General features: G+C 49.4%; 50 protein-coding genes and 1 tRNA gene (1 of these 51 running past the window's edge). 38 read left to right on the top strand and 13 right to left on the bottom strand.

The features are described from left to right. Window positions 1-156 precede the first annotated feature (156 nt). The 7 genes from WG68_RS09125 to WG68_RS09155 all read left to right on the top strand — a co-directional run bounded on the left by WG68_RS09125 (window position 157) and on the right by WG68_RS09155 (window position 5,908). Window positions 157-233, top strand: a tRNA-Trp gene (locus WG68_RS09125). 12 nt (window positions 234-245) lie between these two features. Continuing rightward, a complete protein-coding gene (locus tag WG68_RS09130; RefSeq protein WP_046557387.1) occupies window positions 246-593 on the top strand; it encodes a hypothetical protein in 348 nt (115 codons plus the stop codon). Beyond that, window positions 583-1,032, top strand: coding sequence for a ribosomal protein S18-alanine N-acetyltransferase (rimI, locus tag WG68_RS09135; protein WP_046557388.1), 450 nt, complete (start codon window positions 583-585; stop codon window positions 1,030-1,032). Before WG68_RS09130 ends, rimI begins: the two co-directional genes overlap by 11 nt. Before the next feature lie 102 nt (window positions 1,033-1,134). Then, the gene (prfC, locus tag WG68_RS09140) at window positions 1,135-2,721 is read left to right on the top strand and encodes a peptide chain release factor 3 (protein WP_046557389.1); all 1,587 of its coding nucleotides are present in this window, start codon (window positions 1,135-1,137) and stop codon (window positions 2,719-2,721) included. Between the two features lie 12 nt (window positions 2,722-2,733). Further along, window positions 2,734-4,473 (top strand): arginine--tRNA ligase, encoded by a 1,740-nt coding sequence (gene argS, locus WG68_RS09145; protein ID WP_046557390.1) that lies wholly within the window; start codon window positions 2,734-2,736, stop codon window positions 4,471-4,473. Then, window positions 4,473-5,111, top strand: a complete 639-nt coding sequence (pdxH, locus tag WG68_RS09150; RefSeq protein ID WP_046557391.1) for a pyridoxamine 5'-phosphate oxidase — start codon at window positions 4,473-4,475, stop codon at window positions 5,109-5,111. The genes argS and pdxH overlap by 1 nt, the downstream gene beginning before the upstream one ends. Further along, window positions 5,102-5,908, top strand: a complete 807-nt coding sequence (locus WG68_RS09155; RefSeq protein ID WP_046557392.1) for a TatD family hydrolase — start codon at window positions 5,102-5,104, stop codon at window positions 5,906-5,908. The genes pdxH and WG68_RS09155 overlap by 10 nt, the downstream gene beginning before the upstream one ends. Here the strand turns inward: WG68_RS09155 and WG68_RS09160 are convergent. Continuing rightward, window positions 5,891-6,481 (bottom strand): AhpA/YtjB family protein, encoded by a 591-nt coding sequence (locus tag WG68_RS09160; protein WP_046557393.1) that lies wholly within the window; start codon window positions 6,479-6,481, stop codon window positions 5,891-5,893. The two genes, WG68_RS09155 and WG68_RS09160, sit on opposite strands and share 18 nt — an antisense overlap. 50 nt (window positions 6,482-6,531) lie before the next feature. Here WG68_RS09160 and serB point away from each other — a divergent pair, with 50 nt between their 5' ends. Further along, window positions 6,532-7,620, top strand: coding sequence for a phosphoserine phosphatase SerB (gene serB, locus WG68_RS09165; protein ID WP_052749034.1), 1,089 nt, complete (start codon window positions 6,532-6,534; stop codon window positions 7,618-7,620). Continuing rightward, complete coding sequence (locus WG68_RS09170; protein ID WP_046557394.1) at window positions 7,617-8,516, top strand: alpha/beta fold hydrolase; 900 nt, start codon at window positions 7,617-7,619, stop codon at window positions 8,514-8,516. The genes serB and WG68_RS09170 overlap by 4 nt, the downstream gene beginning before the upstream one ends. Window positions 8,517-8,544: 28 nt before the next feature. Here the strand turns inward: WG68_RS09170 and WG68_RS09175 are convergent, their stop codons facing one another. Next, window positions 8,545-11,040, bottom strand: a complete 2,496-nt coding sequence (locus tag WG68_RS09175) for a PilZ domain-containing protein (protein WP_046557395.1) — start codon at window positions 11,038-11,040, stop codon at window positions 8,545-8,547. Between the two features lie 118 nt (window positions 11,041-11,158). On the opposite strand from WG68_RS09175, the gene radA reads away from it, so the two are divergent. Further along, complete coding sequence (gene radA, locus WG68_RS09180; protein WP_046557396.1) at window positions 11,159-12,517, top strand: DNA repair protein RadA; 1,359 nt, start codon at window positions 11,159-11,161, stop codon at window positions 12,515-12,517. 58 nt (window positions 12,518-12,575) lie between these two features. Here radA and WG68_RS09185 read toward each other — a convergent pair whose 3' ends face one another. After that, window positions 12,576-13,322 (bottom strand): outer membrane protein assembly factor BamD, encoded by a 747-nt coding sequence (locus tag WG68_RS09185; protein WP_046557397.1) that lies wholly within the window; start codon window positions 13,320-13,322, stop codon window positions 12,576-12,578. 122 nt (window positions 13,323-13,444) lie between these two features. On the opposite strand from WG68_RS09185, the gene rluD reads away from it, so the two are divergent. The 4 genes from rluD (at window position 13,445) to pssA (ending at window position 18,880) form a co-directional block, all read left to right on the top strand. Beyond that, on the top strand, window positions 13,445-14,419 hold the full coding sequence (rluD, locus tag WG68_RS09190) for a 23S rRNA pseudouridine(1911/1915/1917) synthase RluD (protein ID WP_046557398.1): 975 nt from the start codon (window positions 13,445-13,447) through the stop codon (window positions 14,417-14,419). Then, on the top strand, window positions 14,409-15,152 hold the full coding sequence (pgeF, locus tag WG68_RS09195; RefSeq protein WP_046557399.1) for a peptidoglycan editing factor PgeF: 744 nt from the start codon (window positions 14,409-14,411) through the stop codon (window positions 15,150-15,152). Before rluD ends, pgeF begins: the two co-directional genes overlap by 11 nt. 118 nt (window positions 15,153-15,270) lie before the next feature. Continuing rightward, window positions 15,271-17,844 carry an ATP-dependent chaperone ClpB gene (clpB, locus tag WG68_RS09200; protein WP_046557400.1) on the top strand — a complete coding sequence of 858 codons (2,574 nt, stop codon included), beginning with the start codon at window positions 15,271-15,273 and terminating at the stop codon, window positions 17,842-17,844. Window positions 17,845-18,043: 199 nt separating this feature from the next. Continuing rightward, window positions 18,044-18,880: a CDP-diacylglycerol--serine O-phosphatidyltransferase gene (gene pssA, locus WG68_RS09205; RefSeq protein ID WP_046557401.1), complete on the top strand. Its 837-nt coding sequence runs from the start codon at window positions 18,044-18,046 to the stop codon at window positions 18,878-18,880. A gap of 63 nt (window positions 18,881-18,943) precedes the next feature. Here pssA and WG68_RS09210 read toward each other — a convergent pair whose 3' ends face one another. Further along, the gene (locus WG68_RS09210) at window positions 18,944-20,488 is read right to left on the bottom strand and encodes a methyl-accepting chemotaxis protein (protein WP_046557402.1); all 1,545 of its coding nucleotides are present in this window, start codon (window positions 20,486-20,488) and stop codon (window positions 18,944-18,946) included. 215 nt (window positions 20,489-20,703) lie between these two features. Here WG68_RS09210 and gshA point away from each other — a divergent pair, with 215 nt between their 5' ends. Both gshA and WG68_RS09220 read left to right on the top strand, forming a co-directional pair. Continuing rightward, window positions 20,704-22,290, top strand: coding sequence for a glutamate--cysteine ligase (gshA, locus tag WG68_RS09215; protein ID WP_046557403.1), 1,587 nt, complete (start codon window positions 20,704-20,706; stop codon window positions 22,288-22,290). Window positions 22,291-22,398: 108 nt separating this feature from the next. Then, entirely contained in the window at window positions 22,399-23,037 is a 639-nt protein-coding gene (locus WG68_RS09220; RefSeq protein ID WP_046557404.1) for a transglycosylase SLT domain-containing protein, read from the top strand. A 32-nt stretch (window positions 23,038-23,069) separates the two neighbouring features. On the opposite strand, the gene WG68_RS09225 is transcribed toward WG68_RS09220, so the two are convergent. Beyond that, on the bottom strand, window positions 23,070-24,359 hold the full coding sequence (locus WG68_RS09225; RefSeq protein ID WP_046557405.1) for an HlyC/CorC family transporter: 1,290 nt from the start codon (window positions 24,357-24,359) through the stop codon (window positions 23,070-23,072). 81 nt (window positions 24,360-24,440) lie between these two features. After that, window positions 24,441-25,247, bottom strand: a complete 807-nt coding sequence (locus WG68_RS09230; protein WP_052749035.1) for a cytochrome C assembly family protein — start codon at window positions 25,245-25,247, stop codon at window positions 24,441-24,443. Window positions 25,248-25,415: 168 nt separating this feature from the next. Between WG68_RS09230 and ffh the strand changes: the two genes are divergently transcribed. From ffh to tyrA, 8 genes are all read left to right on the top strand, one after another. Continuing rightward, window positions 25,416-26,783 (top strand): signal recognition particle protein, encoded by a 1,368-nt coding sequence (gene ffh, locus WG68_RS09235; protein ID WP_046557407.1) that lies wholly within the window; start codon window positions 25,416-25,418, stop codon window positions 26,781-26,783. Between the two features lie 136 nt (window positions 26,784-26,919). Beyond that, entirely contained in the window at window positions 26,920-27,171 is a 252-nt protein-coding gene (gene rpsP / locus WG68_RS09240; RefSeq protein ID WP_046554096.1) for a 30S ribosomal protein S16, read from the top strand. A 27-nt stretch (window positions 27,172-27,198) separates the two neighbouring features. After that, on the top strand, window positions 27,199-27,726 hold the full coding sequence (gene rimM, locus WG68_RS09245) for a ribosome maturation factor RimM (protein ID WP_046557408.1): 528 nt from the start codon (window positions 27,199-27,201) through the stop codon (window positions 27,724-27,726). Then, a complete protein-coding gene (gene trmD / locus WG68_RS09250; RefSeq protein ID WP_046557409.1) occupies window positions 27,726-28,502 on the top strand; it encodes a tRNA (guanosine(37)-N1)-methyltransferase TrmD in 777 nt (258 codons plus the stop codon). The genes rimM and trmD overlap by 1 nt, the downstream gene beginning before the upstream one ends. Window positions 28,503-28,524: 22 nt before the next feature. Beyond that, on the top strand, window positions 28,525-28,884 hold the full coding sequence (rplS, locus tag WG68_RS09255) for a 50S ribosomal protein L19 (RefSeq protein ID WP_046557410.1): 360 nt from the start codon (window positions 28,525-28,527) through the stop codon (window positions 28,882-28,884). A 38-nt stretch (window positions 28,885-28,922) separates the two neighbouring features. After that, a complete protein-coding gene (locus WG68_RS09260) occupies window positions 28,923-29,564 on the top strand; it encodes a DNA-J related domain-containing protein (protein ID WP_083981849.1) in 642 nt (213 codons plus the stop codon). A 238-nt stretch (window positions 29,565-29,802) separates the two neighbouring features. Further along, window positions 29,803-30,861, top strand: a complete 1,059-nt coding sequence (locus tag WG68_RS09265) for a 3-deoxy-7-phosphoheptulonate synthase (RefSeq protein ID WP_046557411.1) — start codon at window positions 29,803-29,805, stop codon at window positions 30,859-30,861. Between the two features lies 1 nt (window position 30,862). Further along, window positions 30,863-31,999 (top strand): bifunctional chorismate mutase/prephenate dehydrogenase, encoded by a 1,137-nt coding sequence (gene tyrA / locus WG68_RS09270; protein WP_046557412.1) that lies wholly within the window; start codon window positions 30,863-30,865, stop codon window positions 31,997-31,999. A gap of 32 nt (window positions 32,000-32,031) precedes the next feature. Here the strand turns inward: tyrA and WG68_RS09275 are convergent, their stop codons facing one another. Next, window positions 32,032-32,925: an LOG family protein gene (locus tag WG68_RS09275; RefSeq protein ID WP_046557413.1), complete on the bottom strand. Its 894-nt coding sequence runs from the start codon at window positions 32,923-32,925 to the stop codon at window positions 32,032-32,034. Between the two features lie 112 nt (window positions 32,926-33,037). On the opposite strand from WG68_RS09275, the gene WG68_RS09280 reads away from it, so the two are divergent. The 5 genes from WG68_RS09280 (at window position 33,038) to WG68_RS09300 (ending at window position 37,938) form a co-directional block, all read left to right on the top strand. Then, entirely contained in the window at window positions 33,038-34,678 is a 1,641-nt protein-coding gene (locus WG68_RS09280) for a Na/Pi cotransporter family protein (RefSeq protein WP_046557414.1), read from the top strand. Then, the gene (locus WG68_RS09285; RefSeq protein WP_046557415.1) at window positions 34,668-36,068 is read left to right on the top strand and encodes an MBL fold metallo-hydrolase RNA specificity domain-containing protein; all 1,401 of its coding nucleotides are present in this window, start codon (window positions 34,668-34,670) and stop codon (window positions 36,066-36,068) included. Before WG68_RS09280 ends, WG68_RS09285 begins: the two co-directional genes overlap by 11 nt. Window positions 36,069-36,141: 73 nt before the next feature. After that, a complete protein-coding gene (locus WG68_RS09290; protein WP_046557416.1) occupies window positions 36,142-37,122 on the top strand; it encodes a tetratricopeptide repeat protein in 981 nt (326 codons plus the stop codon). A gap of 60 nt (window positions 37,123-37,182) precedes the next feature. Then, window positions 37,183-37,575 carry an SMU1112c/YaeR family gloxylase I-like metalloprotein gene (gene gloA2 / locus WG68_RS09295; RefSeq protein ID WP_046557417.1) on the top strand — a complete coding sequence of 131 codons (393 nt, stop codon included), beginning with the start codon at window positions 37,183-37,185 and terminating at the stop codon, window positions 37,573-37,575. Window positions 37,576-37,608: 33 nt separating this feature from the next. Continuing rightward, window positions 37,609-37,938: a hypothetical protein gene (locus WG68_RS09300; protein WP_046557418.1), complete on the top strand. Its 330-nt coding sequence runs from the start codon at window positions 37,609-37,611 to the stop codon at window positions 37,936-37,938. 68 nt (window positions 37,939-38,006) lie between these two features. Here WG68_RS09300 and WG68_RS09305 read toward each other — a convergent pair whose 3' ends face one another. Both WG68_RS09305 and WG68_RS09310 read right to left on the bottom strand, forming a co-directional pair. Next, a complete protein-coding gene (locus WG68_RS09305; RefSeq protein WP_046557419.1) occupies window positions 38,007-39,161 on the bottom strand; it encodes a chorismate mutase in 1,155 nt (384 codons plus the stop codon). A 205-nt stretch (window positions 39,162-39,366) separates the two neighbouring features. Next, window positions 39,367-41,712 (bottom strand): penicillin acylase family protein, encoded by a 2,346-nt coding sequence (locus WG68_RS09310; protein WP_046557420.1) that lies wholly within the window; start codon window positions 41,710-41,712, stop codon window positions 39,367-39,369. A gap of 54 nt (window positions 41,713-41,766) precedes the next feature. Between WG68_RS09310 and WG68_RS09315 the strand changes: the two genes are divergently transcribed. Continuing rightward, window positions 41,767-42,417 (top strand): cytochrome b/b6 domain-containing protein, encoded by a 651-nt coding sequence (locus WG68_RS09315; RefSeq protein WP_046557421.1) that lies wholly within the window; start codon window positions 41,767-41,769, stop codon window positions 42,415-42,417. Between the two features lie 18 nt (window positions 42,418-42,435). On the opposite strand, the gene WG68_RS09320 is transcribed toward WG68_RS09315, so the two are convergent. Then, on the bottom strand, window positions 42,436-42,888 hold the full coding sequence (locus WG68_RS09320) for a c-type cytochrome (RefSeq protein ID WP_046557422.1): 453 nt from the start codon (window positions 42,886-42,888) through the stop codon (window positions 42,436-42,438). A gap of 117 nt (window positions 42,889-43,005) precedes the next feature. On the opposite strand from WG68_RS09320, the gene WG68_RS09325 reads away from it, so the two are divergent. From WG68_RS09325 to WG68_RS09340, 4 genes are read left to right on the top strand one after another with little or no spacing between them, the layout of a single operon-like run. Next, window positions 43,006-45,960, top strand: a complete 2,955-nt coding sequence (locus tag WG68_RS09325) for a bifunctional diguanylate cyclase/phosphodiesterase (protein WP_052749036.1) — start codon at window positions 43,006-43,008, stop codon at window positions 45,958-45,960. Window positions 45,961-46,001: 41 nt separating this feature from the next. Beyond that, window positions 46,002-49,124, top strand: a complete 3,123-nt coding sequence (locus WG68_RS09330) for an amidohydrolase family protein (RefSeq protein WP_046557424.1) — start codon at window positions 46,002-46,004, stop codon at window positions 49,122-49,124. 15 nt (window positions 49,125-49,139) lie between these two features. Then, window positions 49,140-50,438, top strand: a complete 1,299-nt coding sequence (locus WG68_RS09335) for an amidohydrolase family protein (protein WP_046557425.1) — start codon at window positions 49,140-49,142, stop codon at window positions 50,436-50,438. 59 nt (window positions 50,439-50,497) lie between these two features. After that, window positions 50,498-52,159 (top strand): M28 family metallopeptidase, encoded by a 1,662-nt coding sequence (locus WG68_RS09340; RefSeq protein WP_046557426.1) that lies wholly within the window; start codon window positions 50,498-50,500, stop codon window positions 52,157-52,159. A gap of 45 nt (window positions 52,160-52,204) precedes the next feature. Here the strand turns inward: WG68_RS09340 and WG68_RS09345 are convergent, their stop codons facing one another. Both WG68_RS09345 and WG68_RS09350 read right to left on the bottom strand, forming a co-directional pair. Next, window positions 52,205-53,002, bottom strand: a complete 798-nt coding sequence (locus WG68_RS09345; protein WP_046557427.1) for a response regulator — start codon at window positions 53,000-53,002, stop codon at window positions 52,205-52,207. 41 nt (window positions 53,003-53,043) lie between these two features. Continuing rightward, entirely contained in the window at window positions 53,044-53,565 is a 522-nt protein-coding gene (locus WG68_RS09350) for a translation initiation factor (RefSeq protein ID WP_456059089.1), read from the bottom strand. A 33-nt stretch (window positions 53,566-53,598) separates the two neighbouring features. On the opposite strand from WG68_RS09350, the gene WG68_RS09355 reads away from it, so the two are divergent. Together WG68_RS09355 and WG68_RS09360 are read left to right on the top strand one after the other, a co-directional pair. Continuing rightward, the gene (locus tag WG68_RS09355) at window positions 53,599-54,276 is read left to right on the top strand and encodes a GAF domain-containing protein (RefSeq protein ID WP_046557428.1); all 678 of its coding nucleotides are present in this window, start codon (window positions 53,599-53,601) and stop codon (window positions 54,274-54,276) included. A 62-nt stretch (window positions 54,277-54,338) separates the two neighbouring features. Further along, the gene (locus tag WG68_RS09360) at window positions 54,339-55,535 is read left to right on the top strand and encodes an amino acid aminotransferase (RefSeq protein WP_046557429.1); all 1,197 of its coding nucleotides are present in this window, start codon (window positions 54,339-54,341) and stop codon (window positions 55,533-55,535) included. 163 nt (window positions 55,536-55,698) lie between these two features. Here the strand turns inward: WG68_RS09360 and msrA are convergent, their stop codons facing one another. Then, on the bottom strand, window positions 55,699-56,232 hold the full coding sequence (gene msrA, locus WG68_RS09365) for a peptide-methionine (S)-S-oxide reductase MsrA (protein ID WP_046557430.1): 534 nt from the start codon (window positions 56,230-56,232) through the stop codon (window positions 55,699-55,701). 96 nt (window positions 56,233-56,328) lie between these two features. On the opposite strand from msrA, the gene WG68_RS09370 reads away from it, so the two are divergent. Together WG68_RS09370 and WG68_RS09375 are read left to right on the top strand one after the other, a co-directional pair. Then, on the top strand, window positions 56,329-57,360 hold the full coding sequence (locus WG68_RS09370) for an NAD(P)/FAD-dependent oxidoreductase (RefSeq protein ID WP_046557431.1): 1,032 nt from the start codon (window positions 56,329-56,331) through the stop codon (window positions 57,358-57,360). Then, window positions 57,353-57,671, top strand: partial view of an SDR family NAD(P)-dependent oxidoreductase gene (locus WG68_RS09375; RefSeq protein ID WP_046557432.1) — the 5' portion only. The gene runs 419 nt beyond the window's last position; the window shows 319 of its 738 coding nt (coding positions 1-319); the start codon lies at window positions 57,353-57,355; its stop codon lies beyond the right edge, outside the window. The genes WG68_RS09370 and WG68_RS09375 overlap by 8 nt, the downstream gene beginning before the upstream one ends.

Consider the following 57,671-nt stretch of genomic DNA (forward strand, 5'->3'; position numbering starts at 1 on the left):
CTCAGTCGAGTGGGCTTTTTGCATTGTCAGATTTAGTTTTGTGCTAAGGTAGCTAATATTACTCTTGTATGTACGTTTTATATGCACTTGAACCACCTGAAGCGTTTTTTAGCTTTACCTTTAAACAGGCTTTTGTATAATGACGCCTTCAACGCTAGGGGCATAGTTCCAATTGGTAGAACAGCGGTCTCCAAAACCGATGGTTGGGGGTTCGAATCCCTCTGCCCCTGCCACTTCTCTTTATTATGAAGATATCAGCAAGCCAAACCCAGTTACTTCGTCAGCTTAATATTAAGCCTTTGCAGGCTCGTGCTGCGTTTTTTCCTGAATTAGTTGTCCAGCCAGAACACTTACCTACAGCAACAGCACAGTTGCTACAGCCGGACGATTGTTTGCTGTGCAACGATATCAAACTCATGTTAGGCCAAACTGCTATCAGCAACTGGCTGCTCGACCCTGCTGCCAACCAATGTGTGCTTACTGACAACGAGAGTGTACTGATAACCCCTGACCTAACAGCCCTGCAACAAGCTGAACTAAAGCGACAGCTTTGGACGCTGCTGCAACAGCAACTTTCTGACCATGTTGATTAAGCCTTTATCTTTTACCGATATTCCTGCTTTGCTGGCCATTGAGACAGTTGCCAATCGCTATCCATGGACAGAAGGTGTGTTTAAAACCTGCTTCGGTAGCCAGTATTTTAACTTTGGCATATTCGAAAATAACAAACTGTTGGGTTTCTATTTTGGCCAGTTTATTGCGATTGAAAGCCAGCTATTTAATATCTGTGTCAGTACCAGTCAACAAGGTAAAGGGCTTGGGGGTAAGTTGCTTAGCCATTTTATTGCAGAGTCTGAGCAGCGTAACGCAGTAGAGGCCTGGCTGGAAGTCAGGGCCTCAAATCAGTCGGCGATTCATTTATATCAAAAGCACGGTTTCATCGAGGCGGGCCGCCGGCCAAACTACTACAGTAGTGCTACCGGTAAAGAAGATGCGCTAATGATGTGTTTACCTCTGCGTTTTACAAACTAATCCTACGCTGTGCCAGCGGCAGTGATGCTGCTATAATCCCCGACAATTATTTTTCATTGCTTTGTCAGCCACGCAGCTGGTTGTTAACTGATATTGGATACCATGACTAAAGATAAATTTCTGCATGAAATAGACAGCAGACGCACTTTCGCTATTATTAGCCACCCTGACGCCGGTAAAACTACCATCACTGAAAAGGTATTACTGTTTGGACACCTGATCCAGAAAGCCGGTACGGTGAAAGGTAAAAAGTCTGGCCAGTTTGCGACGTCTGACTGGATGGAAATGGAAAAAGAGCGGGGTATCTCTGTTACCACATCGGTTATGCAGTTTCCCTACAACAATTGTCTGGTAAATCTGTTAGATACACCGGGCCACGAAGATTTCTCAGAAGATACCTATCGCACCTTAACCGCAGTAGACTCTTGTTTAATGGTGATTGACGGCGCTAAGGGTGTTGAAGAGCGGACCATTAAACTGATGGAGGTCACCCGGCTGCGTGATACTCCAATTATTACCTTTATGAACAAGATGGATCGCGATATTCGTGATCCTGTTGATTTACTTGATGAAGTTGAAAGCGTACTGAATATTGCCTGTGCACCTATCACCTGGCCTATAGCGTCAGGCAAAGAATTTAAAGGCGTGTACCATATTCTGCGTGATGAGGTCGTTCTGTATAAATCCGGTATGGGCCACACCATACAAGAGGTCGATATTATTAAAGGTCTGCATAACCCGGAACTGGATAAACGTATTGGCTACTATGCCGCACAGCTGCGTGAGGAAATGGAGTTAGTGCAGGGCGCCAGTAATGACTTTGATCAGGAATTGTTTTTAAAAGGCGAACTTACACCGGTGTTTTTTGGTACTGCTTTGGGTAACTTTGGTGTTGACCATATGCTCGACGGCCTGACTGAGTGGGCACCCAAGCCACAATCCAGGCTGACTAACACTCGTAAAGTCGAGCCTACGGAGGCTGGCTTTAGCGGTTTTGTATTTAAAATTCAGGCTAATATGGACCCTAAGCATCGCGACCGGGTCGCTTTTTTACGGATAGTCTCCGGTAAGTATGAAAAGGGCATGAAAGTAAGGCATGTGCGGATTGGTAAAGATGTGTTGATACCGCAAGCATTAACCTTCCTGGCCGGTGATCGGGAGCATCTGGATGAAGCTTACCCGGGCGATATCATCGGTTTGCATAACCATGGCACTATTAAAATTGGTGATACTTTCACTACTGGTGAAGACATGCAGTTTAGTGGTATTCCTAACTTTGCCCCAGAGTTATTCCGCCGTATTCGCTTGCGCGACCCATTAAAGCAAAAGCAGTTATTAAAAGGCCTGGTGCAATTATCTGAAGAAGGTGCAGTACAGGTATTCCGGCCATTGGATACTAACGATTTGATCGTGGGTGCTGTCGGTATACTGCAGTTCGATGTGGTCGTTAGCCGCTTAAAGTCTGAGTACAATGTTGACGCTATCTATGAAAGCGTTAACGTCGCAACAGCGCGTTGGGTGTACTGTGATGATGCTAAAGCCTTGCAGGAGTTTCAGAATAAGGCCAGTTCCAACCTGGCACTGGATGGCGGTGACAACCTGACCTATATCGCGCCGACTATGGTTAACCTGAACCTGGCGACTGAACGCTATCCAAAAATTTCTTTCCAGAAGACCCGCGAACACTAACAGGCTGATGATATGAATATTAAGCAACTTCTTACTGACAGAACTTTAGCCGCCTTTACTGCGTTAGGTTTACCGCAAGGTACTAACCCTGCCGTTACTCAAAGTACCCGGCCGGAGTTTGGTGAGTATCAGATTAACGGCGCTATGGGGGCGGCTAAGTTATTAAAAACCAACCCCAGAGAACTGGCCAGTAAACTGCTGGCCTTGCTGGATCTGAGTGACATAGCTGAAAAAACGGAGATTGCCGGCCCGGGCTTTATCAACGTGTCGTTAAAAGCTGACTGGCTGGCACAACAGTTAACTCTGGCGGCAACCGATAAGCGCCTAGGTGTGAGTGTGAACGCACAGCCGCAAACGGTAGTAGTAGATTACTCGGCGCCTAACTTGGCCAAAGAAATGCACGTTGGCCATTTACGCTCAACCATTATTGGCGATGCGGTGGTTCGCACGCTGGAATTCTGGGGCGATAAAGTGATTCGGCAGAATCACATGGGTGACTGGGGTACTCAGTTCGGTATGCTGATTGCGCATCTGGAAGATAAACTGGCTGCCGGTATCGACTTAGAGCAGGTTGCACTGGCTGATCTGGAGGACTTTTATCGCGAAGCCAAAAAGCGCTTTGATGATGAGGCCGGCTTTGCCGATAAATCCCGCCAGTACGTTGTTCAGTTGCAAAGCGGTGATGAACATTGCCAGAAGCTGTGGCAGCTGTTTATTGATACCTCAATTAAACACAGCGATGAAGTGTATCAAAAGCTGAATGTCACGCTGAAGCATGCCGATATCAAGCCAGAAAGTGCTTACAACAATATGTTGCATGGCATAGTAGATGACTTAAAGCAGCAAAAGCTGGCCGTGGAAAGTATGGGCGCGCTGGTGGTGTTCTTAACAGAGCTGGCCGATAAGGAAGGTAATCCGTCGCCTTTTATTGTACAGAAAACCGGTGGTGGCTTTTTGTATGCAACTACGGATTTAGCTGCATGCCAGTATCGCAGCCATGATTTAGCGGCTGATCGGATTATTATTTTTACCGATGCCCGTCAGGCGTTGCATTTTAAACAGGTAGAGTTGGTTTCGCGTAAAGCCGGTTACCTGCGTGACAGCACCGCTTATGATCATTGCCCCTTTGGTACCATGATGGGTGAAGATGGTAAGCCATTTAAAACCCGCACCGGCGGCACCGTAAAGCTGGTCGATTTACTGGATGAGGCGGTAGTACGCGCCAATACGGTATTACAGGATAAAGCGACCGATCTTACGGCAGACGAAATTGCTGATATCGCCAATAAAGTTGGTATTGGCGCAGTTAAGTTTGCCGACTTATCGAAAAACCGCACCAGCGACTATATCTTCAGCTGGGATGCCATGCTCAGTTTTGAAGGCGCAACCGCGCCATATTTGCAGTATGCCTACACCCGGGTGCGCAGTATTTTGCGCAAGGCCGAGGTAACTGATGATTTCAAGGCTGACATCCTGCTGGCGTCTGCTCAGGAAAAACAGCTGGCAGTTAAATTATTGCGCCTGGAAGAAACGCTGCAGATGGTGATCAAAGATGCACAACCTAATTTGCTGTGCAACTATCTGTATGAGCTGGCCAGTTTGTATATGAGCTTTTATGAGGCTTGCCCAATCTTAAAAGAAGGGGTTGAACCAGAGCTGCGAAACAGCCGTTTAATGCTCAGTATTTTAGCTTCCAAGGTACTGCAGCAAGGCTTGAATTTGCTCGGTATTGAGGTGATGGAGCGTATGTGATGAAAATCGACGATATTCGCCGCAGCTACAGTAAAGACAAGCTGGATTTTGACAAGCTGCTTCCGGACCCGATTGCACAGTTTGAGCTGTGGCTAAAAGATGCCATAGCAGCAGAATTGCCAGATCCGACTGCAATGTGCGTGGCGAGTGTTGATAGCGAAGGCCAGCCGTCACAGCGGCTGGTGTTGTTAAAAGATGTCAACCAGCAAGGCTTTACCTTTTACACTAATCTGGGTAGCCGCAAGGCCACTGAGCTTAGTGCTAACCCAAAAGTGTGCTTACACTTTCCCTGGCACCCGTTAGAGCGTCAGGTCATTGTCTACGGCACAGCAGAGCGCGTTGCCAATGCACAGGTAATGAAGTACTTTTTATCACGGCCCAAAGAAAGCCAGTTAGCTGCCTGGGCCTCAGAGCAAAGCCGGCCGGTATCGACCCGCCAGGCATTGCTGCAGAAGTTTGCTGAGATCAAACATAAGTTTGCCCAGGGTGAAGTGCCGCTGCCTTCTTTTTGGGGCGGTTTTTTAGTGCGGCCACACAAAATAGAATTCTGGCAAGGGGGGGAGCACCGGCTGCATGATCGTTTTATGTATTCAAAACAGGGCGATACGCGCTGGCAAATTGAACGGCTATGTCCCTGAGTTGCAGCGTAACTGGTGCATTCCGGCTGTTTGACAGCCACTGTCATCTCGATTTACCCGAGCTTGCCAGTCAGCAAGCTCAGCACTGGCAACAGGCGCAAAATGCCGGCGTGGCGGCTTTAGTTATCCCGGCGGTGCAACACGCCGCCTGGCATAATCTGCTGAACTTACACCGAGACCAATCAAGTTGGCATATCGCCCTGGGTATTCACCCCTGGTGGGCAGCAAAACATAGCCTGGCGGATGTCGAGTGGCTAAATCAACTACTGCAGCAGCATCCAGACGACGTTTGCGCTATTGGTGAAATAGGTCTGGACTTTGCGTTGGCAGAAGATACTTTTGCCAGACAACAACAGTTGTTTGCAGCACAAATAGCCTTAGCGAAACAGTACGACAAGCCGGTCATTTTGCATCACCGCAAAAGCCAGCCACAGCTGCTGGCCGAGCTGAAACGACAGCAGTTTTCCGGGGGCGGCATTTTGCATGCATTTTCAGGCAGTCAGCAGCAAGCCCGTGCTTTTCTGGAGCTGGGTTTTAAGCTGGGTATTGGCGGCACTATTAGCTATGAACGAGCGCAGAAAACCCGTAACACGGTACAAAAACTGCCACTAAGCAGCTTTGTGCTGGAAACAGATGCCCCTGCCATGCCTTTAGCTGGCGCTCAAGGAGAAATAAATACGCCAGCACAACTGGCCAGAGTGTTTGAGCTGCTCTGCCAACTCCGTAGTGAGAGTCGTCAACAGGTTGCGGCAGCGCTTTGGCAGAATACAGTGTCGGTATTACGGCTTAGTGTTTAAGCGAAAACTCTGCCGTGAAAAACGTGAAAAGCTTCTGCGTAGTAAATAACCTATCAGTCCGGTAATCAGCAATAACAGTAACAAATGGTGCATTAGCTGCCGCCAGCTGGCAAAACTGGGGTTGAGTTTAGTATCAGGCTGCAGGCTTATTTTAATATAACCAAGTAACTGCTGTTTATTACGGATCTCCTGCACCAGCGGCACGAGTGGTTCGCTGGCAAACTTACCGTACATTAACCGGGCGGCTGCACTGGCTTCAGACCAGCTAATTCTGACACCATTACTGTCGTAGAAAACGACATCATATAAAAAGGGACTGGCTGCGATACTTTGGGTAAGTTGCTCCAGCCCATCCAGCTGATCGTTTTCAATCAGATAAGCCGCGGCCTGGGCTAAGGTAAGCAGATTTTCCCGCATCAGTTGCTCAGCCTGAGTTTGCAAAATTTGCAGGCCCTGATTACTGGTTTTTACCCAGCTGTGCAGCACAAACCAAATACCCACTACCGCGATAGCCAGTTGAATCAGCTTAATATAACTTGAAGTAGTGCTTGGTATTGCGATATTGTTCTGCATATTTGGCTACTAAAACAAACTGCTGCTGGCTCGGATGCTTTCAGCATGCCATGGTATTAACTTCAAGTATAGGTTACCCATTGTCGTTTTCTATTTCTGTTACGCCATCACAGCTGAGCAGTGCCGATATTACAGCACTATTAACTGAGCAATCTGCAGTCTGGCTTCATGCGGATGATACGCAGTTGACCTTGCAGTTTAGCCAGCCAACAGCCCTGTTAGCTCAGGCAGTGCCGATTGCCCCTATTAAATTCAAGCCTGGCGCGAGTTCTATCCGCTTGTTTGGTAGGGCGATAGATAGCGCACTGTTATATCAACTTTGCCAACTGTTGCCAGGCGATATTGCCTTGCAGGCTACTTTGTTTAAGCCTCATCCTGCATTGGCCGCAGCAGTAATCATTAAGCTGAGCAGTGCCTTGACGGCAGCGCAGCAGCAACATTTACTCAGCTTTGCCAGCTTGCAGCAGCTTGAATTGGTTTATCTTGATAAGCCAGTGTTGTTATCGCAGCCGGGATTGCTGGTAATGGATATGGATTCTACTGCCATTAGTATCGAATGCATTGATGAAATAGCTGCCCTGGCTGGGGTTGGTCCACAAGTTGCCGCCGTTACTGCCCGGGCGATGAACGGCGAGCTGGATTTTGCTGCCAGCCTTACCGAACGGGTCGCTGCATTAAAAAACGCGCCGCAATCAATATTACAACAGGTCGTGACGGATTTACCTTTGATGCCAGGTTTAACTGAGCTGGTCAGTTACTTGCACCAGATGCAATGGCAGGTGGCCATTGCATCTGGTGGATTTACCTATTTTACTGACGTGTTAAAGCAGCAACTGGGGCTTAGCGCCACTGTTGCTAACGTGCTGGAAATAGACAATGGCTTATTAACCGGCCGGGTAGTGGGCGATATTGTCGATGCAAATACTAAGGCCCGGGTGGTTACCGAGTTGGCTGCGCGTTATAACATAGCCGCTGGCCAAACTGTTGCTATTGGTGATGGTGCCAACGATTTACCAATGTTGAAAACCGCTGCCCTTGGCGTGGCCTTTCATGCCAAGCCCAAAGTACAGGCTGCAGCCTCTGCCAGAATTAACCAGGGTTCATTGTTGCAATTATTGTATTTGCTGGACCCGGCATGAAACATCAGCAAAGTTCGATGTATGTCGATTTACAGCAGTATCAGCTGCATTTGCGCCGATTAATGCCATTGCAAAATGCACTTAGTCCGGTGTTGTTTTTACATGGTGCTATTGAAAATGGCCGTATATTTTACAGCCACTCCGGCAAGGGCTTAGCTTGCTATCTGGCTGATCAGGGGTTTATGGGGTATTGTGCCGATTTTGCCGGCCGTGGTTTATCGCAACCGAGCCTAAGCAAGGGTTTTGCGCAGAACCAGCATCAGGTTATCACCCGTGATATTCCGGCATTAATTGAATTTGTATATCAGCAGCATCAGCAACCACTTACTGTAGTGGCGCACTCCTGGGGTGGCGTTTTACTGGCTGCGTCATTGGCGCGTTATCCTGAATTAATCAGTAAAGTTCGGGCTAAAGTGTACTTTGGTAGCAAAAGAGTGATCAGTGTGCAAAGCCTGGAGCGGAAAATAAAAATAGACTGGCTCTGGAACCGGCTGGCGCCGTGGCTTGGTGCTAAATATGGTTATGTACCAGCAAAGAAATGGGGCTTCGGTGCAGATAACGAACCTACAGCCTTTTTGCTTGATACGATTAGCTGGATTAACGGTGCTCCCTTTGCCGATTTAACTGACGGCTTTGACTACGCTGCTGCCAGCCAACAAACTAACTGGCCTCCGAGCTGGCATTTTGCAGCAGTAAATGACAAGGTATTGGGCCATCCGGCAGATGTGCAGCAATTTATTAAGGAAACCTGCCAACATCAGGCCAACTATACGTTGCTCGGCCGTCAATACGGCCATCTGCAGGATTATGACCATATCTCCATGCTGACGCACCCCGCAGCGGGCGATGATCATTTTGCCAAGCTAGGCCATTGGCTGGCCACAGTCACTAGCTAGGTAAAACAGGCTTAACAATGTAACAGGCTCAATCGGCCAGAAGTATTTGCTGGTGCGGGGAATCTGCTAGCTGCTCCAGACACTGATAACGCCAGGCTAACTCCCTACTAATATCGACAGCGTCACCAACGCCGGCCACGCTCCATAATTCCTCTTCCAGGCTTTTAGCCCGATGAATGGCATAAACGCTGATATAGCTGATTTCTTTAGCAATATAGTCGGTATCTGGCCGTCCGGTTCGGGATAAAAACAGCCGAAAGGCAAATAAGCTGCCCTGATGTATGGCGCTTTTGATAAAAGCTTTTTTTTGCTGTTCATCACTAAACTCATAGTCATAAAAGCTTTGCAGGCTAATGCCGCCATTGTCAGCAGAGCGAGTGGCCTTGATATATAACTCATAGCTTTGCGGTGAATCGAACCTTTTCATCGCCTTTAATTGCTGAGCAAACTGCAGGTTTGCGGTACTGTTCTTCAATAGGGGTTCTAAATCCAGCGGGCCATTATTGCTGTGTTTTAACAGTAACGAATGCAACGCATTCGGGCTGGCTCCTTGAGCGATAACATTCAACTCATAGCGAATGCCTTTGCGATGCAGGTAAAACGCAAAGTTGTTCAGGGCTTTTAAGTACATATTGCGTAATGCTTCAGATAACCCCGGATATTTAGGGGTTTCCTCCGCCAGGGTCAGTTTGGCCCGGTTATTCTGAATCAGTTGCTGAAAAAACTGTTTACCGGTGTGGCCATCATCAGTAGGAACAACCCGCAGGTTCATAATAGTTTGGCTTTTACTGACCGCCATAACTTCATAAGGCAATTGGCTGAGTTGGTGTTTATTGGTGATCTTCTGTAAATCAATCAGATCCAGCAGGACAACATCGCCTTTCTGGTACTTGACGGGCTGCACAGTTTCTATTTGTAAGCCGCCGGTAGAGAAATCACGGCTGAAGCCTGCAACCAAATTATCATTTTGCTGCAACTGCACCGTGGTTTTGTACAAATAGCGCGATTCTGCCCGCAGATTAATATACTGTACTGGCACCGGTTCACACGGTGGGACTTGCGGCAATTTACGATGGCCAAATTGATTTAACTGGCTTAGCTGGGCTGGATCATAGCGGTATTGTTGATAGTATCCGCTGTTATTTCCGGTTATATCGGTCAGGCTTACAATATAACGCAGATTTTTGATTACCCCTTGCACCAGCGGAGTCATAGCTATTTTTTCCGCCGGGACCGCTTTTTCAGCTGTTTCAGGCAATGAAAAAAGTTCGGTTGCATGCTGGGCTGTGGTTTTCACCAAATTTAAATGAAATACCCGCCAGCTGGGCTTGGCAGCGCCAAAGCCAAAGAAGGTATCGCGCAGCTCAGGTGCGGCCAACAGATCTTCTGCTGTGGCAGAGTAAAAATACAGTTTGCCTTTGGCTGCATGCGTAAAGCAATACAAAATGGTCGAGCGTTCCGGGCCGCTCTGGGCTAATAATTGTTTTAAGCGCTTTACAGCCAGCAACGTGATCAGTACCGAACGCTGTTGCTCATCTAAAAAATAATGCCATATTGCTTTGTTGTAGTCGGTTGTCAGGCCAAAACGAGGGCTGACAATGCCTTCATTTACCGTCAGATATACTGGCAGGCTATTTAACCTCGGCAAATAAAATTGTTCATAACCCTTAGTGATGACCGCATCGGTAGTATTGTCTAAATTAATTTTATAGCGGCGTTTGTTACCATGAATAAATTTTTGCAAAAAGCTGCTAAAACCGTTGTCGTGCGCTGAGGGCAGCTTTTTCAAACGCCAGTAATTCACTTTATTGAGTTGTTCTATGTCAAGCAATTGATATTGGATGCCATTAGGAAGGTCGAGCGTATACTCTTGCTCTAAACCGGTGAAATGAATAGTGATGGTATCACCGGGTGTGGCAGTGCGGCCTTTGGGGATCTTCAGTTTGCAGCCAGAAATGGATAAGTCGCTGGTGGTGGCAATAAAGCGGCTGTCGGCAAGTTTAACGTCAACATCAATGCCATAATTCATGCGCTCTTCATTACGGTTAACGTAATGCCCAAAAGTGATAAGTTTGGCACTGGATTGTTGCTCCGGGGAGCGCGCAGCGCTTTCTTCATGTAACTCGCCCCCCTGTAAAGCGGACTTTACCCGTTCGGCGGTTTCTTTTTTATGGATCACCCGAAAATTATTATCAGCGTTCATGACTTCTTCGTAAACGCCCAGCGTATAGCCACCATATTGTTTAATGCCACTCTCAAATAACTGAGTGGCTTTGTCATCCATATAGTGAGTTTTTTCCCGGTAGACGTAAGGGCGCACTTCACCATCGACATGGCCGCGCAAATCAATAAAATAATCACATGGCTGGGCCATGCGCTTTAATTCCATTTTTAGCAGGAATTGTTTTGATTTCGGTAAGTCAGATGTCAGTAAACTAAAAACCTGATCGAACTCGGCCGAGTTCATCAGGCTTTTCATCCTCTCAATAACACCAACATACTCTTTTAAATCTTCTGCGGTCATAGTTTCGTTTTTCAGATGCCAAAATTCAGGCGTCTTTTGGTTATAATCGTAGTACGCTACGTGGTTATAAATTGAAAAGCAATATCTGTGCCTTTCTTTCAAATTAGGATTTTTGGCAATGGCAAAAGTGAAAACGGCTTACGTCTGCAATGAATGTGGTGCCGACTTTATGCGCTGGCAGGGACAGTGTAATGAATGTGGTGCATGGAACAGTATTACCGAGGTGCGCTTAGGTGCAGTAAAAACCGCCGGTACCCGTCAGGGCTATGCCGGAGCTGCACAGGCCAGGGTTATGCGGCTGGACGAAGTGGATTTACAGGAGGTACCACGCTTTAGTTCGGGCTTTGCTGAGTTTGACCGGGTGCTGGGCGGCGGTATAGTGCCGGGCTCGGCTATTTTGATCGGTGGGGCGCCAGGAGCTGGTAAAAGTACCTTGTTACTGCAGTTAATGTGCGGCTTAGCTGAACAGGGCAGTGCGCTGTACGTCACTGGTGAGGAGTCATTGCAGCAGGTGGCGATGCGGGCGCAGCGTTTAGGCTTGCCCAGTACTAAACTGAATATGCTGGCAGAAACCAACGTTGAAACGGTGTGCTTGCTGGCACAACAGGAAAAGCCGCGTATTATGGTTATTGACTCTATCCAGGTGATGCATCTGGCCGATATTCAGTCGGCTCCAGGCAGTGTGTCGCAGGTAAGAGAAAGTGCCGCCTTTTTAACCCGCTTTGCCAAGCAATACAATATTGCCATTATTATGGTGGGCCATGTGACCAAAGACGGCTCACTGGCAGGGCCAAAGGTACTGGAACATTGTATTGATTGCTCGGTGATGCTGGAAGGTGATACCGATAGTCGTTATCGCACCTTACGTGGCAATAAAAACCGTTTTGGCCCGGTGAACGAGCTGGGGGTGTTTGCGATGACGGGGCAGGGCATGAAAGAAGTGAAGAACCCGTCAGCGATTTTTTTAACCCGAGGTAAGGAAGATCAGTCCGGCAGCATCGTGATGGTGCTATGGGAAGGCACCCGCCCTTTATTGGTTGAAATTCAGGGGCTGGTAGATCATTCACCATTAAATAATCCGCGACGGGTGACGCTGGGGATGGAACAAAACCGCATCTCGATGTTACTGGCGGTGATGCATCGTCATGCTGGTATCCAAATGGCCGATCAGGATGTTTTTGTTAACGTGGTGGGCGGGGTTAAGGTTAACGAAACCAGCGCCGATTTAGCGACATTACTGGCGCTGGTATCAAGCTTTCGTGACAAACCCTTGCCTAACGATTTGGTGGTCTTTGGTGAGGTGGGGCTGGCAGGCGAGATCAGGCCGGTACCCAGCGGGATTGAACGATTAAAAGAAGCCGCGAAACATGGTTTTAAACGGGCCATAGTGCCGTTGGCTAACAAGCCTAAAGAGCAGATTGCGGGTATGGATGTGATAGCGGTATCGAAACTGGCTGAAGCATTGGAAGCGATTTAACGGCTGTTGAGCCGGTGTGTATCAAAGCCTGCCCCGGTATTTACCAGGGCGGGTATGCTCAGAAGCGGTTATTTGCCGGGAAGTTATGTTTCAATACTTGATAGGTATCCGTTTTCAGTTTTTCCAGGCCCAATTTGTCATAACTTTCTACCATGACTTCCAGTGCTTGTTCAACATAAGGGGAATCCCGGTAGTATTCCAGCACATATTTACCACGGTTGGCGGCAGCCAGGAAAGCGCCACGGCGCATGTAATAGTCGGCTACTAATAATTCATGACGGGCCAGGGTATCTTTAATTTGTACCATCCGTTTTTTGGCTTCTTCACTATATTTACTGGCTGGATAGTTGCTCACCAGAATTTTGAAGTCATCAAATGCCTGGCGGGTGCTGCTTAAATCACGATCGGCCCGGTCAATGCCGAAGAAATCCTGAAAGCCATTTTCATCGGCTTTTAAATTTGCTAAGCCGCGCATGTAATATACATAATCTAAATCCGGCTGATTCGGGTTTAACCGAATAAAGCGGTCGATGCTGGCTAACGCTTGCGGCAAATTGTTCGCTTTATAATAAGCGTAGATTAAATCGAGCTGAACCTGACGCGCCAAAGGGCCAAAGGGATAACGCGACTCTACCGCTTGCAGTAATTCAACTGCGCGGTTGTACAAGCCGTTATCTAACACATCTTTTGCTTGCTGATACATTGCCTGAGCAGTTTGGCTGCTCGGATCAGGTTGAGAAGGCTTTCCGGCACAGGCGCTAAGGGCCAAAGTAACAATTGCAATCAGTAAAAATTTCGCTTTCATGTAAAAATCCGTAACTACTTGGCTAAATGGCTGTCTAGTCGTGAGTAAAATCGCTAAAATAACCGCTATTGCGATTCTACCCCAGATAAGTTGGGGTTGCACACAGGATAACTGCTTCCGTCATGACAAAACAGATAAAACTTTCACAAATCGTCCCCGACAACTTTTATGGTATGCGCTTAGATCAGGCTTTAGCCGAAATGTTCCCGGATTATTCGCGTTCCCGGATAAAAGAGTGGATCCTGGCCGATGCGGTGCAGCTGGATAAGAGCGTTCAGAACCTGCCGAAGTTCAAGGTTGTTGGTGGCGAGCAGGTTGATATTGTTGCAGATATTGCTGAGGATCAACGTTTTAGCGCCGAACCAATAGCGCTGGATATTCTGCATGAAGATGAACATATTCTGGTGATAAATAAACCTGCCGGACTAGTGGTACACCCTGGTGCCGGCAATGCAGATGGCACTTTGCTTAATGCTCTGTTGCACCATTGTCCGTCTATTGCTGAAGTGCCACGGGCCGGTATTATTCATCGGCTGGATAAAGATACCACTGGTTTAATGGTGGTGGCGAAAACCATACCCGCCCAAACCCATTTGGTTGAAGCAATGCAGGCACGCGAAATTACCCGTGAGTATGAAGCAATTTGCTATGGCAAAATGACCGGTGGTGGTTTTGTTAATCAACCGATAGGTCGCCATCAGACCAGACGAACGCAAATGGCGGTAATTGACGGTGGTAAGCCTGCGGTAACGCATTACCGGGTAATGGAGAAGTACCGCGGTCACACCCGGCTGCGCTTGCGCTTAGAAACAGGCCGTACTCATCAGATCCGTGTGCATATGGCGTTTATTAACCACTCGCTGGTGGGCGACCCGGTATATGGCGGGCGGCCAAGACCACCGCGTAAAGCTGCAGAAAGCTTACTGGTTATGATCCGTAATTTTAAACGTCAGGCTTTACATGCGGCGATGCTGCGTTTAGCTCATCCTATTACCAGTGAAATTCTGGAATGGCATGCACCCTTGCCAGAGGATTTGGTCGAGTTAAATGCTGCGTTACGCGCCGATACCTTATTGCATGGTATGGATGAGGCCTGAGTTGATTGCCCCTACCTGGCCCGCACCCGCTAATGTGAAAGCCGTCTGCTCAACCCGGGCAGGGGGGGGCTCAACGGGGCCCTACCTAAGTTTAAATTTAGGGGGGCATGTTGGCGATGCAGCAGAGGCTGTAAGCCACAACCGTCAGCTATTTCAAACTATGGCAGCCATGCCTGGCCAGCCTGCATGGCTGAATCAAACGCATAGTACCCGCTGTATTAATCTGAGCTCGGTAGTAACTGATGACCTTAACGCTGATGCCAGTTTTAGCCGTCAGCCTGGTCGGGTTTGTGCGGTGATGACCGCCGACTGTTTGCCAGTATTGCTGTGTAATAGGGCCGGTACCGAAGTGGCTGCTGTGCATGCTGGTTGGCGCGGTTTATGTGATGGCGTGCTGGAGAATACGCTGCAGTTGTTCAGCCAACCTAGCGATTGTCTGGCTTGGTTGGGGCCCGCTATCAGCCAGGCCGCTTTTGAAGTGGGCAGCGAGGTGCGTGCCGCTTTCATTAAGCAAGATCCGGCCGCGGCCAGCGCTTTTATTGCTGGTAAGCAGGGTAAATGGCAGGCTGATTTATACCGCCTGGCACGTCAGCGCCTGGCACGCTGTGGCGTTAGCGCTGTGTATGGCGGTGACTATTGCACTTACCAGCAACCCAATGATTTTTTTTCCTATCGACGCGATGGTCAAACCGGCCGTATGGCGTCTGCTATCTGGCTTGAACCCGCCCGTTAGCAGGTCAGTTACCGCTGTTTCCCTGATCCAAGTCAATTTTTTGACGTTCACTGCTTGATATTTGCTCAGCTTCGCCCAATCTTACTACACATCTAGGTTACATGATGCGGAGCTAAACATGCGGTTAGACAAATTTACCAGTAAATTCCAGGAAGCTATTGCCGATGCACAGTCGTTGGCGCTGGGCCGCGATCAGCAATTTATCGAGCCGGTTCACCTGATGTTCGCCCTGTTAAATCAGGAAGGCGGTACGGTACGCGATCTGCTGAACAAAATCGCCATTAACTTTAATGAACTGCGGGCCAAAGTCAGTAAAGCTATTGAGCGCCTGCCAAGGGTTGAGGGCGAGGGCACCAACCTGCAACTATCCACTGCCACCGCTCAGCTACTGCAGCAGTGTGACAAGCTGGCGCAAAAGCGCAAAGATCAATTTATTTCCAGTGAGCTATTTGTCCTGGCGGCGACTGAAGACAAAACTGAGCTGGGCAACATTCTGCGTTTACTTGGGGTAAGTAAAGACAAGGTTAACGCCGCGATTGAAGATATCCGGGCAGGCCAGAAGGTCGATGATCCAAACGCTGAAGACAGCCGCCAGGCTTTAACCAAGTACACTATTGATCTGACTGCCCGGGCGGAAGCCGGCAAGCTGGATCCGGTGATTGGCCGCGATGAGGAGATCCGCCGCTGTATTCAGGTGCTGCAGCGCCGCACCAAGAACAATCCGGTGTTAATTGGTGAGCCAGGTGTTGGTAAAACGGCTATTGTTGAGGGGCTTGCCCTTAGGATCATCAATAAAGAAGTGCCTGAAGGCCTGAAGAATAAGCGGGTATTATCACTGGATATGGGCTCTTTGTTAGCCGGCGCCAAGTACCGTGGTGAATTTGAAGAGCGGCTTAAAGCGGTACTAAATGAGCTGGCCAAAGAAGAAGGCCAGGTGATCCTGTTTATTGATGAAATTCATACCATGGTCGGCGCTGGTAAAGCGGAAGGTGCTATGGATGCAGGCAATATGCTCAAACCTGCGCTGGCTCGCGGCGAATTACATTGTCTGGGGGCTACCACCCTGGATGAGTACCGCAAATATATTGAGAAAGATGCAGCGTTAGAGCGGCGCTTCCAAAAAGTATTGGTTGAAGAACCCAGTGTTGAAGATACCATTGCCATTTTGCGTGGTTTAAAAGAACGCTACGAGCTACACCATGCGGTTGAAATCACGGATCCTGCTATTGTCGCTGCAGCTACCTTGTCGCACCGGTATGTCAGTGATCGTCAGTTGCCCGATAAAGCGATAGATTTAATTGATGAAGCGGCGTCAAGCATCCGGATGCAGATGGATTCAAAACCGGAAGAGCTGGACAGGCTGGAGCGACGGATTATTCAGCTTAAGTTGGAAGACAATGCCCTGGCAAAAGAAGCGGATGAGGGTAGTAAAAAACGCCGTGATATTATTCAGGAACAAATTCAAGAACTTGAAGGTAATTACAACGAGCTGGACGAAGTGTGGGAGTCTGAAAAAGCCGCGTTGCAAGGTACCCAGAATATTAAAGCTGAGTTGGAGCAGGCACGGCTGGACTTGGAGGTTGCCCGCCGGGTCAGCGATTTGCAGCGCATGTCAGAACTACAGTATGGCCGGATCCCTGAGCTGGAAAAGCGTCTGGATTTAGCCAGTCAGGCAGAAATGCAGGAAATGACTCTGCTGCGTCACAAAGTTACGGAGCAGGAAATTGCCGATGTGTTGTCTAAAGCCACCGGTATTCCGGTCAGTAAAATGCTGGAAGGCGAGCGCGACAAGCTGCTGAGAATGGAAGATGCGCTGCATGGCACTGTGGTCGGGCAACATGAGGCGGTAACTGCCGTGGCCAATGCGATACGACGTTCCAGGGCTGGCTTGGCTGATCCCAATAAACCTATTGGTTCTTTCTTGTTTCTGGGGCCAACCGGGGTCGGTAAAACTGAGTTAACCAAGTCACTGGCGCAGTTTTTATTCGATAGCCCCGCTGCCATGATCCGGATTGATATGTCTGAGTTTATGGAGAAACATGCCGTATCACGGCTGGTGGGTGCACCTCCGGGGTATGTGGGTTATGAAGAAGGTGGTTATTTAACAGAAGCGGTGCGCCGCAAGCCTTATTCGGTGATACTGCTCGATGAGGTGGAGAAGGCACATCCGGATGTATTTAATATTCTGTTACAAGTGCTGGATGATGGCCGCTTAACGGACGGTCATGGCCGGACAGTTGACTTTAAAAACTGCGTAATTATTATGACGTCTAACCTGGGATCAGATTTAATACAGGAACACTATCAGGAATATAGCTATCAGCAAACCAAGGATATGCTGATGGGGGTGCTAAGCAAGCAGTTCCGGCCAGAGTTTTTAAACCGGCTGGATGAAACTGTGGTATTTCATCCGCTGGATAGTGCCCAGATTAAGAAGATTGCCCGCATCCAATTGGCACGGCTGGAAAAACGCTTGCAGGACAGGCAGTTTGAACTGGAAGTCACGGAAGCCGCATTGGATAAACTGGCAGCAGTAGGGTTTGACCCCTTGTTCGGGGCCAGACCATTAAAAAGGGCTATTCAGCAACATCTGGAAAACCCGTTAGCGCAAACCCTGTTGCAGGGCACTATAGTGCCAGGTGCCACTATTAAAGTGGATCATGATGGTGAGCAGTTTATTCTGACTAGCTAAAGAATCACCCAACCCTAAGCGGCAACCTGCGTTAAATGAACCGGCCACCCAGCGACTATTGTTGCCGGGTGGCCGGTTCATTTATGCCACTAGCCGTTGGTTGTCACGCCGGGCTTGACCACAACTTTTGCCAGTGCGCCTATCCATGTTAAGGTAAGTCCCTTATAATCAGTGAAATGCTAATCAGAAAAGTTGTTTTATGACCGACTCAAAAAATAATGACACCAGCCCGCGCAAGGGCATTTATCTGTTACCTAACTTACTAACCACCGCTGGTTTATTTGCCGGTTTCTTTGCTATCGTTTCGTCGATGAATGGCCGGTTCGAAGCTGCTGCTGTTGCTATCTTTATTGCGATGATTTTCGATGGCCTGGATGGCCGGGTTGCACGGCTGACCAACACTCAAAGTGAGTTTGGCGCCCAGTATGACAGTATGTCTGACATGCTGTCGTTTGGGGTGGCTCCGGCGCTGGTAGCATATAACTGGGGCCTGGCCGATTTAGGCAAATTTGGCTGGCTGGCTGCATTTATTTTTGTGGCTTGTGCGGCACTGCGTCTGGCGCGGTTTAATGCTAATCTCAGTGTGACTGATGGCCGTTTTTTTCAGGGTTTAGCCAGCCCGGCAGCTGCCGCTATTATTGCCGGCATGGTATGGACCGGATCTATTTATCAGGTAGATGGCGACAATATTGGTTATCTGGTTGGGGTGCTGACCATCGTTGCCGGTTTGTTGATGGTCAGTAACTTCCGCTATCACTCTTTTAAGGATGTCAACTGGCGCGACCGGGTGTCGTTCCTGGCCATTCTGTGTGTGGTGCTGGTATTTGTGGTAATCGCCGCCCGCCCTGCAGAGATGCTGTTTGGTATTTTCTTTATTTATGCCTGTTCAGGGCCTGTGACCACTATTCGCAGTGTTCGCAAATTAAAATTAGAGCATGTGGTAGGCGATACCAATGACGCTGATTTTGCGGATGACTTACCTGAGCAGGATGAAACCGTAACCGTTGATACAACCGACACCAAGCCACGCCCGTAAGATTTCATCTGTTGTTATTCACCCGGGGGTCATGCCGTTACGTAAGTAACGGCATGCTTGCAGCTAGCCAAAACTCTTATTCAGGTTTCTGATTTCAGCCGTCTGTTGCTGTAACTGCTGGCTGTTCTCGGCCACAATTGTTATGTTGGCTAGGTTACGTTCGGCAATGCTTTGAATGGTACCAACGTTTGCCTCAACATCTTTTGCTACCGCACCTTGTTGGGTAGCAGCGGTAGCTATCTGACCCGACAGGTTGGTAATGGTGTTCATCATGCCTACAATCTCTGCCAGTTGCTGCTGGCTCAGCTGGGTTTGACGAACCGATAGCTCGGTTTGCTCTTTGCTTTGCTGCATAACCTTGCCCCAGCTGAGCAGTGTTTGTTGAATTTCAGCAATCGACGTCTTAATTTGTTCTGTGGCTTTATGGGTGCGGGTGGATAACGCCCTGACTTCATCGGCAACCACTGCAAAGCCCCGGCCATGTTCACCGGCGCGAGCAGCTTCAATAGCGGCATTAAGCGCCAGTAAATTGGTTTGATCAGCGATACCCTGAATTTCGGTCATAACGGTGCCAATGCGTTCTGCCTCAATGGCCAGGCTATCGGCAGTATTGGCGGCACCGCTTACCTCAGTAGCGAGCTGCTGTACGGTGCTGGCAGTTTGCTGCATCGCGTGTTTAGCGGTTTCACAAATAGTATGAGTGGCGGCGACATGCTGCCTGGTTTCAATAGTGCGACTGGCAATATCCTGTACGGTCGCATTGAGTTGATGAATGGCTGTGGCGATACTTATTAATTGCTGATGCTGTTGGGCAATACCTTGCTGGGTAAGCTGCACGGCTTCACTTTGACTCTCGGCAATGTTATTTAGCAGTTTAGTGCTATCCATGGTGCGCCCCAGCACCGTCCTTAAACGAGCTTGCAGCATTTTCGTCTGGAAATCAGCAATACCATAAGGGCCAAAGCCAGAATATATCCAGCGGGAGACACTATCAAAACGCTGTTGTTGTTGTTTTAATTTATCCGGTATTACCACTAATTCGTCATAGAAGCAGATTAAGAAAATTAAAGGTAGCAGGGCGGCGAACAAAAATGCCAGGCCGAAAAACCAGCTACCACCGGCAATCAACAGTATCGACAGCAACGCGGCTATCAGTCGCTTTAAACCAAAATTGCTGCGCCAGTCTGAAGGCGTGTTACCAGCAAGCATGGCGGGGTAACTGAGTTCTGCGCGCTTGATAGTCTGATTATCGGGTTTGACTCGCACCGATTGGTAGCCCACCAGTTTATCTTGTTGAAAAATAGGGGTGATAAAAGCGTCTACCCAATAGTAACGACCATCTTTACAACGGTTTTTGACGATGCCGCGCCAGGACTCGCCCTTTTTTAACTTTTGCCATAAATCGGCAAAGGCGGCAGCTGGCATATCAGGATGGCGCACCAGATTATGATTTTTACCGACCAGTTCATCTTTGCTATAACCAGCAATCTTGCAGAAGGCATCATTGGCATAAGTCACAACGCCACGTAAGTCTGTGGTTGATACCAGCTCGTCACTGGCAGAGTAACTGACTTCTTCGTTGATTAGGTGGTTATTGCGACGGTTCATACTGCTCCTTTGGGGGTATAGTTACTACCTCTTAGATAGTAATGTAAATACTGACTTATTTCATCTCATTCACCCGTGCATTCAGGCTATTGAGCGTAATAGCACAACAAACAGATTGTTGATTTCATTTCTGCACGGTAAATTAGTGGTAGGGCTTGAGATTTTCAGGTTGCCACCCCATGTTGGATGGCACAATTTAATAGTAAGGATCCTACTTGGCTGATATCCTGCAACAACGCCTGCATGCGCTGGCGATCGATCCACACAAAGATGCTGTAGTAGGGATAAAACGCGGTATTGAGCGTGAAACTTTGCGGATTAATGCCGATGGTACTTTGGCGTTAACACCACATCCAGGAGCTTTAGGTTCAGCGCTTACTCATCCTTGGATCACAACCGATTTCTCCGAGTCGCTGCTGGAGTTCATTACGCCAGCCAGCGACAGTATTGACACAACTCTGGCCCAGTTGGCTGATATTCACCGTTACACCGCAAAGCAACTTGGTGCTGAGTGGTTATGGCCTGCCAGCATGCCATGTTTTATTGAGCAGGATACGGTTATTCCTCTGGCGCAGTATGGCAGCTCAAATATTGGCCGGATGAAAACGCTGTATCGCAAGGGGCTGCATAATCGCTATGGCAGTATGATGCAGGCAATAAGTGGTGTGCACTATAACTTTTCATTGCCGCAGAGTTTCTGGCAGTTGTATCAGCGTCAACTGGGGGATCAGCACAGCCTGCAGGATTTTATCTCAGAGCAGTATCTGGCGCTTATTCGCAACTACAAACGCTATGCCTGGCTTATTGTTTATTTATTTGGTGCCTCGCCAGCGATGTGTCAGTCTTTTTTAGCTGGCCGCAGCTCGCGTTACTCATTTCAGCAACTTGGCAAAGGTTCGTTATATTTGCCCTATGCCACCTCGCTGCGGATGAGTGATTTAGGCTACACCAACAGTGCTCAGTCCAGTTTAAGTATTACTTATAATAACTTGCCGGAATATATTGCCGGTTTACATAGTGCAGTTAGCCAGCCGTCGGCTGAGTATCAGAATATTGGTGTTAAGCATGGTGGTGAATACCAGCAGCTCAATGGCAATGTGTTGCAAATCGAAAATGAATTTTACTCGACCATCAGGCCAAAACGCACTACCGAGTCGGGTGAACGGCCTACCTGTGCATTAGCCAAGCGCGGCGTGGAATATATTGAAGTACGGGCGCTGGATGTAAATCCATTTAGCAGTATTGGTATTACCGCCGAGCAAATGCGCCTGCTGGACATATTTTTGCTGTACTGCTTGTTGCAGGAAAGCCCGCCGCTATCAGATGAACAGCAAACGGTGACTGAACAAAATTTACGTAAAGTGGTTACAGATGGCCGGCGCCAGAACCTGGAACTGTTACAGGATGGCAATAGCAGGCTGATGTTGGATTGGGCCGAGCAAATTTTTGCTGAAATGATGCCAATAGCTAAATGGCTGGACGAGGCTTATCAGGGCAGTGCCTATCAGGCGGCCTTAAAGCAGTACTATCTGTGCTTGCTAGACCCGGCGCAAACGCTTTCAGGCCAGTTGCTTAATCAACTGTTAGCTACCCAGCAGGACAATGGTCAATTTATGCTGGCCAAAGCAGAGCAGTACCGGGCACAGTTAATTAGTGAAGATTATCAGTTTTATAATGCTGCAGACTTTAGCCAGGCCGCAGCCACGTCAGTACAACAGCAGCAGCAAATTGAGGCTGCAGATAACATGAGTTTTGACCAGTATATTGCTGAATATTTTGCGGAAGTCCCTGCCTGTAACTAGCAAGAGGTGGAACTAAAAAAAGCGGCTACCTGAAGGTAGCCGTAAATGGAGAATCCAGGTAAAACAAAAACTTGGTTTGCGTCCATGCATACTGTTAGAATCAGGCTGATGAATAAAGTTCAAATTAAACAAAAACACTGCAAAACGCTTACTGCATTAGTGCTGGCAGCTGTACTAAGCGGTTGTAGCACCCCGCCGCCGCAAAACACCTCTGACTTATGCGAAATATTCCGGGAAAACCGCTCATGGTATAAAGCGGCTACTGCGGCCAGTGATAAGTGGGGCATGCCCATTGCTTTGCCAATGAGTATTATGTATCAGGAAAGTAGCTTTAAGCATAACGCCAGGCCGCCAATGCGCTGGTTTTTGGGCGTTATTCCTTATGGCCGTGGCAGTTCTGCTTATGGTTACTCTCAGGCAAAAACCGTCACCTGGGACGAATATGTTAAAGAAACCAATCGCTTCTGGGCCAGCCGTAACAATTTTGCCGATGCTATCGATTTTATGGGCTGGTATATCGACAAGACCCATCGTCTGAATAAAGTATCAAAGTGGGATGGCTATCATCAGTACCTGAATTATCATGAGGGCTGGGGGGGGTACCGGCGTGGTAGTTATAACAAAAAAGCCTGGCTGCTTGGCGTGGCGCGGCGGGTTGATGATCGCGCCAAAATCTACGGCGCCCAGCTGCAGAAATGTGAGAAAGAATTGCAGCGAGGCTGGTTGCGGCGCTTATTATTTGGTTAGTAAAACCGCAAACCAAAAAAAACAGCCCATTGTTAGCGGGCTGGTTTTTTTAACACTGCTTTCTTAGGGCTCACCAGCAGGCGCACGCTTTTAATCATATTGTCCTGTACATCAACAATCTCAAACGGGTAACCTGCCAGCTTAATACTTAGCCGTCCTTGCGGAATTTCTTCCAGATACTCCAGAATTAAACCGTTCAAGGTTTTCGGGCCATCAGTTGGCAGCGTCATCTTCATTTCCCGGTTTAAATCCCGTAAATTGATACTGCCATCGATTAAAAAAGTACCGTCTGGCTGAGCAACAATATCGTCATTACTATCTTCAGCAATGTCAGTGGTAAATTCACCCACCACTTCTTCTAAGATATCTGCCAGTGTTACCAGGCCCTGAATATCACCGTATTCATCAACCACCAAACCGATCCGGTCTTTGGCATGTTGAAATTTTAACAGTTGCACATTCAGTGGTGTGCCTTCCGGAATAAAGTAAATTTCGCTGGTTGACCGCAGCAGTGACGCTTTGGTTAGCTGATCTTTTAACAGTAAACGCATCAGTTCGCGCGGATGAGCAAAACCAATTGCATCGTCAATATTATCGCGGTACAGCAAAATGCGGCTGTATTGAAAGTTAGCCAGCTGCCGTTCAATGTCTTTCCATTCATCGTTAATATCGATGCCAATAATTTCGTTGCGCGGGGTCATGATATCTTCGACGGTCGCATTTTCCAGATCCAGTACGCCCACCAGCATATTCTGGTGCTGCTCAGGGATCAGAGCGCCGGCTTCATGCACCACAGTGCGCAGCTCTTCAGCACTTAAACTATTGCCCTGATGTTTTTCAGGGCTAATCCCCATCAGTGCCAGCAGCCCATTGGTTATCCAGTTAATTAACCATACCAGCGGGTAAAAAAGTTTAAGTAACGGAGATAATAAAGCAGAGCTGGGAAAGGCAATTCGTTCCGGGTGCAAGGCTGCCAGGGTTTTTGGGGTAACTTCAGCAAATATCAGGATCACCAGGGTAAGAATAATAGTGGCAATAGCGATACCTAAATCACCGTACAAACGCAACCCAATAATGGTAGCAATAGCAGAGGCGGCAATATTAACCAGGTTGTTGCCAATCAGGATTAAACCGATTAAGCGATCCGGGCGCTTTAACAGCTTGCTAACCCGAATAGCGCCCTTATTATTTTGATTAGCAAGGTGCTTTAAACGGTAGGGATTAACAGACATCATGCCTGTCTCAGAGCCGGAAAAATAGGCCGATATAAACAGTAGCACGCCTAATACTATAAACAGCGTACTGGTCGATATGTCGTCCAAGAGCTAAATACCTTTATTGCCAAACATCAATTTGCATCTTAACAGCAGTTTAGCGCCGGGCGCTATTAAAAACAGTGAAATTCAGCTTAGGCGGTCAATTATTACTTCTTTGACAAAGCGGCTGCCAAAATAGGCTAAGGTTAACAGCGTTGTGCCGATAACGGTTAACGTAATCGCGGTGCGGCCGCGCCAGCCTTTGCGGGCATGGCCCCAGCACAGGCTGACAAAAACAATAAATGCCAGGGCACTTAACACAGTTTTGTGTAAGTTAGCTTTGCCCAGCCAGTTATCAATAAATACCGCGCCAATCAGCAGGGCGGCGCCTAACAATACAGTGCCGGCCATTAATAACCTGAATTGAATGGCTTCGGCCTGCATTAATGGCGGCAGATGCTGAGTTACGGCAGTGAAATCTTTTTGCTTTAATTTTGAGCTGATATAACTTACCTGAAATGAATATAAGGTTGCCATGGTCAGCACCACGTAGGCCAGAAATGCCAGGGTGATATGCACCAGCAAACTGATGTTGTGCTCAAAGTGCAGCAGCTGTAAGTCCTGAGGTACCAGCAAAGTGGCAATCTGCATTAACGCAGCAAAGCCATAAACTACCGGCAGCAGCAATATGGTGGGGGTGCGAAGTGCAGTAACTGTTACGGCTACGGTTACCAGCCAGCACACCAGGGAGCTGACGTTAATTAAACTGAAGTTCTGGCCAGCCGGGGTAAACAGAGTTTGAGTCAGTGCCAGCATATGTAATACCAAACCAATGATACCGGCACTGAACATTAACTTAAAATGCGGTCCTTTTGGGTGAAATAGCCGCACCAATACCGCGCCTGTAGCCAGCAAATAGGCCGCCAATGCGAAAAAAGGAAGCAGTCCGCTCATCGTTAACAATCCTGTTATTCAGTTAGTTGTATTGTATGGTAACTCATTAGTTATGCCCAGTAATTATGCCGGGCAGTTAGTGCTGGCAACTTTAGCACGTGATAAGCGGCTGACGTAACACTCTGGCTGCGTTATAATCGGCGCAATAGTTGAATACGGGTAATAAAAATGTTTGAGAACCTGTCGGATCGGTTAAGCAGAACCTTAAAAAATATCAGTGGCCGTGGCCGGTTGACTGAAGACAATATTAAAGAAACCCTGCGCGAAGTCAGGATGGCCTTGCTGGAGGCTGATGTCGCGTTGCCGGTAGTACGTGACTTTGTGGCTAATGTAAAAGAACGCTCTGTAGGGTTAGAAGTCAGTAAAAGCCTTACTCCGGGTCAGGAGTTTCTGAAAATTGTCCGCAAAGCGTTAGAAGAGGCGATGGGTGAGGCCAACGAAGAGCTGGCGCTCAACACCCAGCCACCGGCAGTTGTGCTGATGGCCGGCTTGCAGGGAGCGGGTAAAACCACCTCGGTGGCTAAACTGGCCAAATTTTTAAAAGAGCGCAAAAAGAAAAAAGTACTGGTGGTCTCTGCCGATATTTACCGGCCTGCGGCGATTAAGCAGTTGGAGACGCTGGCAGCCGACATCGGCGTGGAGTTTTTCCCCAGCGATTTAAGCCAGCAGCCGGTGGCCATTGTTAATGCTGCAATTGCCCACGCCCGCACCCGGATGTTCGATGTGCTGCTGGTGGATACAGCCGGCCGCTTGCACGTTGACAGCGAAATGATGGATGAAATCAAAGCGCTGCATGCTGCCGTTAACCCTATTGAAACCCTGTTCGTGGTCGATGCTATGACCGGCCAGGATGCCGCCAATACCGCTAAAGCCTTTAACGAAGCGCTACCATTAACCGGGGTTATTTTAACCAAGGCAGATGGTGACGCCCGTGGCGGTGCTGCTTTATCTATTCGCCATATTACCGGTAAGCCGATTAAATTTATTGGTACCGGTGAAAAAACCGATGCGCTGGAGCCCTTTCACCCCGACCGGATTGCCTCACGTATTTTAGGCATGGGCGATGTATTGAGCTTAATCGAAGATCTGGAACAGAAAGTCGATAAAGACAAAGCCGCGAAAATGGCTCAGAAAATGATGAAAGGCAAAGGCTTTTCATTGGAAGATTTTCGGGATCAGTTGGTGCAGATGCGTGGCATGGGCGGCATGACGTCATTAATGGACAAGCTGCCAGGCATGAAAAACCTGCCAGCCGGCGCGGCCAGCCAGCTGGATGAGAAGCAGTTTGTGCGGATGGAAGCTATTATTAATTCGATGACCCCGAAAGAGCGCAATTATCCGGACCTTATCAAAGGCTCGCGCAAAAAGCGGATTGCGGCGGGGTCAGGCTGCCAGGTGCAGGATATCAACAAATTGCTGAAACAATTTATGCAGATGCAAAAAATGATGAAGCAGATGTCTGGCAAAGGTGGCTTAATGAAAATGATGCGCGGCATGGGCGGTAAACTACCACCGGGTATGTTACCCCCGCGCTAAACATGGCAACGGAGTCGCTGCAAAGCCTGAAATGCCTTGCATTTGCAGCAAAAATCCGTACAATGCAGCAGCCCTTCAGTCTGACTGGGGGCTTTATTATTTTTTAAAACCTGAACGATTATTTTTAGAGGACGGTATGGTAACTATTCGTTTACAACGTGGTGGCGCGAAAAAGCGTCCATTTTACCAAGTTGTGGTAGCGGACAGCCGTTTTGCTCGTGACGGCCGCTTTATTGAGCGCGTGGGTTTCTTTAACCCAATCGCTGGCGGTACTGAAGAGAAACTGCGTCTGGACCTGGAGCGTGTTGATCACTGGGTAGCACAAGGTGCTGCATTAAGTGACCGCGTTGCAAACCTGGTAAAAACCGCTAAGAAAGCAACTGCTTAATTAGCAACTTGGTGTGGAGTAGTAACCTTGAGTGACAAAGACTTAGTTGTCCTTGGTAAATTAGGTGCCGTTTACGGCATTAATGGTTGGCTTAAGGTCGTTGCTTACACCGATATCCCGGAAGGGATTTTTGACTACACACCCTGGCAGATTAAATTGCAGGGTAACTGGCTACCGGTGCAGGTTTCAAGCTGGAAGCGCCATAGTAATGGCCTGATAGCGAAACTGGACGGCATCAATGACCGTGATTTAGCCCAGCGTTATGTTAACGCTGAAATAGCGGTAACTGAGCAGACGCTGCCTTCGTTAGAAGATGGTGATTATTACTGGAAGGACCTGATGGGCCTGGCAGTAATAAACGAAGCAGGTTATCACTTAGGTGAAGTAGCGGACATGATGGAAACAGGCTCAAACGACGTTATTGTTGTTAAAGCTAACCGCACAGATGCATTTGGTAAAAAAGAGCGTTTGTTGCCGTTTTTAACCGATACAGTGGTAAAAAGCGTCAATCTGGCTGAAAAGCGAATTATTGTTGACTGGGACCCGGCGTTTTAATGCAGCAAAACTCTAAACTCTGGCTTGGCGTAGTAACGTTATTTCCAGAGATGTTTGATGCAATAACGCAATATGGGGTAACCGGCCGGGCAGTAAAGCAGGGCATTATGCAGTTACAGTGCTTTAATCCGCGGGATTTTACCACGGACAAGCATCGTACTGTGGATGATCGGCCTTACGGTGGTGGTCCGGGCATGTTAATGATGGTTCAGCCTCTGACCGAAGCAATTCGGGCGGCAAAACAAGCCGCAGGGGGCAAGGTTCACACCATTTACTTATCGCCGCAAGGCCGTAAGTTAGATCAACAAGGTGTGGCTGAGCTGGCCGCGCACGATAAGCTACTGTTAGTAGCTGGCCGTTACGAAGGCATTGATGAGCGCGTAATTGAAAGCGAAATTGACGAAGAATGGTCAGTGGGTGATTACGTGTTAAGTGGGGGCGAGTTGCCGGCGATGACACTGATCGATGCAGTATCTCGCTTAGTACCTGGTGTACTGGGGCACGACTTATCCGCAGCGCAGGATTCATTTTCTGACGGCTTGCTGGATTGTCCGCATTATACCCGGCCTGAGGTGTTAGCCAATAAACAGGTGCCGTCAGTTTTGCTGAGCGGTAACCACGAAGAAATCAGACGCTGGCGTTTGAAACAGGCCCTGGGAAGGACCTGGTTACGACGGCCAGATATATTAAAACCCCTGGCTCTGACTAAGGAGCAACGCAAATTACTGGCTGAGTTTCAACAGGAACACCAGGCGTTGCAGCAGCAAGATAGTTAATTCCAGGTAAAGTGAGATTGTTATGAGCAAAGTTAGCCAAAACATCATCAAAATGCTTGAAGATGAACAGTTAAAGCAAGATATTCCAGCGTTCGCGCCGGGTGACACTGTTGTGGTTCAGGTAAAAGTTACAGAAGGCGACAAAAGCCGTCTGCAGGCGTTTGAAGGCGTAGTTATCGCCAAGCGTAACCGCGGCCTGCATTCAGCCTTCACCGTCCGTAAAATCTCTAATGGCGAAGGTGTTGAGCGTGTATTCCAGACGCACAGCCCGCTGGTAGACAGCATCACCGTTAAACGTCGTGGTGCGGTTCGCCGTGCTAAGCTTTACTACTTACGCGATCGTTCAGGTAAATCAGCGCGTATCCGCGAAAAGCTTAACTAAGCAAACCTTAAGGGCCGGCATTTGCCGGCCTTTTTCTTATGTCGCATACCCAACCGCCACTTACCGAGCCAGTATTACAGCTGTTACAAAACCAGCTGGCTAGCCTGATCCTCTCTACTACCCCTACTACGGCAGATCAAAGCCTGACCGAGCAGTATTTAATGTCCCGTCTAGGGCTGAAACTTGCTACTGATACCGACCTAAGCCTTGACTTACAACGCTTTCAGCAACACTTCGTGCTGTACCATTTATTGTATCGACTGCAAACAGCATGGCTGGCCACAGGTGAAGGTTTTCTAAGTATTGGTCTGGCTAAAGTTACCTTACTTGAAACAGCCGTGCCTGCTAGTGATGAACTGGCAAAGCACAATGATAATCTCAGCCGACGTGAGTATTACGCTAACTGGCAAAACTTCTATGGCATGAGCGAGCAACTACTGGATGCCTACCTGCAGCAGTTCTGGCAGCATTACAACAAAGGTAACCTGACCGCCGAGCTAATATCTGCTGAGCAGGCACAGCAACTGCTCAAACTCAGCCCGGGTTTTACCCTGGCAGAATTAAAAAAAGCGTATCGCAGTCAGGCATTACTGTTACACCCGGATCGGGCCAATGGCGATGCTGAAAAATTCAGGCAAATTCAGCAGGCTTATCAACAGTTATTACAACAATACGCATAACCCAATCTTTTCGTACATATAAGTTTACGTTTAAAGTTCTGTCAAAAAATCCAGCTTATCTTGTATTTATTGGCCTGCAGCGGGTTGACGCTGTCGGGTAAGATCATTAGTATGCACAAATCGTATTTAATTAATTACGTGCTGTATATTTAAGTTTACATCAAAGCGTCAGACCAGTTATGTCGTCGTTTTTATCTATGCTTAAGCACCAGCACAGTCGCCTACCAATGGAGTTTGCATGAGTCAGATTGTTGATGATTTAAGAATAGTGGCAACCAAGCCATTAAGCCCCCCTGCCGTAATGAAAAAAGCCCTGCCATTATCAGAGCAAGGCGCTGACTTTGTCGCGCAGGCGCGCGCCGATATAGCTAATATAGTGCATGGTCGCGACAAGCGGCTGTTAGTGGTCACCGGCCCGTGCTCTATTCATGATCCACAGGCGGCAATTGAATACGCCACTAAGCTAAAGGCGTTGCAGCTGCAATACATCGACAGTTTGTATATTGTGATGCGGGTGTATTTCGAGAAGCCGCGTACCACTGTGGGTTGGAAAGGCTTTATTAATGATCCGCACCTGGACGATTCATTTGATCTGGAAACCGGTTTAACCTGGGGCCGCGAGCTGCTGCTAAAAATGGTGGAAATGGAACTGCCCACGGCGACTGAAGCGCTGGATCCGATCAGCCCGCAATATTTGTCAGATCTGATCAGCTGGGCTGCTATCGGTGCCCGTACTGTTGAGTCGCAAACTCATCGTGAAATGGCCAGTGGCTTATCGATGCCGGTTGGCTTTAAAAACGGCACCGATGGTAACTTAAATGTGGCGCTGAATGGTCTGCAGTCGGCCGCCAGTGGTCATAGCTTTATCGGCATTAACCAGCGGGGTGAAGTCAGCTTGATCCAAACAGCCGGTAACCCGGACGGCCATATTATTTTGCGTGGTGGCGTTAAACCTAACTATGATGCTGATAGCGTTAACGCAGCGCTGGCGCAGTTGGACAAGCTAAAGCTGCCACATGGTATTGTGGTTGATTGCAGCCATGGTAACTCTAATAAAGACCATAACCGCCAGCCTGCAGTAGCCGAAGCCGTGTTGTCGCAGCGCCTGGCTGGCACTGAGGCAATTATCGGCATTATGCTGGAAAGCCACCTGTTTGGTGGCCGGCAGGATCTGATTAATGGCAAGGCCGAGCATTATGGGGTATCGGTAACCGACGCCTGCATTGACTGGGATACCACTGTCCAGTTACTGGCCAGCCTTCATCAGCAAATGCAAGCTCTGGTGGCGGCCGCCTAGCATGGATAAACAACAGCAAGCGCAGCAACAGCTGGCACCACTGCGGGCACAAATAGATAGCATCGACAGCCAGCTTGTACAGTTGCTGGCAGCACGGGCCAGCGTAACGGCAGACGTTGGCAAGGTAAAGCAACAGTTTGCTTTGCCGGTTTATGTGCCCGAGCGTGAACAAACGCTGCTGAGTGCCAGGCGTGAGCAGGCACTGGAGCAACAAGTGTCGCCTGAACTGGTTGAGGATGTGCTGCGGCGGGTGATGCGCGAGTCTTATGCTACCCAGGAAAGCCACTTTGTCTGTTGCCGGCCTGGCGGTGGCAAGGTGGTCGTGGTGGGGGGGGCTGGTGCACTGGGCCAACGCTTTGTCAGTTTATTTCAGCGCTCTGGTTATCAGGTGGTGGTGCTGGAGCAAGCCGATTGGCCCAATGCTGATGAACTCTGTGCCGATGCTGCGCTGGTATTACTGGCGGTGCCTATTACCTTAACTGAGCAGTTAATTCACCAGTTGCCGGTATTGCCAGCTACCTGCGTGCTGGCCGATCTTACCAGTATTAAGCAGCAACCATTATCGGCCATGTTAGCAAAACACCCGGGCCCGGTGGTGGGGTTGCATCCGATGTTCGGGCCGGATATTACCAACCTGGTTAAGCAGGTAGTGGTGGTGTGTGATGGTCGTTTTAGCGGCCAGTACCAGTGGCTATTGCAGCAACTGAGCGTATGGGGCGCTGAGCTGGCAACTCAGACGGCCAGCGAACATGACAAAGCGATGCAGCTGATCCAGGCGATGCGCCATTTTTCATCGTTAGTGTACGGTAGCCATCTGGCGGAAGAGCAGGCTGATCTAGCGCAGTTGTTACAGCTTAGCTCACCGATATACCGGCTGGAGCTGGCGATGGTAGGGCGCTTATTTGCCCAAAACGCCGAGCTGTATGCCGATATTATGTTGTCATCTGCGGATGTTGCTGCATTGCTGGAGCGCTACCAGCAACGTTTTGGCGAGCTGTTACAGCTACTTAAAAACCAGGATAAAGCCGGTTTAATGGCCCAGTTTGGCAAAGGCCAACAGTTCTTTGGTGAACTTGCTGAGCAATTTTTACAAGAAAGTAAGCAGCTATTGCAAAAGGCGGCCGATAGCCGCAGTTAACCCTGCAGAAAAAAACGCTGAACAAGCTGAGTTTATTCTGGCTGGGTTTGCCCCAGCTGATAATAATCATAAATCAGCTGCCAGGCATGTTCTGGCGTGTCGGCATACTGAATAAGCTCTAAATCCTGCGGGCTGATTAAGCCTTCCTCGGCTAACATGTCAAAGTTAATCAGCTTTTGCCAGAAGGCTTTGTCGTACAGAATAACCGGTACCCGTTCGGCTTTTTTGGTTTGAATCAGGGTTAGGGTTTCAAACAACTCATCTAACGTACCAAAGCCACCAGGAAAAGCGACTAAGGCCCGGGCCCGCTGTAAAAAGTGCATTTTGCGAATAGCAAAATAGTGAAATTGAAAGCAGAAGTGTGGAGTAATGTACGGGTTAGGGTGCTGTTCTTTCGGTAGCACGATGTTTAAGCCTATGCTCTCGCCGCCGGCCGCCATGGCGCCGCGGTTAGCCGCTTCCATGATACCCGGGCCACCGCCGCTGATGATCATTAATGCACTGTGCTGATGTTTATTGCTATGCTCAGTAACCAGCTGCGAAAAATGCTGCGAGGCTAAATAATACTCACTGTTTTTATGGTCGCGCTGTGCTTGCCTGACCGCCAGTTGCAAAGGGGGATCGTCTGGCTGCGCGGCCAGTGCTTGCTCGGCTTGCTCCAGCTTTGCTGTTGCTTGCTCTGGCGCCAGAAAGCGCGCGCTGCCAAATACTACTATCGTTGCTTCGACACCATGCTGCTCCAGCACCAGCTGCGGTTTCAGGTATTCCAGTTGCAGCCTGACATGGCGTAACTCGTCTTGCATTAAAAAGCTGTTATCGGCAAAGGCGAGTTTGTAGGAGTCATGGTCTTGCAGTTTAGCAATGGCCTGTTGTGACTCTTGTGCCGAGCTAATGTGCCGTTGATAAAGGCTATGTGGGTCTGACATCTGTTTCCCCTGCAGCAAGTGGTTGCTGAATAAACTAAGATATTGTTTGATATAGACTAATATTAACATGCTCAAGATACGATATAAATTATGAAAATCAGAAGGAATAATAATGTGGTCTGATGTACTAATGGCCTTTGGTGCCCTGGGTTTAATTTTGCTGGGAATGGACTGGATGAGCCGCGGTCTTAAAACTGCTGCAGGCCCAAGTTTAATGCAGTTTTTACAACGCTGGACCGGCAAGCCGCTGCAGGGAGTGTTGTTTGGCGGTATCGCTACAGTAGCGGTGCAATCGTCCAGTGCCATTACTGTTACTACCATCGGCTTTGTCAATGCCGGTATTTTATCGTTGCAAAATGCGGCCTTTGTGATTTACGGCAGTAATGTCGGCACTTCGGTTACCGGCTGGTTTATTGCATTGGTTGGTTTGCAATTTAAAATTGATGCGCTGGCGCTGCCGATTATTGGTGCTGGTGCTTTGCTGCAGTTATTCAGTAAGTCGGTGCGACGTAAAGGTATTGGCGAGGGCTTAATTGGCTTCGGCATGCTGTTTTTAGGGTTGAGCTTTTTAAAGCAAAGTTTTGATGCGGCTTTTATCGATATTGAATTTGCAACGCTGAGTCAGCTTGGTTTTTGGGGAGTGTTGCTTGGTGTATTGCTGGGCACGTTACTCAGCACATTGATGCAGGCGTCTATAGCGGTAATTGCATTGGTGATTACCGCTGTGTCTGCCGGAGTATTGCCGTTGCCACTGGCCGCCGCTTTTGTGATTGGCGCTAACCTGGGCACTACCTCCACGGCGATTATGTCGACGCTGGCGGCTACTGCCAAAGCAAAACGGCTGGCAATGCTGCATGTTATTTTTAATGTACTGACCGGACTGGTAGCCTTACTGCTGTTGAGCCCGCTACTGTGGATAATATCGCTGCTGCAACACTGGTTGTTTGATGAGCCACAAGCTGCGGTTAGCCTGGCGCTGTTTCATACCCTGTTTAACGTGCTGGGCGTGTTATTAATGTGGCCCATTACCTCACGGCTGGTGTTGTACCTGAATGGCCGCTTTCGGCGCCAGCCCATCGGCCAGCTGCGAGCGCTGGATGCGTCCAGTCTGGCTATACCTGCTTTGGCGATTAAAACGCTGAGTATGGAAACCTTGCGGGTTGGTCAGTTACTGGCAGCACAGGCGCTGGCGATAAGTCACGGCAAGGGGACAGACAATGAGACACTGGATTCTATTCGTCAGCTGCAAACAGAACTGACGCACTATATGCTGCAGTTAAGTAAACAGCCGCTGGCTGATCAGGAAGCAAAAGCACTGAGTGAGCTGGTGCAAAACCAGCTAAGGTTAGAAATGACCTTGCAGCTACTGCCAGCGTTAAGCCGCCATCTGGCTGCAGATAGTCAGGGGTTACTGCCAGAACAACCACTATGGCAGCAGCTTATTGCCGCGCATTGGCCACAAGACGCCGCTTTAGTGCGAGGCTGTTACCGTGACGTGATGAAGCAGCGCCAGCAGTTGAAAAAACAGCTTTATCAGTTGGTATTAGCTGAACAGCTAACCAATGACTCAGGCGGCGACCAGCTGTTGCGCTTCGCTGAACTGCGCCGGTTTAATCAGCAACTCACCAAAGCCATGCTGGCGCTGGGGCATTTACAAAGCCAGTATCAGATGCCTGAGCCAGCAGCGGAACATACTGCTGATCCGGCTGACACAGATGAATTTAACCAAAAGGATAATGCAAATGCCAGTTAATGCTAATTTAACGTTTTTAGGGGCGGCCGGGCAGGTAACCGGTTCCTGCTATCTGATTGAGCATAATAAGCAGAAAATTCTGCTGGATTGCGGCATGACCCAGGGGGCAGATCAGGTGCGGGAATGGCATAAATTCCGTTTTGCCTTTAAACCGAAAGATATCGATTTGGTGATTTTATCCCACGCCCATATAGACCATAGTGGTTTGCTGCCACTGCTGGTTGCCAAGGGCTTTAAAGGTAAAATAATTTGTACGCCCGGTACCGCTGAGATATTGCCAGTACTGCTGAAAGATTCGGTGGGGCTGTATTTAAAAGATTTAGAATGGCAAAACAAAAAAGCGGCGCGCGCTGGCAAAAAGCAGCAGGAACCGGTGATGACAGTGGCGCATGCCGAGCGGGTCAGTGAATTGGTGCAGCCACTCGCTTATCATAAACGGCAGGTGCCACTGCCGGGGCTGGAACTGGAGTTTGCCGATGCCGGCCATATTTTGGGATCGGCCATTATCGAGTTGTGGATAAAGGGTAATCAGGCAATGCGCAAGTTGGTATTTTCCGGTGACTTAGGTAACCCGGCCACAGTACTAATGCATGATCCGGCGGAAATTGGCCAGGCCGATGTGGTGCTGCTGGAAAGTACTTATGGTAACCGTAATCACCAAAGCCTTGATAATACTATAGAAGAGTTTGCCAGTGCCCTGGAGCAGGCTTATAACGATGGCGGCAATGTGTTTATTCCTGCCTTTGCCCTTGGCCGCTCGCAAGAGGTGTTGTATTACCTGGCATTGTTGCACCGGCAGGGACGGTTAAAGCAGCGGGCAATATTTTTAGACAGCCCGATGGCTATTAGCATTACCAATATCTACAACGATTATTTGCATGCGCTTGATCAAGCCGATTTAGATAAAATTGGTGCCGGCCGCAGCTTGCAGCAGCTACTGCCGATGTTGAAGTTAACGCCAAAAGTTGAAGACTCTATGGCGATTAACCGGGTTACTCATGGCGCTATTATCATCGCCGGCAGCGGTATGTGTAATGGTGGCCGCATAGTGCATCACTTTAAACACAACCTGTGGAAAAACACTAACCATATTATTTTTGTTGGTTTTCAGGCCCGAGGCACCCTGGGGCGGCGGCTGGTTGATGGCGAAAAGCGGGTTAAAATGTTTGGTCAGGATATTGTGGTCAAAGCCCAGGTTCACACCATTGGCGGCTTTTCAGCCCATGCCGGTCAGAGTGAACTATTAGAATGGGCCAAAGCAATAGGTGGCCAACCGCAGTTCTATTTAGTGCATGGTGAACCCGAAGCTCAGCTGGTATTGCAGGAGTGCCTGCAACAGCTGGGCATTAATGCGCTGATCCCGGCAAAAGGCGATAGTATAAAGTTGTAATCGTAGCGACTTTGGCATTGGCAAATAACCTTAAGCAGTTACAATGTCAGCAAAAGGTCAACTAAGGACAGTTATGAAACTGATATTTATGGCAACGATACTGCTAAGTGTTGGGCTAAACGCCGAGCCTGCACAGCAAGCTGAGCTACAACAGCAGGTTGCGACCTTATGGCAACAGCAAGATTACGCTGCAGCCAAAGTTTTGTTGGCTGATAAGGTAAACCGCCGGACCAAAGATAGTTGGTTACTCGCGGCGCTGGGGCGCAGTGAGCTGGAGCTGGGGCAGACAACGGAAGCAGAAAAGTTACTGGCCAGAGCCATTAAAGCAGAGCCTGGTAACGCCAGATACCAGTTCTGGTTTGGCCGTGCCAGCTGTGACAGCGCGCAGCAGGCCGGCATGCTAAGTGCACTTGGCTACGCCCGGCGCTGCCGTAAAGCTTTTGAGCAGGCAGTTGAGTTGGCACCTGAGGAGGCAAGCTACCTTAAGGCGTTGGGTAAATACTATGCTCAGGCGCCAGGTGTTGCCGGCGGCGACAAACAGCAGGCGCTGATAATCGCAGGCAGGCTGGAGCAGCAAGACAGGTTGCAAGGCCAGCTGTTAAAACTGGAAGTACTGTTTAGTGCCGAAGATGTTGCTGCAGCGGAGCAGTTAGTGGCGGGCAGTGAGTTATTACAAAGCCGGCCAGAGCCCTACTTTATGCGCGGCATTCATTTGGCACAAAGCCGTGATTACCCGGCAGCAATGGCAGAGTTCAGCAAAGCCAGCGCGAAAACCGTGGCGGACGAAGACGGCAAGCGTAATCGCCTGCTGGCTTTGTATCAGCTTGGCCGGGCCAGTGTGCTGGCTAAATCGGACCCTCAGCAAGGTATTGATGCGCTAACAGAATTCCTGGCTGATGGCAGTATGACAAGTTTTAATGAGTGGGCGCAGTTGCGGTTAAGCCAGTTATATCTGGCACAGGAGCAGCGGCAGAAAGCGGAGGCTATTTTAAAGCCCTTACTGGCCCAAACTAATGATGACAACCTGAAAACGGAAATTAAGAAAATACTCTAACGCAATGGAAACGCAGCAATTGAGGTCAACTAACTGTTACTTGCTAAAGGAGCTGAACTAATGGCTGCAAAACTTGGCGGTATTCACCATGTCGCAATTATTTGCAGCGATTATCCGCGCAGTAAAGCGTTTTACAGCAAGCTGCTGGGGCTGCAAATCATCGCCGAGAATTACCGGCCGGCGCGTGACTCCTGGAAGCTGGATTTACAACTGGCCGATGGCAGTCGGCTAGAGTTGTTTAGTTTCCCACAAGCGCCTGCGCGGCCAAGTCAGCCAGAAGCGCAGGGGCTGCGCCATCTGGCATTTAAGGTGGCTAACCTGGCAGATTATGTAGCCTATTTAACTGCAAATGGCGTGAGTGTGGAGCCAGTACGAATAGATGAATACACCGGCAAAGCCTTTACCTTTTTTCAGGATCCCGATGGTTTGCCACTGGAGTTGTATCAGCACTAGGGCATATTGACGATTGTTCACACAGGAGAACTTATGGCTTTACAACTTATTCCACTGATTAAAGTGCTGGGGCCGTATCTCACTACTATCGCTACTACTGCTATCCCTGCTTTTACTTCAAAGCCTGCCGCTGCAAAGGCTGATCCGGTGCAAGCCCAGCAAATTAGTGAACTGCAAGATGCGGTTACCAAAAATGCTCAGTCACTGCATATTCTGGCGGAACAACTGCAAAAGGTGATTACCCTGGCTGAGCAAGCTTCGGTAACAGCCGAACGGCAAATTGCTCTTTATAAAGCACTGGTCGTCGGCAGTACGGTTATTTCAGTAGTCGCTGTAATAGTGGCTATCTACAGTCTTTTTTGATTTTTTGACTGTACAGCAATCCATATAGCTGAATGCCGGAGCAAGCTGCACCGGCTTATTAATTGTTGCTAACCAGCAATTACCTGCGTTGGCTCAATATCTTCGCTGGGGTAGCAGCCTAATACTTTGACAAACTTGGTAATATTATTTAGCTCCTCTAACGCGCGGGTCATGGCGTAGTCTGCCAGGTTGGCAAACACATCCACATAAAACATTTCTTCCCATGGGTTACCCGGTATCGGCCGCGACTCCAGTTTGGCCATGCTGATACCATGTTGCTTTAACACCAGCAGGGCTTCAACCAAAGCGCCGGGTTGCTGGCCGGTATACATAATAAAGGTCGTTTTAGCCGGGATGGCTTTGGCCACCACCACCGGCTTGCGGGCCACCACAATAAAGCGGCTGACATTGTCTTTCTGGTTGGCTAAGTCGCGGGCCAGTACTTCAAGGCCATACAGCTGGCCGCCTTCTTCCCCGCCAATAGCGATAATAGTCGGGTCTTGCAGTGCTTTTACTTTCGTAAAGGCGGCTGAGGAGCTGTCGCAATAGTCAATTTTCACATTTGACAGCCCCAGTAAATACTGGCTGCACTGCGCTATTACCTGCGGGTGGGCGCAAACCTGCCGCACCTTACTCAGCTCGGCACCTGCTATTCCCAGCAGGCAATGGGCGATAGGGTGGGTAAGCTCGCCAACAATGGATAAGCGGGTATGCTGCAGTAAGTCGAATACTTCGTTGATAGAGCCTGATGAGGTATTTTCAATCGGCAACAGCGCATAATCGGCATGGCCGGTTTCCACTGCCTGCACGATTTCGTTAAAACTGTCGCAACCCAGTTCAATAATCCGCTCGGCGCGGCGGGTAAAATACTTCTGGGTTGCCCAATAGCTGTAAGAGCCCTGGCCGCCAAGAAAGGCCACCCTTACGCTGGGGCCGTTAACGCCATTGAGCTGGCCCTGCACTTTAGCTTGTTGCTGCAGCACCGAGTCTTCAATAATGACATGATAAATGCGGGTAACATATTGGGCGTCTATCCCCAGTGCTTTGCCCTGGGTAATCAGCGACACCAGTAATTCCTGTTCACGTTGCTGATCGCGAATGGGCTTATTCTGGCTCAGCTTGGCGTCGGCTACAGCCAGCGCCAGCTCGCGTCGTTTCGCCAGCAATTGCAGTAATTGCTGATCAGTACTGCTGATTGCCTGGCGAATATCGTCTAGTTCCATGATCTTTCCCTTAAAAAACGACTGCTCGCAGCATCGTTATGCATAAAAAACTAAGCGCAAAAAAAAACCTCCCGACGGGGAGGTTTCTTGGCATTGGTGCACGCACGGCCAGTTACCTCCCCTAAGGGGTGGTAAAGCTAAAAAAACCGAGGGTGCGATTAAACATTTTCATACTCAGCACCATAATCCGTCTGGATGGCTAAAGTCAAGCGTCGGGTACTAATCTTAGCTGATATTTTTTCGGCCCTGGCAAAAACGGCAAGGCCACTTCGTTTAACCAGTATTGATGATCGGCCCGATAAAACGGCGATAACGGATGTCCAGACTGACCAGCAGGGATGGTCAGAATACCGTCTTGTTCCTGCCCCGGGGCTACCACCATGCGTTGTGACTGGCCAAAAGTGGGCAGTTGTACCCGTGGCATATGGCGATCACCAGCAAACTCACTGGCCGGCATATTTAACCAGCCGCCAAGCAACGGAATCGCGCTGCTAAGCGGATGGCGGATATTCGCCTGATTCTGTTTACCCCAATTGCTTTTTTGCAAGCTGCCATGTTGCTGTTCCAGTTGTTGTTTACTGGTTAGCACTGCCTGTATTAAAAACGCTGACCAGTCCTGATAAGGCTCTGGCAGGGTATCAGGGCGGCGGGCTGTGAGCATGGCCCAGGCCGGCGTTTCCAGAGAGTATTTCAGGTTGGCGCTGCGGCTACCGGCGTGTTCCAGCATGGCTGACAGCGGGGCAAATAATAACTCAATGGTTTGTTGGCGGAATTGCTGTACCAGGTTATAACCAATATCGTCGCTGGCTGCATAACGGCCACTTTGGCTTATTTGCAGCCGGTACTCTGTCAGCTGAAGAGTGCGGGTGAGTTCCGGGGTTAGAATATCCAGTAACAGCTGGCGCCAGCGGTCTAAAAACAAAGCACGATTATCCAGCTGGATCTGGTGTAGCGCTTGCTCATTCAACTGGCCAGCGCTAAGCAAGCCATTGCGTATTTGCTGGCCACGGGCACCTAAGTCGTAACCGCCATTGCCAAGTAACTGATAGGCTTCGCCGCCAACAGTGCGGGCATTGGCGGTCCATAAAACGCCGGCTTCAGGGTTAACAATGCGGGGATACTGCGCCGCACTTAAGTTAGCTGCCCAGTAATTGCTGCCATCGCTCCAGTCCTGGGCCGTATCCCAGTCGCTGAGTTGCCGCGCGGGTAATGGCCCCAGCGGGGTCCAGCCAATATTACCGTCTTTATCGGCCACCAACAGGTTCTGGGTAGGAATGCCGGTAATGGCGCCCAGCGCCAGCGCGGCTTCTGTGCTTCGGGTTTGCTCCAGTTGTAGCAGGTTAAAGTTTACTGCATTACTGTCGTACGCGACCCAGCGCAGGGCATAGCTATTATCGCCATAGTTAATAACCGGCCCCCACTGGGTTTCCTGCAATTGCAGCGGATAATCAGCAGCGCCTTTAATCTGAATGGTCTCGTAATGCAGTTGCAGGGGTTGCCAGCCCTGTGGGCTTAAATAGCGCTTGCCATCGTCAGATAGCTGCAGGCTAATCAAATCGTGCCAATCGGCGGTACTGTTAGTAAAACCCCAGGCAATATGGCCGTTGCTGCCAACCACTATGGCTGGCGCGCCAGCCAGACTTAATCCCGTTACCTGTTGCCAGTTGCTGCCATCACGCCAGTTAAGTTGTACCTTATACCAGGTACCAGGTGCCCGTATGGTTAAATGCATATCGTTAGCGACTATGGCATTGCCATGGCTGGTTAGCCGGCCCATTACTGCCATATTATTGCTACCAAGGTCGGCACTGTCTTTGGGGGTGCATTCAATACAGTCGCCGTTAGCACGTAATATTTGCGGATAGGGGCTGTCGGGTATGTTTACGGGGTCCACATGTGAGTTATCAATTGCTGCTTGCCACTCATTGCTGTGTTGCTGTAAAAACTGGTACCAGGGAGCGGGAATGGCGTCACGTAATACCGTCATGGCATATTCATCACGGCCCATTTTACCTTGTAGTTCCAGATACATATTATAAATAACCAGGATAGAGTCGCTTTCCTGCCAGGGCTCAGCTTTGGCGCTGAGTAAGTGATATTCAAAGGGGGCTGAACGCAATGATGCCAGACCGTCATTTACGCCACGGCTATAGGCACTGAGAATCTGTAAATCAATGGTGGAAAACGAGGCCAGGGTGGTTTCTGCGCGCTGGGCAAAGCGATGCCGGCGCCGTTCAATATCAGTGGTCAGGGCACGCTCACCAAACAGCTCTGCCAGGGTTCCTGCCGCGCTGCGTCTGGCCAGGTCCATCTGAAAAAAGCGCTCCTGGGCATGGGCAAACCCCATACCATAGGCTGCATCGTGCCGATCGGCGGCCGTTACACTAAGATAACCTAAGGCGTCGCGGTCAAGATTAACCGGGTTAGCAACGGCTGCCCGCAGTTCACCCTGATACTGCGGTAAACTTAGCTTCAGCCAGACATAGCCTGCTATGGCTGCGCCAAACAGGACTAAAACTGTGGTAAGCAGTAGCCATTTAATTCCTTTCATTACCCTGATCCGCTATCATAAAATCAAAAGGTTAGCATAGCAGGAGCAATCCAGATGGTGCAAAAAATAAAAGTATGGGATGGTGCAGTCAGGTTTTTTCACTGGGCAATGGTGCTGTTGGTCGCCGGCTTGTGGTTTAGCGGCAGTGAAGGTTACATTGCACTGCATCAGCTATTGGCGTATTGCCTTGCTGCATTATTAGTGTCGAGAATAGTCTGGGGGCTATGGGGTAGTGAAACAGCCAGATTCAGTCAGTTTGCGGCCAGTCCCAAAGCGGCGATAAAGTATCTTGGCAACGCCCGGCCAGTGGTAGGTCACAACCCCGCATCGTCTTATATGATTTTTACGTTACTCAGTTTGTTGTTGTTGCAGATTATCAGTGGCCTGGCTACTTTTGATAACAGCTATATGAATGATGGCCCACTGGTAGCCATGTTACCGGCCAGCTGGGTCGATCTGGCGTCCAGTATCCATAAATTTAATATTGATATTATTCTTATGTTGGTGGCGGTGCATATTGGCTTTGCGTTATGGCACAGCTGGCGCCACGATAATGTGATTAAAACCCTGATCACCGGCTGCATCCGTATCAGCGGCGGCAGCCAGCCTCAATTGCGAGCCAGTTGGAGCTTTTTTGTGATGCTGGCGGTGTTACTGCTGCTGTTATACTACTGGCAGGGGCGTAAATTGCTGGTGCTGCTGTAACAGCACCGGCCTGAATTATCACTGCTTGTAATTATCGTGGCACGCTTTGCAATTGCGGGCAAAGTTACCAAAAGCCCGACGTACCTGGCTGGTGTCACCGCTTTGGGCGGCGGCTTGTAACACCGTCGCATCGGCCGCCAGCTTTTCACCGCGCTGTAAAAAATCATCCAGGTTTTTCCAGATATCGGCTTTGGCATCACCGCCACCTTGCTCCGTACCGGCTACCTGAAACGCTTCCCAGGGTAAAGTCGTTACCAGTACTAAGGCATCGGCACGTTTTTGCACCCGGGCGGCATCATAAGTGACTTCGCCTTTAATCATTTCGTTAATATCCGCCATGTTATGGCGGATCAGCTGAAAGGCGGCCTGACGGTAGGTAACGGCGTCTTTGGCGTCGGTAAAGGCCGTTGCTGCTGTTAAAGGTGTCGACACAACAATTGCAAGTAGGCTGGCGAATAGGGCTTTTTTCATTTGTTCATTCTCTTTTGTTGGTTTTGCGTGCAATAATGTTAAGGTAACAACAATAGCACTTGGCTAGTGTCTGTTGTACCAGACTGAATTTACTATAACAATAGCAAGGTCGCTGCATTGAAGGATGTAAATACCACTAAACCGACAGGGATGAACTCGCTGGGGCTACAATTCTCGGTGGTAGTATTTATTGCCATTATTGCGGCCGGATTAATGTTTGCTTATGCAGTGATCTGGTTGCAGGAGCAGGCGGTTACCCAGCAGCAACTTGCCGCAGTACAGCGTTCTGCAACGAATTATGCCCGGCAATTTGACCTCCGGCTTGATGATAAAGAGCAAGCCGCCATCGCTGCCAGCCAGGTAATAAGCCGATACTTAGCAGAGCAGGGCCGTACTGCCGGCAATATTCCACGTGCTGGCAGTGACGGTCTTATTCGCCAACAAGACAGCTTTTCTGCCGCTCTATTGCCCGCTACTAATCTAAAGAACAGTACGGCCGGTTTATTTAGCCATAGCCAGTTATTATGGCAGCAGTTGTCACCACTTATGTTACTGCAAGATTTCTACAGTTTTTACTTTGTCACGGCAGATCAATTTATTCGGGTGGCACCAGCGGAGCTGGCGCAGCAGCTTAGGCTGGAACATGATCTAACCAGCAGCTTGTTTTTCCAGGAGGCCACACCTGAAAATAACCCGGCAAAATTACCTCGTTGGACGCCGGTGTATTATCATCCAATCTGGCAAAAATGGGTTAGCAGTATCCTGGTACCGGTTTATCTGAAGGAGCAGTTTATCGGGGTGAGTGTGGCCGACATCGAGTTAACAGAATTAACCCGTAACGTCGGCAATATTGGCCACTGGAGCCCCCATAGCCGCACTTTATTGTTTAATAGCCAGGGCCGCTTGATTAATTCACTCGTGGAACAGGGTGCTGCTGGTGCGCTGTATGCCGGTGACGTGGTAAGCGAGCCCGATCTTATACTTCATATCGAGCACGCGTTGCGCCATGCCGGGGCTCCCGGAAGCAAAGCCAATAAATATTTGTTTGCCGCCGTCCCTCTGAAGCATTTGAACTGGCATGCGGCTATTTATCACGATAAAGCGCAAGTGTTGTCGACACTTAAGCAATTTCGGGGGCGTTTGCTGGCGCTGTTTGTTGCCGTCGCCATTATTCTGACGGTATTGCTGCATTTGTTCAGTTACCAGTTTTTATTAAAACGTTTGAACAAATTATCTGGTGCTGTGGTGAAACTAAGCCGGGGTGACATTCAGCAAGTGGGTTTAGATGATAAAAAAGATGAAATTGGTATTTTAAACCGTGCTTTTACCAGTATGTCTTCTGAAATTGCCCAGTTGGTGACGGGCTTAAATGCCCGGATTGCGGAAAAAGAGCAAGCCGAGCGGGCCGCGCGTAAATTAAGTAAAGCCGTATCCTTTTCCAGCTCGGGGATCTTACTGACTGACCCACACCTCACCATTGAGTACCTTAACCCCTTTCTGACCGATTTACTGGGTTGCGACGAGCGCAGTGTGGTAAACCAGCCGCTGCACATCCTGCTGGCGGATGAAATGCAGCAACTGAGTGTTGAAATTAGTCAAACCTTGCACGAGCGCCAACATTGGCAAGGTGACATTTTATTGCAGCATCAACAGTTGCCTGCTCAGCAGTTTTGGGTCTCGCTGGCGATTGCGCCAATACGTGATGAAATTGGCACCTTGCTTAATTACGTATGTGCCATGCAGGATATTTCTTTTATTAAACAAAGTCAGAAACAAATGGAACAGCTGGCCTATTACGACGTTTTAACCGGGTTGGCTAATCGCAGTTACTTTCGGGATCAACTACGCAAGGCCATTGCCATGGCTCATCGGGGTTACTACAACTTCGCCTTACTGTATTTCGATCTGGATGAATTTAAGCGGATTAACGATACCCTGGGCCACGATGCCGGCGATGAGTTATTAAAAGAGGTTGCTAAGCGGCTGACGTCACGTTTACGTGAGGAAGACACCATAGCACGGCTGGGAGGCGATGAATTTGCCGTTATTTTAAGTGGTATTAAAGATCGGCAGCAGGCATCGGCCATTGCGACTAATCTGCAGCAGGCGTTTCTGGAGCCGGTCAAGCTGGGCCACCATGATGTAGCGATCAGTGCCAGTATTGGTATTACCGTGGCGCCGGAAGATGCATCCGAAGAAGAATTACTGCTCAAACATGCCGATTTGGCCATGTATGAAGCCAAAGCCCGCGGTAAAAACACCTTTCACTTTTTCAGCCAGGACCTGAATGACGCGGCCAACGAACGACTGCAAATTGAAAACCAGCTGCGCGAAGCCATTCGTGAACAGCAATTTCTATTATATTTTCAACCTAAAGTCGATATTCGTACTGAAGTGATAACCGGTTACGAAACCTTGATCCGCTGGCTGCGGCCCGACAACAGTTTGGTACCACCGATAAAGTTTATTCCTGTGGCAGAAAGTACCGGTTTGATTGTGCAGATTGGCGAGTGGATCATCTGGGAAGCATGCCGTTTTCTGGCCCGCCAGCAAAGCCGTGGTTACGATGTGACGCTGTCAATTAACCTGTCAGTACGCCAGTTTAATGATCAGGATTTGCCGCTTATTGTCGAGCGGATCTTAAAACGTACCGGGGTAAAACCGCGCGCCGTCATTTTTGAAATTACCGAAAGTATGCTAATGGGTGATACAGATGCGGCTATCAACCAGTTAAATCAGTTAAAACGCCTCGGCGTCTCTTTATCTATTGATGACTTTGGTACAGGCTATTCATCGCTGAGTTATTTAAAACGCTTTCCGGTTGATGAACTGAAAATAGACCGATCTTTTGTCAAAGATATACCCCAAGATCGAAACGATATGGACATTGTTGCTGCCATTATTGCTATGGCGCAGAAAATGAATCTGCGGGTGGTTGCTGAAGGGGTGGAAACAGCTCAACAGGTTGAGTTTTTGCGCGAAAATGGTTGTTATGAAGTACAGGGTTACTTTTATAGCATGCCACTGCCAGAGCAGGAACTTAATCAGCTTAATTACACGGTTAATACCTAAAATAATTAATATCTACAATAGAATAAAATCAGGAAATGTTTATGACACCAGCTCGCCTGTCCATGTTCAGCATGGCTCTGCTTGGTGCTTTTTGCACAGGTAGTATTGCCGATCAAACGTCGCCACAACTGGGTATCCGCGATAAAACGCCGAATCTGGTTGCTCTTATCAATGCCACTGTTGTCACTGAGCCGGGAAAGACCCTGTCTTCAGCTATGGTACTGATCCGTGATGGCAAAATTGAAAGTGTCAGCACAACCAATAAGGTACCTGCTGGCTACCAGGCGATTGATTTAGCCGGTTATCATTTATATGCGGGCTTTATCGATGCTTACAGCCAATATGGCGTGCCAGAAGCGGCCAAAGCGGAAGGCTTTCGCTTCGGTGGTAAGCCGGTGTATGAAAATGAGCGGGTTGGCGGCAATGCCGCCAATGGTGCTATTCATGCAGAGCAGCGCTGGATTACCCAGTTTAAACCAGACGCTAAAGCGGCAGAAGAGTTACTCAAGCAGGGCTTTACCGCCGTGCAAACGGCGCGGCATGATGGCATTTTTCGCGGTACCAGCCTGGTCGCTTCGCTGGCGCAGGGCCTGCCAAATGATTTAGTACTTAAAGCCGACAGCCAGCAGTTTATGTCATTTAGTAAGGGCAGCTCAAAGCAAAGCTATCCGTCTTCACTGATGGGCAGTATTGCCCTTATCCGGCAAACCTTTGCTGATGCCAATTGGTATCAGGCTGCACAAACTAAACAGGATTTTCGCTTTGTCAGTGGCGGTGTGGAGTATAATGCCGCGCTGGCCAGTGTCGCGAATGCCCGGACATTGGGCGTGTTATTTGATACCAGTGATGAGCGGGCGCTATTACGGGCCGATAAGTTGCTGGCCGAGTTTAATATCGATAACGCTGCAATTTTGGGTTCCGGCCACGAATATAACCGGCTGGCTGAAGTAAAAGCGACTGGCCGTACGCTGGTGCTGCCGCTGAGCTTTCCCGCTGCACCGGAAGTGACGCTGGCGGATCAACAGCTTGATGTCAATCTGGCCGATTTACGGCATTGGGAGCGGGCGCCTGCTAACCCGGCAGTGCTGGCAAATGCCGGTGTGCGTTTTGCACTGACCAGCCATGGCCTGAAGAAAAAAGAAGACTTTCTGCCTAACTTGCGCAAAGCCGTACAATATGGCCTGAGCCAGCAGCAAGCGTTAGCAGCATTAACCACAGTGCCGGCCAGCATGCTGGGCCTGGAGCAACAACTGGGTAAAATTGCCAGTGGTTATCAGGCTGATATCGTGGTGAGTCGTGGTGATTTATTTGCCGATGGCGAAATAGTAGCCACCTGGTTACGTGGCCAGGTGCAGGAATTTGTGCCACTTAGCGTAGCGCAGTTTGCCGGTAATTATCAACTGAATGTCGCTGGTGAGCGCTTCAATTTAAATCTCAGCGGCCACGCGCCGAAACTGAAGGGTGAATTGACGCTGGGCGAGCAAAAAGTAGAGTTACAACATTTAGTGGTACAGGGGCAGAACCTGCAATTTAGCGCGCCACTGCAAAAGTTAACCGGTAAGGCCGAAGTTGCCCAGTTTAGCGGCGAATTGCGTGGCACTGAGCTAAGCGGCCGTTGGCAGCAAGCGGATGGCAGTGCGCTAACCATAGTGGCTGAGCGAAGTGCTCAACCAGCCAGCGAACCAAAAGCAGATAAAGCGCCAGCAGTATTAGTGTCAAACCAGACCTATCCCAACCGGGCGTTCGGCAGAAACAGTTTGCCGAAGCAGCAAAACCTGCATATCAAAAACGCCACCCTGTGGACCGCAACCGGGCAAGGCGTGCTGCAGAGTGCCGATATTATTGTCCGTGATGGCAAAATAAGCCGGATTGGTCAGCAGCTTAGTACGCCGCGCGGCTATGAGGTGATTGACGGCAACGGTATGCACGTGACGCCAGGTATCATTGATGAGCATTCGCATATCGCTACCGAGCAGGGCGTAAACGAAGGCAGCCATGCTAATACGGCGGAAGTGCATCTGGGTGATGTCATTAACCCGGACGACATTAATATCTACCGTGGCCTGGCAGGGGGCGTTACCACTGTGCAGCTGCTACATGGCAGTGCCAATCCGATTGGTGGTCGGGCGCAAATCATCAGCTTGCGCTGGGGGGAGTCGGCAGAAGGCATGAAGTTTGCCGGCGCACCAGGTAGCATTAAATTTGCACTGGGTGAGAACGTTAAACAATCAAACTGGGGCAGTGAGTTCACCAGCCGCTATCCGCAAAGCCGGATTGGGGTTGATACTTTTATCCGCGATAATTTCCAGGCAGCAAAAGAGTACCAGGCCAGCTGGCAGGCTTATAATAAGCTGTCAAAACGTCAGCAGGGTCAGGTACAGGCGCCACGGCGTGATTACCAGTTAGAGACGTTAGTCGAAATTCTGGAAGGCAAGCGCCATATTCATACCCATTCCTATGTAGCGTCAGAAATACTGATGCTGATTAAGCTGGCTGAGGAAATGGGCTTTAATATTCAAACCTTTACCCATATTCTGGAAGGCTACAAAGTGGCCAGTGAGATGCAGGCGCATGGTGCCAGTGTGTCAACGTTTGCCGATTGGTGGGGTTTTAAAATGGAAGTGAATGATGCCATTCCTACCAATACCTGCCTGATGCATGATCAAGGCTTGCTGGTTAGCGTTAACTCGGATGATCCGGGCTTGCTACGCCGCTTAAATCAGGAAGCCGCTAAATCGACCATGTATTGCGACATGGATGAGCATGAAGCGCTGAAAATGGTTACCATTAACCCGGCAAAACAGCTGAAAATTGACGATAAAGTGGGTTCGCTGGCAGAAGGCAAGCAGGCTGATTTAGTGCTGTGGGATGGCCATCCGCTATCGGTGTACGCTCAGGTCCAACAAACCTGGATTAATGGCACCCGTTATTTTGACCGCAATGAAGATATCGCATTGCGTGCCAGCCAGGATACAGAAAAGCAACAGTTGATCCAAAAAGTGCTGACTGCTGGAGAGTCTGCCCGCAATGGCGTTGACAATGGCTACAAACAAGACGACCCGATTTGGCACTGTGAAGACAATGCCGATTGGTTACAACTGCGCTTTGGTCAGCACGCTGACCATGCCGGTCATACCCATAGCCATCAGCATCTGCAGCACTAGGGAGTAGCAAACGCGATGAAAACATTACGTAAAGTTTTACTGCTGGCAACAGCACTGGCGTCAGCCACCGCTGCTGCAGTTAACCCGGTGCCGGGCAGCAAACAACAACAACCACTGCTGCTGCAAAATGCCATGGTACACAGTGTCAGCACCGCCCCGGTGCAGCAGGATGTGTTAGTGGTAGCAGGTAAAATTGCGGCTATAGGCACCAACTTAGCTATTCCTGCTGATACGCAGCAGCTGAATTTAACCGGTAAGCATTTATACCCGGGGTTAATTGCGCTGATTAATCAGTTAGGCTTAATTGAAGTGGAGGCCGTCCGCGCGACCCGTGATGACCGCGAAACCAGTTCAACTAACCCGGATTTACAGGTGCAGGTGGCCTATAACGCTGATTCAGTGGTGATCCCCACCATTCGCAGCAATGGTTTTAGCCACAGCCTGATCTACCCGGATGGCGCCATGCTAACGGGCCGGTCAGCTTTAATGCAGCTGGATGCCTGGAACTGGCAGGATGCGACAGTGCAAGCCAATGTCGGCTTGCACGTTAGCTGGCCGCGGATGAGCGTGCAAAGCGGTTGGTGGGTGCGCGACAGTGCCGAGAAGCAGCGCGAGAACCAGCAGAAGCAATTGGCCGAGCTGCAGCAGTATTTTGCGCAGGCGCATGCCTATTATCTGGCTGAGCAGGCGGGATTAAACCGGGGTAAAGATTCGCGCTGGCATGCCATGCTGGAATTTTTCGCCGGCGAGTTACCCTTATTCGTGCACGCGGACGACCCACGGCAAATTCGCCAGGCTATGTTGCTGGCCGAAAAATACCAGGTGCGTTTGGTGATAGTAGGTGGCCGGGATAGCTGGCGCCTGGCTGATGAGTTGGCCAAAGCCAAAGTAGACGTGATTTACACCGCGCCTTATGGCCTGCCAACCCGCGGTGATGAAGCTTATGATCAGGCGTTCTCTGCACCAGGTCAGTTGCGCCAGGCTGGGGTACGTTTAGCCTTATCGTTAGATGGCTTTTGGGATACCCGCAACCTGGTGTTTGCTGCAGGACACGTTACCCGTTATGGCCTGAGTAGTGAAGACGCGCTACGGGCATTAACGCTGGACGCGGCCGCTATTGCCGGTGTGGCTGACCGTTTAGGCAGCATTGAGGTGGGCAAAAGTGCCAGCTTAGTGGTGTCTGATGGTGATATTTTTGATTATCGCGGCCATAAAATTGAACATTTGTGGATTGATGGTCGTAAAGTGGATTTAAACAACCACCATAAACAACTGCATGAACGGTTTAAGCAGCGTTACAGCAACGCTGAGTAACCCCCAACAGTTTCATCCAAGTGCCAGTAATAGCTGGCACTTTTATTTTCGGAGAATCCATGTTGTATAAATTTACCAGCGGCATTACCTTGGCGCTGTTATTAAGCGCGTGTTCTGGCAGCAGCCCGCCTGAGCAACAACTTAGTGCCCGCCCGGCCGCCATTGAAGCCCACCTGACGTTTTTAGCCAGTGACGAGCTGGAAGGGCGCGATACCGGCAGCCGCGGTCATCAAATTGCCGCTAACTATATTGCCAGCCAGTTTCAGGCGCTGGGTTTAGCGCCGGCAGGCGACAACAACAGTTATTTTCAGCAGGTACCACTGCGCTCGGCCAGGGTGCAACAAGACAGCGTTAAACTAAGCTTTCGCCGTGCTGACGAGCAGTGGCAACTTAGTTATCCACAACAATTTACCAGTGGCGCGTCGCTTGGTGATACAGATGTCGCGCTAAGCGCGCCGTTAGTGTTTGTCGGGTATGGGCTGGTATCCGAAGAATTTGGCTTAGATGATTATGCCGGGCTTAATGTTAACGGCAAAATTGTGGTGCAGTTAGCCGGTTTGCCAGCGTCGTTACCAAGTGAAGAGCGGGCGTACCTTGGCAGTATTAAAGGCCAGCTGGCTGCCGAGCGCGGCGCAGTAGGGGTTATTAGTATTCATACGCCACAGCAGGAGAAAACCCGGCCTTATGCTAATAGCTTGCTGTATTTAAACACGCCGCGTTTAGCCTGGCTTAATGCTGACGGTGAGCCTGGTAATGGCCGTGGTTTACAGGCCGGTGCTTACCTGCACCCTGACGCGGCTGCCAGCTTGTTTGAGCAAGAGCAACAAAACCTGGGCGAGATATTCAGCATGCTGGAAGCGGATCAACAGCCTCGTGGTTTTGCCCTGCAGGCAACAGCCAGTTTAGCCTCTAGCAGCAGCCTGCAACAAATCAGCAGCCCTAATGTTATTGCAGTGCTTGAAGGCAGCGACCCGACGCTGCGAGATGAATATGTGGTGATCACCGCGCATTCTGATCATATCGGTTTTAGCAATGACTTACGCAGTGACGATAAAATTAACAACGGTGCCATGGACAATGCTGCCGGTATGGCCATTTTACTGGAAACGGCGCGGATGTTCAGCGAGTTAACCGTAAAACCGAAACGTTCCATTTTGTTTGTAGTGGTTACCGCAGAAGAGAAGGGTTTGTTAGGGGCCGATTACTTTGCCCATAACCCGACCCGGCCGTTGGCGAGTTTGGTCGCAAATGTCAATCTGGATATGCCGGTATTGTTGTATCCGTTTGCTGATCTGATTGCCTTTGGTGCCAACCATTCTACTCTGGGCGATGTCGTTGCCGCTGCTGCGGGCAAAGAAGGCATTACCTTAAGTGCAGATCCAATGCCAGAGCAGGCAATATTTACCCGCTCTGATCACTTTACCCTGGTAAAACAAGGGGTGCCGGCGGTATTTTTAATGACCGGCTTTACGTCGAAAGACCCAACTCAGGATGGCGGTAAAATCTGGGCCAGCTTTTTCGCTAAGCATTATCACAAACCATCAGACAATATTGCCAGCTTAAGCAAAGAATATGGTCCTATTCGCTATGACGCCGGGGCGGTGTTCGCCGATATTAATTTTAATATTGCGCTGGATATTGCCAATACCCCACAGCGGCCTTTGTGGAAAGCTGACAGCTTTTTTAACAAGGTATTTGGCAAAGAGTATAACCGGCAATAGGTAATAACCCAGGCAGCCAGAGAGCTGGCTGCCTGTTTTAATGGCTTACTGCTCGAGTAATTTAAACAGTAGCGCTTTTACCAGTTCAGGTTCAAAGGGTTTATCGCACATGGCGTTAACGCCAGACTGGGCGATATTGCTTAAGTGAGTGTCATTGGCTTCGCTGGTTACCATCAGTACCGGAATGTGCGATTGCTGGCTATTTTCGCGAATATACTGGGTTAATTCGCGGCCATTTACCTCCGGCATATTGTAGTCGGTCACCACCAAATCAAACATTTGCTGTTTTAAAATCTCAATAGCTTGCTGGCCATCTTCGGCTTCAGTCAGGTGTTGAATACCTAAGTTGCTTAATACCCGTTTAATATGGTTGCGGGCCAGCCGGCTGTCATCTACCACCAGTACCCGGATATCATGCACATCAAATAATGACAGCTCCAGTTCACTGGGGCTGAGCAAATCGATGGCGGCATTTAACGCCTTGCCCAGATGCGCCGTAGTAAAGGGTTTAGGTAGAATGGCAACTACCCCGGACTGTTTAAATTCTTCCAGGGTCGCTTTACGGGTTTCACTGGAGACCAGCATAAACGGAATTTCGGCTAATTTGGGCTGTTGTTTAATTTTATGCAGTAAATCCAGCGCGGTGCCATCGGCAAAGTGCAACGCACAGGTAATTAAATCTGGCTGATGTTCCATGATTTTTAAAAAGGCGCTGCTGACCGAATCCGCTTCGCTGATATGTTGCACCTGCTCTTGTTTAAGGTGGCGGCTGATAATTTTGCGCTGCGTATCTGAGGGTTCAACCAACAGAATGTGTAAGTCAGCCGGTGATAATTGTTGCATGCTTATTCCTATCGCTTTATCTGGCTAATACGCCTGCAGCTTTAGCCGCCAGCCCATTTCACGTTAAAGCCCTTTTGGCTTAAATGTTGTTCGATTAATTCGCGTTTATCGGCTTGAATTTCAATAATACCGTCTTTTACCGCGCCGCCACAGGCACACTTTTTCTTCAGGGCGGCACATAGCTCGTTTAGCTCGCTGACGGGTTTGGCAATGCCACTGATGGTTAACACTGTTTTGCCACCCCGGCCTTTTTTTTCACGGCGCAGCCGCACAGCACCGTCAGGGTAGGCTGTGCCGCCTGCTTCAGTCGGCCTGGCTTTGTCAATTTTCCCTTTATCGGTGCTGTACACCAGAGAGTCATTATTACCATCTGCCACGCTGTCAGCACTGCGACCACGCTGCTGTTGCCAGTCGGCCAGGGAAATTTTCTGCGCCATAACTTTTGCCGTAAGGTTCGGGGTTAGCATAAGAAGTAGCGCCAGCTTACCGAGCGAAACGAAAGCCAGCAAGTTTTTCTCAGCCTGACTTGGCTTTTTAATGGCTTCTGCTAAAATGGTCCACATTTTAGAAATCTGGATGGCTATAGCCTGGGCGATATGCAAGCATTTGACTATTTACAACGTAGCGGTTTACTAAGCGAATACGGTGATATCAGCACTGATATTGACCTGCATTGCCGTGCTTTAATGGATTATCTGACAACGGCCCGCGGTGATGTTCGCTGGCAGTTTCAGGTGCCGGAGTTGGGCGAGGGCGGGGCTTGCAGTTTGTTTGGCCAGTTAGCCACTGAACCCTATTCGTTACTGCCGATTTTAGGCGGTGATACTCCAGCCACCCAGCATGCCCTTAGCAAGTTGAGTGCTATTGCCAGCTATTACCAGCAGCATAGTGGCCAGGACTGGTTTGGTATTTATCAGGCGCGGCCTAACGTCGCCGGCGAGCCGGTATTGGTGAAACTGGCCTATTACGGCGCTGCGTCGCGGGCTGAATTTCCGCTAAACAGTGAATTTGCCAAAATCAGTAATAATAGTACTGTAGGGTTAAGTGGTCAGGCCCGGGTGATTAACAGCGTGGCAGATTATCTGGCGGCAGGTGGCGAATATTATACCTGCGATCCTAAGGTACAGGCCGAAGCGTGTTTGCCTCTGTTTGACCAATCAGGCAAAATAGCGGGTATTGTCGATGCCGAACATTTTCAGCAGGCCATTTTTACCCCTGCCGCCATGGCGTTACTGGTTGCAGTTTGTTTAATAGTGCCGGAATATTTACCCTAGCAAGTGAGCGTGCGCTTACTTCTTAATATTTTTAATGCAACATACTAACCAGGTAGAGCCTTATGTTTTCTCAGTTACAAACGGTTGCCACTGATCCTATTCTGGGCCTGATGGCCGAATACAAAGCAGACCCTAACCCCAACAAGGTTGATTTAGGGGTTGGCGTTTATAAAGACGAGCAAGGCCATACTGCGGTACTTAAGTGCGTCAAAGAAGCGGAAGCGCTGCGCTTAAAGCAGGAAGACAGTAAAACCTATATTGGCATGGCAGGCGATCTGAGCTTTAACGCGCATATTGAAAAGCTGGCATTTGGCCCGGCGCATCAGGTATTGCTGGCTAACCGGGTAACCACCGCCCATACCCCGGGTGGTACTGGTGCGCTTAGGGTGGCGGCTGAGTTTATTAAGCGGGCCAACCCGAATGCCACTATCTGGGTTACCACGCCTACCTGGGCTAATCATATTTCACTGTTTCAGGCGGCGGGTTTAAAAGTTAAAGAATACGCTTATTACGATTACGACAGCAAAGGCCTGCAAACCGAGCAGATGTTTGCAGATTTAAATACCATTCCAGCCGGTGACGTGGTGCTGGTGCATGCCTGCTGCCACAACCCCAGTGGTATGGATTTAAACTTTGAGCAATGGCAGCGTTTTACCGCCATTGCTAAAGAGCGCGGCTTTACGCCGTTGGTAGATATGGCCTATCAGGGTTTTGGTAGCGGCCTGGACGAAGATGCTGCCGGCCTGCGTTACCTGGCGGACAATGTGCCAGAGCTGCTGTTATGCAGCTCTTGTTCAAAAAACTTTGGCCTGTATCGTGAGCGGATTGGTGCGGTTAGTATCGTCGCAGAAGACAGCAAAGTGGCTGAAATAGCCCGGGTGAATTTGCTCAGCGTGGTACGCAGTATTTATTCCATGCCGCCGGCGCATGGCGCTATCATTGTTAGCCATATTCTGGATAGCCAGGAGCTAACGGCATTGTGGCATCAGGAACTGGCAGAAATGCGCAACCGGATTAACGACTATCGCCAGCTGATTATTGATAAACTGGCAGCAGAGGGCGTCAGCCAGGATTTCAGCTTTATTACCCGTCAGCACGGCATGTTCAGTTTCCTGGGGATTAACAAAGCTCAAATCGACCGCTTAAAAGCCGAGTTCAGTATTTATATGGTCGGCTCCAGCCGCGTTAGCATCGCAGGGTTGAACCATAGTAATATTGATTATTTCGCTAAATCGGTTGCGACTGTGCTCAAAGGCTGAATAGCTTAAATCGGTAATAAACTATTTGAAACTACAATAATGCCAGACCGTTCAGCGCTCTGGCATTTTTTTAGTCGTTTATGCCAACCCAATCCAAACGTTTTTCCGTTGTGAGACTATAAAATCTTTTGTGTAAGCGGGCTTTCCCATCTATGGTTTTTATCTATTTCATCAATTGGCTAAACAGCTGGCGGAATTTGGCCATTTTCGGGGCAACGATAAACTGACAGTACCCCTGCTGCGGGTTTTGCAGAAAATAGCCCTGATGGTAATCTTCGGCTGGGTAAAAGGTACTGGCTGGGCTAATTTCAGTGACGATTGGCTGGTCAAATAGCTGTTGTTCGCTCAGATCATTTATGATGTTACGGACTTCGTCCGCTTGCTGCTCGCTGTGGTAAAACAGCACAGAGCGATACTGAGTGCCGACATCATTGCCCTGGCGGTTGAGTTGGGTCGGGTCATGCAAGGCGAAAAACACCTGACACAGCTGCGAGAAACTGATTTTTGCCGGATCAAAGCGTACCTGCACCACTTCAGCATGGCCGGTAGTACCGCTGCAGATGCTGCGATAGTCGGGGTTGGCAGTATGGCCACCCATATAACCACTCACTGCTTGCTGCACGCCGTTAAGCTGGTTAAGTGCTGATTCCAGACACCAGAAACATCCCGCGCCAAAAGTGGCAATGTCGCTACTCATGTTTACTCCGTTTTATTTGCCGATAAGTTTACAGATCGATAGCTAATAGCATAACGTACCAAGAGCCAGTATGGTTTACTAATTCAGGATGCATTTATGACAGTGGCAGTAATTGGCGCCGGCATGGCCGGGGCCGCAGCGGCCAATACCTTGCAGCTGGCCGGTTGGCCTGTTGAGGTGTTTGATAAAGGGCGCAGTGTTGGCGGCCGAATGAGCTCTAAGCGCAGTGCTGGCGGCTATCTTGACATGGGGGCGCAGTATTTTACTGCACGCAGTGAGTTATTCACTCAGCAGGTTAGCCAGTGGCTCTCTGCCGGTTTGCTCAGCCAGTGGCCAGCGGTTTGTTATCGCTTTGACCGTGCTAAGCTTAGTGAGTCTGCTGACCAGACGGCACGTTATATTGGCAGTCCGGCGATGCAGGCGCCGGTAAAAGCACTGCTTGCATCTATACCTACCCATTTAAACTGCCAGATTACTCGCATTCATTATATTGACCCGGTCGACGCGACAGAGGCTAACGGCTGGTATTTGTATGATGAGCACAATACCAGCTTTGGCCCTTACCAGGCGCTTGTACTAACGCTACCGCCGGTGCAGTTGCAAAGCTTGCTGGCGACAGCATGCCAGCCAGAAGCGCCTGCACAAGCTACGCTAAGCAGTGTAATAGCACAATTGCAGCCACAGGTATTATTGCCGTGCTGGGCTGTGAATTTGCAATTAGCCCAGCCTCTGCAAACCTTGGCCGATGCGGTCTTTGTGAAAGAAGGCAATATCAGCTGGCTGGCCCGGCAAAACAGTAAGCCGGGCAGGGCCAGTCAGGATGAGAACTGGCTGGTGCATTTTAGTCCGCAGTGCTCGGCGTTGCATTTGTCGGCTGCACCGGCGCAACTCATTGCGCTGGCTAAAGCCGAGCTGGAGCTAATCTTCGACCAGCCACTGCAGGTATCTAATGGCCTGACGCATCGTTGGTTGTATGCCCAGATTAATCCGGCGGTGTCTCAACCCACCTTGCACTATGACCGCACAACAAAGTTGGCCATAGCAGGCGATTGGCTGTTAGGTGGCAGGGTAGAGAATGCGTATTTAAGTGGCGTTGCCGCAGCAAAGGAGATCCTGGCTAATGGCTGAACAGGTGCTGATAATTGGTGCAGGCAGTGGTATTGGCCGCGGTTTGGTTGAATACTATTTACAGCAAGGCCATCCGGTCCAGGCGATGAGCCGGAGTAACTGCCCGGAGGCCCTGACAAAAACTGCTGTACAGTGGCGGCAACTGGATGCAAATGCAGGTGATGACGAGGAAGGACCAGAGCTGGCAATCAATAAGCTGGTTGCCGAGGCCATTATTGCACAGCCGACCATAATTTTTATTTGTCAGGGCTGGTTACATGACAATAAGCACGGCCCTGAGAAAACCCTGCGCCAGCTTTCGCCTTCACAAT

The organism is Arsukibacterium ikkense (assembly GCF_000987775.1).
Lineage (GTDB): Bacteria > Pseudomonadota > Gammaproteobacteria > Enterobacterales > Alteromonadaceae > Alishewanella > Alishewanella ikkense.

Excerpts from the sequence above, each read along its gene's own strand:
- WG68_RS09130 (WP_046557387.1), top strand. The coding sequence starts at position 246 with ATGAAGATATCAGCAAGCCAAACCCAGTTACTTCGTCAGCTTAATATT.
- rimI (WP_046557388.1), top strand. The coding sequence starts at position 583 with ATGTTGATTAAGCCTTTATCTTTTACCGATATTCCTGCTTTGCTGGCC.
- prfC (WP_046557389.1), top strand. The coding sequence starts at position 1,135 with ATGACTAAAGATAAATTTCTGCATGAAATAGACAGCAGACGCACTTTC.
- argS (WP_046557390.1), top strand. The coding sequence starts at position 2,734 with ATGAATATTAAGCAACTTCTTACTGACAGAACTTTAGCCGCCTTTACT.
- pdxH (WP_046557391.1), top strand. The coding sequence starts at position 4,473 with ATGAAAATCGACGATATTCGCCGCAGCTACAGTAAAGACAAGCTGGAT.
- WG68_RS09155 (WP_046557392.1), top strand. The coding sequence starts at position 5,102 with ATGTCCCTGAGTTGCAGCGTAACTGGTGCATTCCGGCTGTTTGACAGC.
- WG68_RS09160 (WP_046557393.1), bottom strand. The coding sequence starts at position 6,481 with ATGCAGAACAATATCGCAATACCAAGCACTACTTCAAGTTATATTAAG.
- serB (WP_052749034.1), top strand. The coding sequence starts at position 6,532 with ATGGTATTAACTTCAAGTATAGGTTACCCATTGTCGTTTTCTATTTCT.
- WG68_RS09170 (WP_046557394.1), top strand. The coding sequence starts at position 7,617 with ATGAAACATCAGCAAAGTTCGATGTATGTCGATTTACAGCAGTATCAG.
- WG68_RS09175 (WP_046557395.1), bottom strand. The coding sequence starts at position 11,040 with ATGACCGCAGAAGATTTAAAAGAGTATGTTGGTGTTATTGAGAGGATG.
- radA (WP_046557396.1), top strand. The coding sequence starts at position 11,159 with ATGGCAAAAGTGAAAACGGCTTACGTCTGCAATGAATGTGGTGCCGAC.
- WG68_RS09185 (WP_046557397.1), bottom strand. The coding sequence starts at position 13,322 with ATGAAAGCGAAATTTTTACTGATTGCAATTGTTACTTTGGCCCTTAGC.
- rluD (WP_046557398.1), top strand. The coding sequence starts at position 13,445 with ATGACAAAACAGATAAAACTTTCACAAATCGTCCCCGACAACTTTTAT.
- pgeF (WP_046557399.1), top strand. The coding sequence starts at position 14,409 with ATGAGGCCTGAGTTGATTGCCCCTACCTGGCCCGCACCCGCTAATGTG.
- clpB (WP_046557400.1), top strand. The coding sequence starts at position 15,271 with ATGCGGTTAGACAAATTTACCAGTAAATTCCAGGAAGCTATTGCCGAT.
- pssA (WP_046557401.1), top strand. The coding sequence starts at position 18,044 with ATGACCGACTCAAAAAATAATGACACCAGCCCGCGCAAGGGCATTTAT.
- WG68_RS09210 (WP_046557402.1), bottom strand. The coding sequence starts at position 20,488 with ATGAACCGTCGCAATAACCACCTAATCAACGAAGAAGTCAGTTACTCT.
- WG68_RS09220 (WP_046557404.1), top strand. The coding sequence starts at position 22,399 with ATGAATAAAGTTCAAATTAAACAAAAACACTGCAAAACGCTTACTGCA.
- WG68_RS09230 (WP_052749035.1), bottom strand. The coding sequence starts at position 25,247 with ATGAGCGGACTGCTTCCTTTTTTCGCATTGGCGGCCTATTTGCTGGCT.
- ffh (WP_046557407.1), top strand. The coding sequence starts at position 25,416 with ATGTTTGAGAACCTGTCGGATCGGTTAAGCAGAACCTTAAAAAATATC.
- rpsP (WP_046554096.1), top strand. The coding sequence starts at position 26,920 with ATGGTAACTATTCGTTTACAACGTGGTGGCGCGAAAAAGCGTCCATTT.
- trmD (WP_046557409.1), top strand. The coding sequence starts at position 27,726 with ATGCAGCAAAACTCTAAACTCTGGCTTGGCGTAGTAACGTTATTTCCA.
- rplS (WP_046557410.1), top strand. The coding sequence starts at position 28,525 with ATGAGCAAAGTTAGCCAAAACATCATCAAAATGCTTGAAGATGAACAG.
- WG68_RS09260 (WP_083981849.1), top strand. The coding sequence starts at position 28,923 with ATGTCGCATACCCAACCGCCACTTACCGAGCCAGTATTACAGCTGTTA.
- WG68_RS09265 (WP_046557411.1), top strand. The coding sequence starts at position 29,803 with ATGAGTCAGATTGTTGATGATTTAAGAATAGTGGCAACCAAGCCATTA.
- tyrA (WP_046557412.1), top strand. The coding sequence starts at position 30,863 with ATGGATAAACAACAGCAAGCGCAGCAACAGCTGGCACCACTGCGGGCA.
- WG68_RS09275 (WP_046557413.1), bottom strand. The coding sequence starts at position 32,925 with ATGTCAGACCCACATAGCCTTTATCAACGGCACATTAGCTCGGCACAA.
- WG68_RS09280 (WP_046557414.1), top strand. The coding sequence starts at position 33,038 with ATGTGGTCTGATGTACTAATGGCCTTTGGTGCCCTGGGTTTAATTTTG.
- WG68_RS09285 (WP_046557415.1), top strand. The coding sequence starts at position 34,668 with ATGCCAGTTAATGCTAATTTAACGTTTTTAGGGGCGGCCGGGCAGGTA.
- WG68_RS09290 (WP_046557416.1), top strand. The coding sequence starts at position 36,142 with ATGAAACTGATATTTATGGCAACGATACTGCTAAGTGTTGGGCTAAAC.
- gloA2 (WP_046557417.1), top strand. The coding sequence starts at position 37,183 with ATGGCTGCAAAACTTGGCGGTATTCACCATGTCGCAATTATTTGCAGC.
- WG68_RS09300 (WP_046557418.1), top strand. The coding sequence starts at position 37,609 with ATGGCTTTACAACTTATTCCACTGATTAAAGTGCTGGGGCCGTATCTC.
- WG68_RS09305 (WP_046557419.1), bottom strand. The coding sequence starts at position 39,161 with ATGGAACTAGACGATATTCGCCAGGCAATCAGCAGTACTGATCAGCAA.
- WG68_RS09310 (WP_046557420.1), bottom strand. The coding sequence starts at position 41,712 with ATGAAAGGAATTAAATGGCTACTGCTTACCACAGTTTTAGTCCTGTTT.
- WG68_RS09315 (WP_046557421.1), top strand. The coding sequence starts at position 41,767 with ATGGTGCAAAAAATAAAAGTATGGGATGGTGCAGTCAGGTTTTTTCAC.
- WG68_RS09320 (WP_046557422.1), bottom strand. The coding sequence starts at position 42,888 with ATGAAAAAAGCCCTATTCGCCAGCCTACTTGCAATTGTTGTGTCGACA.
- WG68_RS09330 (WP_046557424.1), top strand. The coding sequence starts at position 46,002 with ATGACACCAGCTCGCCTGTCCATGTTCAGCATGGCTCTGCTTGGTGCT.
- WG68_RS09335 (WP_046557425.1), top strand. The coding sequence starts at position 49,140 with ATGAAAACATTACGTAAAGTTTTACTGCTGGCAACAGCACTGGCGTCA.
- WG68_RS09340 (WP_046557426.1), top strand. The coding sequence starts at position 50,498 with ATGTTGTATAAATTTACCAGCGGCATTACCTTGGCGCTGTTATTAAGC.
- WG68_RS09345 (WP_046557427.1), bottom strand. The coding sequence starts at position 53,002 with ATGCAACAATTATCACCGGCTGACTTACACATTCTGTTGGTTGAACCC.
- WG68_RS09350 (WP_456059089.1), bottom strand. The coding sequence starts at position 53,565 with ATGTGGACCATTTTAGCAGAAGCCATTAAAAAGCCAAGTCAGGCTGAG.
- WG68_RS09355 (WP_046557428.1), top strand. The coding sequence starts at position 53,599 with ATGCAAGCATTTGACTATTTACAACGTAGCGGTTTACTAAGCGAATAC.
- WG68_RS09360 (WP_046557429.1), top strand. The coding sequence starts at position 54,339 with ATGTTTTCTCAGTTACAAACGGTTGCCACTGATCCTATTCTGGGCCTG.
- msrA (WP_046557430.1), bottom strand. The coding sequence starts at position 56,232 with ATGAGTAGCGACATTGCCACTTTTGGCGCGGGATGTTTCTGGTGTCTG.
- WG68_RS09370 (WP_046557431.1), top strand. The coding sequence starts at position 56,329 with ATGACAGTGGCAGTAATTGGCGCCGGCATGGCCGGGGCCGCAGCGGCC.